At 32.7% G+C, this 57,671-nt stretch carries 52 protein-coding genes, 11 tRNA genes, 1 riboswitch and 2 other annotated features (1 of these 66 running past the window's edge); of the genes, 10 read left to right on the top strand and 53 right to left on the bottom strand.

The window, feature by feature from the left end; all coding sequences use genetic code 11:
* The 22 genes from RZ74_RS02980 to RZ74_RS02875 all read right to left on the bottom strand — a co-directional run.
* On the bottom strand, window positions 1-319 hold the 5' portion of the coding sequence (locus RZ74_RS02980; RefSeq protein ID WP_053949973.1) for a class I SAM-dependent DNA methyltransferase. It extends 416 nt beyond the left edge of the window; the window shows 319 of its 735 coding nt (coding positions 1-319); it begins with the start codon at window positions 317-319; its stop codon lies off the left edge, out of view.
* Between the two features lies 1 nt (window position 320).
* A complete protein-coding gene (gene rsfS, locus RZ74_RS02975) occupies window positions 321-677 on the bottom strand; it encodes a ribosome silencing factor (protein ID WP_053949972.1) in 357 nt (118 codons plus the stop codon).
* 14 nt (window positions 678-691) lie between these two features.
* Window positions 692-1,303 (bottom strand): bis(5'-nucleosyl)-tetraphosphatase (symmetrical) YqeK, encoded by a 612-nt coding sequence (yqeK, locus tag RZ74_RS02970; protein ID WP_053949971.1) that lies wholly within the window; start codon window positions 1,301-1,303, stop codon window positions 692-694.
* Window positions 1,296-1,913, bottom strand: a complete 618-nt coding sequence (locus RZ74_RS02965) for a nicotinate-nucleotide adenylyltransferase (protein ID WP_053949970.1) — start codon at window positions 1,911-1,913, stop codon at window positions 1,296-1,298. The genes yqeK and RZ74_RS02965 overlap by 8 nt, the downstream gene beginning before the upstream one ends.
* A 14-nt stretch (window positions 1,914-1,927) precedes the next feature.
* Entirely contained in the window at window positions 1,928-2,239 is a 312-nt protein-coding gene (gene yhbY, locus RZ74_RS02960) for a ribosome assembly RNA-binding protein YhbY (RefSeq protein WP_053949969.1), read from the bottom strand.
* 14 nt (window positions 2,240-2,253) lie between these two features.
* Window positions 2,254-3,387 (bottom strand): ribosome biogenesis GTPase YqeH, encoded by a 1,134-nt coding sequence (yqeH, locus tag RZ74_RS02955; protein ID WP_053949968.1) that lies wholly within the window; start codon window positions 3,385-3,387, stop codon window positions 2,254-2,256.
* Window positions 3,374-3,910 (bottom strand): YqeG family HAD IIIA-type phosphatase, encoded by a 537-nt coding sequence (locus RZ74_RS02950; RefSeq protein ID WP_053949967.1) that lies wholly within the window; start codon window positions 3,908-3,910, stop codon window positions 3,374-3,376. Before RZ74_RS02950 ends, yqeH begins: the two co-directional genes overlap by 14 nt.
* 102 nt (window positions 3,911-4,012) lie before the next feature.
* Entirely contained in the window at window positions 4,013-4,369 is a 357-nt protein-coding gene (gene rplT, locus RZ74_RS02945) for a 50S ribosomal protein L20 (protein WP_034531196.1), read from the bottom strand.
* 42 nt (window positions 4,370-4,411) lie between these two features.
* A complete protein-coding gene (gene rpmI / locus RZ74_RS02940) occupies window positions 4,412-4,600 on the bottom strand; it encodes a 50S ribosomal protein L35 (protein WP_034531197.1) in 189 nt (62 codons plus the stop codon).
* A 47-nt stretch (window positions 4,601-4,647) separates the two neighbouring features.
* Window positions 4,648-5,157: a translation initiation factor IF-3 gene (gene infC, locus RZ74_RS02935; protein WP_053949966.1), complete on the bottom strand. Its 510-nt coding sequence runs from the start codon at window positions 5,155-5,157 to the stop codon at window positions 4,648-4,650.
* Window positions 5,158-5,195: 38 nt separating this feature from the next.
* Window positions 5,196-5,334 (bottom strand) — a sequence feature (ribosomal protein L20 leader region).
* A gap of 46 nt (window positions 5,335-5,380) precedes the next feature.
* Entirely contained in the window at window positions 5,381-7,324 is a 1,944-nt protein-coding gene (gene thrS, locus RZ74_RS02930; RefSeq protein ID WP_053949965.1) for a threonine--tRNA ligase, read from the bottom strand.
* Between the two features lie 331 nt (window positions 7,325-7,655).
* Entirely contained in the window at window positions 7,656-8,588 is a 933-nt protein-coding gene (gene dnaI, locus RZ74_RS02925; RefSeq protein ID WP_053949964.1) for a primosomal protein DnaI, read from the bottom strand.
* A gap of 2 nt (window positions 8,589-8,590) precedes the next feature.
* Window positions 8,591-9,961 carry a replication initiation and membrane attachment family protein gene (locus RZ74_RS02920; protein WP_053949963.1) on the bottom strand — a complete coding sequence of 457 codons (1,371 nt, stop codon included), beginning with the start codon at window positions 9,959-9,961 and terminating at the stop codon, window positions 8,591-8,593.
* 12 nt (window positions 9,962-9,973) lie between these two features.
* Entirely contained in the window at window positions 9,974-10,444 is a 471-nt protein-coding gene (nrdR, locus tag RZ74_RS02915) for a transcriptional regulator NrdR (RefSeq protein WP_053949962.1), read from the bottom strand.
* A gap of 17 nt (window positions 10,445-10,461) precedes the next feature.
* Window positions 10,462-11,046, bottom strand: a complete 585-nt coding sequence (coaE, locus tag RZ74_RS02910; RefSeq protein WP_053949961.1) for a dephospho-CoA kinase — start codon at window positions 11,044-11,046, stop codon at window positions 10,462-10,464.
* A 2-nt stretch (window positions 11,047-11,048) separates the two neighbouring features.
* On the bottom strand, window positions 11,049-11,882 hold the full coding sequence (mutM, locus tag RZ74_RS02905; RefSeq protein WP_053949960.1) for a bifunctional DNA-formamidopyrimidine glycosylase/DNA-(apurinic or apyrimidinic site) lyase: 834 nt from the start codon (window positions 11,880-11,882) through the stop codon (window positions 11,049-11,051).
* A 19-nt stretch (window positions 11,883-11,901) separates the two neighbouring features.
* Window positions 11,902-14,550 (bottom strand): DNA polymerase I, encoded by a 2,649-nt coding sequence (gene polA / locus RZ74_RS02900; RefSeq protein WP_053949959.1) that lies wholly within the window; start codon window positions 14,548-14,550, stop codon window positions 11,902-11,904.
* Window positions 14,551-14,655: 105 nt separating this feature from the next.
* Window positions 14,656-15,351 carry a Bax inhibitor-1/YccA family protein gene (locus RZ74_RS02895; RefSeq protein ID WP_053949958.1) on the bottom strand — a complete coding sequence of 232 codons (696 nt, stop codon included), beginning with the start codon at window positions 15,349-15,351 and terminating at the stop codon, window positions 14,656-14,658.
* A 77-nt stretch (window positions 15,352-15,428) separates the two neighbouring features.
* Window positions 15,429-16,760, bottom strand: coding sequence for a UDP-N-acetylmuramate--L-alanine ligase (murC, locus tag RZ74_RS02890; protein ID WP_053949957.1), 1,332 nt, complete (start codon window positions 16,758-16,760; stop codon window positions 15,429-15,431).
* Window positions 16,761-16,830: 70 nt separating this feature from the next.
* Window positions 16,831-19,224: a DNA translocase FtsK gene (locus RZ74_RS02885; protein ID WP_053949956.1), complete on the bottom strand. Its 2,394-nt coding sequence runs from the start codon at window positions 19,222-19,224 to the stop codon at window positions 16,831-16,833.
* 52 nt (window positions 19,225-19,276) lie between these two features.
* Window positions 19,277-19,921, bottom strand: a complete 645-nt coding sequence (ytpR, locus tag RZ74_RS02880) for a YtpR family tRNA-binding protein (RefSeq protein WP_053949955.1) — start codon at window positions 19,919-19,921, stop codon at window positions 19,277-19,279.
* Window positions 19,922-19,945: 24 nt separating this feature from the next.
* Entirely contained in the window at window positions 19,946-20,263 is a 318-nt protein-coding gene (locus RZ74_RS02875) for a thioredoxin family protein (RefSeq protein ID WP_053949954.1), read from the bottom strand.
* 110 nt (window positions 20,264-20,373) lie between these two features.
* On the opposite strand from RZ74_RS02875, the gene RZ74_RS02870 reads away from it, so the two are divergent.
* Window positions 20,374-20,688, top strand: coding sequence for a hypothetical protein (locus tag RZ74_RS02870; protein WP_148562071.1), 315 nt, complete (start codon window positions 20,374-20,376; stop codon window positions 20,686-20,688).
* A 1-nt stretch (window position 20,689) separates the two neighbouring features.
* Here the strand turns inward: RZ74_RS02870 and trmB are convergent, their stop codons facing one another.
* The 3 genes from trmB to RZ74_RS02855 all read right to left on the bottom strand — a co-directional run bounded on the left by trmB (window position 20,690) and on the right by RZ74_RS02855 (window position 23,396).
* Window positions 20,690-21,340, bottom strand: a complete 651-nt coding sequence (trmB, locus tag RZ74_RS02865; protein ID WP_053949952.1) for a tRNA (guanosine(46)-N7)-methyltransferase TrmB — start codon at window positions 21,338-21,340, stop codon at window positions 20,690-20,692.
* Window positions 21,341-21,457: 117 nt separating this feature from the next.
* The gene (locus RZ74_RS02860; protein ID WP_053949951.1) at window positions 21,458-22,663 is read right to left on the bottom strand and encodes an ABC transporter permease; all 1,206 of its coding nucleotides are present in this window, start codon (window positions 22,661-22,663) and stop codon (window positions 21,458-21,460) included.
* Entirely contained in the window at window positions 22,656-23,396 is a 741-nt protein-coding gene (locus tag RZ74_RS02855; protein ID WP_053949950.1) for an ABC transporter ATP-binding protein, read from the bottom strand. Before RZ74_RS02855 ends, RZ74_RS02860 begins: the two co-directional genes overlap by 8 nt.
* A 111-nt stretch (window positions 23,397-23,507) precedes the next feature.
* Here RZ74_RS02855 and RZ74_RS02850 point away from each other — a divergent pair, with 111 nt between their 5' ends.
* The 3 genes from RZ74_RS02850 (at window position 23,508) to RZ74_RS02840 (ending at window position 25,249) form a co-directional block, all read left to right on the top strand.
* A complete protein-coding gene (locus RZ74_RS02850) occupies window positions 23,508-23,936 on the top strand; it encodes an HIT family protein (RefSeq protein WP_053949949.1) in 429 nt (142 codons plus the stop codon).
* A gap of 2 nt (window positions 23,937-23,938) precedes the next feature.
* On the top strand, window positions 23,939-24,250 hold the full coding sequence (locus RZ74_RS02845; RefSeq protein ID WP_053949948.1) for a hypothetical protein: 312 nt from the start codon (window positions 23,939-23,941) through the stop codon (window positions 24,248-24,250).
* Window positions 24,251-24,358: 108 nt separating this feature from the next.
* Complete coding sequence (locus RZ74_RS02840) at window positions 24,359-25,249, top strand: peptidylprolyl isomerase (RefSeq protein ID WP_053949947.1); 891 nt, start codon at window positions 24,359-24,361, stop codon at window positions 25,247-25,249.
* 84 nt (window positions 25,250-25,333) lie between these two features.
* Here RZ74_RS02840 and RZ74_RS02835 read toward each other — a convergent pair whose 3' ends face one another.
* The 6 genes from RZ74_RS02835 to RZ74_RS02810 all read right to left on the bottom strand — a co-directional run bounded on the left by RZ74_RS02835 (window position 25,334) and on the right by RZ74_RS02810 (window position 33,537).
* Window positions 25,334-27,808, bottom strand: coding sequence for an ATP-binding protein (locus tag RZ74_RS02835; RefSeq protein WP_053949946.1), 2,475 nt, complete (start codon window positions 27,806-27,808; stop codon window positions 25,334-25,336).
* Entirely contained in the window at window positions 27,798-28,985 is a 1,188-nt protein-coding gene (locus RZ74_RS02830; protein ID WP_053949945.1) for a metallophosphoesterase family protein, read from the bottom strand. Before RZ74_RS02830 ends, RZ74_RS02835 begins: the two co-directional genes overlap by 11 nt.
* Before the next feature lie 76 nt (window positions 28,986-29,061).
* The gene (locus tag RZ74_RS02825; RefSeq protein ID WP_083437150.1) at window positions 29,062-31,155 is read right to left on the bottom strand and encodes a transglycosylase domain-containing protein; all 2,094 of its coding nucleotides are present in this window, start codon (window positions 31,153-31,155) and stop codon (window positions 29,062-29,064) included.
* Between the two features lie 112 nt (window positions 31,156-31,267).
* Entirely contained in the window at window positions 31,268-32,959 is a 1,692-nt protein-coding gene (gene argS, locus RZ74_RS02820) for an arginine--tRNA ligase (RefSeq protein ID WP_053949944.1), read from the bottom strand.
* A gap of 234 nt (window positions 32,960-33,193) precedes the next feature.
* Window positions 33,194-33,264: transfer RNA gene (locus tag RZ74_RS02815), tRNA-Gly, on the bottom strand.
* Between the two features lie 48 nt (window positions 33,265-33,312).
* On the bottom strand, window positions 33,313-33,537 hold the full coding sequence (locus RZ74_RS02810) for a hypothetical protein (RefSeq protein ID WP_053949943.1): 225 nt from the start codon (window positions 33,535-33,537) through the stop codon (window positions 33,313-33,315).
* 221 nt (window positions 33,538-33,758) lie between these two features.
* On the opposite strand from RZ74_RS02810, the gene RZ74_RS02805 reads away from it, so the two are divergent.
* Entirely contained in the window at window positions 33,759-34,097 is a 339-nt protein-coding gene (locus tag RZ74_RS02805) for a DUF1516 family protein (RefSeq protein ID WP_053949942.1), read from the top strand.
* Window positions 34,098-34,111: 14 nt separating this feature from the next.
* On the opposite strand, the gene RZ74_RS02800 is transcribed toward RZ74_RS02805, so the two are convergent.
* From RZ74_RS02800 to RZ74_RS02780, 5 genes are all read right to left on the bottom strand, one after another.
* Window positions 34,112-34,831 (bottom strand): amino acid racemase, encoded by a 720-nt coding sequence (locus RZ74_RS02800; protein WP_053950647.1) that lies wholly within the window; start codon window positions 34,829-34,831, stop codon window positions 34,112-34,114.
* Between the two features lie 10 nt (window positions 34,832-34,841).
* Window positions 34,842-36,092 (bottom strand): carboxylate--amine ligase, encoded by a 1,251-nt coding sequence (locus tag RZ74_RS02795; protein WP_053949941.1) that lies wholly within the window; start codon window positions 36,090-36,092, stop codon window positions 34,842-34,844.
* Window positions 36,085-37,623, bottom strand: coding sequence for a UDP-N-acetylmuramoyl-L-alanyl-D-glutamate--2,6-diaminopimelate ligase (locus RZ74_RS02790; RefSeq protein WP_053949940.1), 1,539 nt, complete (start codon window positions 37,621-37,623; stop codon window positions 36,085-36,087). Before RZ74_RS02790 ends, RZ74_RS02795 begins: the two co-directional genes overlap by 8 nt.
* 32 nt (window positions 37,624-37,655) lie before the next feature.
* On the bottom strand, window positions 37,656-39,539 hold the full coding sequence (gene asnB / locus RZ74_RS02785) for an asparagine synthase (glutamine-hydrolyzing) (RefSeq protein ID WP_053949939.1): 1,884 nt from the start codon (window positions 39,537-39,539) through the stop codon (window positions 37,656-37,658).
* A gap of 228 nt (window positions 39,540-39,767) precedes the next feature.
* Window positions 39,768-42,029, bottom strand: a complete 2,262-nt coding sequence (locus RZ74_RS02780) for an ATP-binding cassette domain-containing protein (RefSeq protein WP_053949938.1) — start codon at window positions 42,027-42,029, stop codon at window positions 39,768-39,770.
* 173 nt (window positions 42,030-42,202) lie between these two features.
* Here RZ74_RS02780 and RZ74_RS02775 point away from each other — a divergent pair, with 173 nt between their 5' ends.
* Window positions 42,203-42,541, top strand: a complete 339-nt coding sequence (locus RZ74_RS02775) for a hypothetical protein (RefSeq protein ID WP_053949937.1) — start codon at window positions 42,203-42,205, stop codon at window positions 42,539-42,541.
* Between the two features lie 29 nt (window positions 42,542-42,570).
* On the opposite strand, the gene RZ74_RS02770 is transcribed toward RZ74_RS02775, so the two are convergent.
* Entirely contained in the window at window positions 42,571-44,313 is a 1,743-nt protein-coding gene (locus RZ74_RS02770) for a S53 family peptidase (protein ID WP_053949936.1), read from the bottom strand.
* Window positions 44,314-44,437: 124 nt separating this feature from the next.
* Between RZ74_RS02770 and mscL the strand changes: the two genes are divergently transcribed.
* Together mscL and RZ74_RS02760 are read left to right on the top strand one after the other, a co-directional pair.
* On the top strand, window positions 44,438-44,809 hold the full coding sequence (gene mscL, locus RZ74_RS02765) for a large conductance mechanosensitive channel protein MscL (protein ID WP_053949935.1): 372 nt from the start codon (window positions 44,438-44,440) through the stop codon (window positions 44,807-44,809).
* 107 nt (window positions 44,810-44,916) lie between these two features.
* A complete protein-coding gene (locus RZ74_RS02760) occupies window positions 44,917-45,549 on the top strand; it encodes a deoxynucleoside kinase (protein WP_053949934.1) in 633 nt (210 codons plus the stop codon).
* Window positions 45,550-45,589: 40 nt separating this feature from the next.
* Here RZ74_RS02760 and pepV read toward each other — a convergent pair whose 3' ends face one another.
* Entirely contained in the window at window positions 45,590-46,999 is a 1,410-nt protein-coding gene (gene pepV / locus RZ74_RS02755) for a dipeptidase PepV (protein WP_053949933.1), read from the bottom strand.
* Window positions 47,000-47,114: 115 nt separating this feature from the next.
* Between pepV and RZ74_RS02750 the strand changes: the two genes are divergently transcribed.
* Entirely contained in the window at window positions 47,115-47,939 is an 825-nt protein-coding gene (locus RZ74_RS02750) for an NAD(P)H-hydrate dehydratase (protein WP_053949932.1), read from the top strand.
* 46 nt (window positions 47,940-47,985) lie between these two features.
* Here the strand turns inward: RZ74_RS02750 and RZ74_RS02745 are convergent, their stop codons facing one another.
* The 3 genes from RZ74_RS02745 to leuS form a co-directional block, all read right to left on the bottom strand.
* Window positions 47,986-48,651, bottom strand: coding sequence for a YoaK family protein (locus RZ74_RS02745; RefSeq protein ID WP_053949931.1), 666 nt, complete (start codon window positions 48,649-48,651; stop codon window positions 47,986-47,988).
* A gap of 12 nt (window positions 48,652-48,663) precedes the next feature.
* On the bottom strand, window positions 48,664-50,316 hold the full coding sequence (locus RZ74_RS02740; RefSeq protein WP_053949930.1) for a putative polysaccharide biosynthesis protein: 1,653 nt from the start codon (window positions 50,314-50,316) through the stop codon (window positions 48,664-48,666).
* A gap of 128 nt (window positions 50,317-50,444) precedes the next feature.
* Window positions 50,445-52,862: a leucine--tRNA ligase gene (leuS, locus tag RZ74_RS02735; protein WP_053949929.1), complete on the bottom strand. Its 2,418-nt coding sequence runs from the start codon at window positions 52,860-52,862 to the stop codon at window positions 50,445-50,447.
* Window positions 52,863-52,918: 56 nt separating this feature from the next.
* Window positions 52,919-53,129, bottom strand: a binding site (T-box leader).
* 106 nt (window positions 53,130-53,235) lie between these two features.
* Between leuS and mnmM the strand changes: the two genes are divergently transcribed.
* Window positions 53,236-53,805: a tRNA 5-(aminomethyl)-2-thiouridylate-methyltransferase MnmM gene (mnmM, locus tag RZ74_RS02730; RefSeq protein ID WP_053949928.1), complete on the top strand. Its 570-nt coding sequence runs from the start codon at window positions 53,236-53,238 to the stop codon at window positions 53,803-53,805.
* Window positions 53,806-53,818: 13 nt separating this feature from the next.
* Here the strand turns inward: mnmM and RZ74_RS02725 are convergent, their stop codons facing one another.
* The 12 genes from RZ74_RS02725 to RZ74_RS02670 form a co-directional block, all read right to left on the bottom strand.
* Window positions 53,819-55,279 carry an MDR family MFS transporter gene (locus RZ74_RS02725; RefSeq protein WP_148562087.1) on the bottom strand — a complete coding sequence of 487 codons (1,461 nt, stop codon included), beginning with the start codon at window positions 55,277-55,279 and terminating at the stop codon, window positions 53,819-53,821.
* Between the two features lie 73 nt (window positions 55,280-55,352).
* On the bottom strand, window positions 55,353-56,540 hold the full coding sequence (metK, locus tag RZ74_RS02720; RefSeq protein ID WP_053949927.1) for a methionine adenosyltransferase: 1,188 nt from the start codon (window positions 56,538-56,540) through the stop codon (window positions 55,353-55,355).
* Window positions 56,538-56,623: riboswitch (SMK box riboswitch) on the bottom strand. Its footprint overlaps the gene before it by 3 nt.
* 81 nt (window positions 56,624-56,704) lie before the next feature.
* Window positions 56,705-56,788 (bottom strand) — tRNA-Leu (locus tag RZ74_RS02715).
* A gap of 20 nt (window positions 56,789-56,808) precedes the next feature.
* Window positions 56,809-56,879: transfer RNA gene (locus tag RZ74_RS02710), tRNA-Cys, on the bottom strand.
* A gap of 45 nt (window positions 56,880-56,924) precedes the next feature.
* A tRNA-His gene (locus RZ74_RS02705) sits at window positions 56,925-56,997 on the bottom strand.
* A gap of 14 nt (window positions 56,998-57,011) precedes the next feature.
* Window positions 57,012-57,082 (bottom strand) — tRNA-Trp (locus RZ74_RS02700).
* A gap of 1 nt (window position 57,083) precedes the next feature.
* A tRNA-Tyr gene (locus tag RZ74_RS02695) sits at window positions 57,084-57,169 on the bottom strand.
* Window positions 57,170-57,174: 5 nt separating this feature from the next.
* Window positions 57,175-57,247 (bottom strand) — tRNA-Phe (locus RZ74_RS02690).
* 55 nt (window positions 57,248-57,302) lie between these two features.
* Window positions 57,303-57,377: transfer RNA gene (locus RZ74_RS02685), tRNA-Asp, on the bottom strand.
* 19 nt (window positions 57,378-57,396) lie between these two features.
* Window positions 57,397-57,469 (bottom strand) — tRNA-Val (locus RZ74_RS02680).
* 9 nt (window positions 57,470-57,478) lie between these two features.
* A tRNA-Glu gene (locus tag RZ74_RS02675) sits at window positions 57,479-57,551 on the bottom strand.
* 16 nt (window positions 57,552-57,567) lie between these two features.
* Window positions 57,568-57,659 (bottom strand) — tRNA-Ser (locus tag RZ74_RS02670).
* Window positions 57,660-57,671: the final 12 nt, after the last annotated feature.

Below are 57,671 nucleotides of genomic sequence, written 5' to 3'. Positions count from 1 at the left end.
ATGAATCGTCAAAACACGTAATAACGTTGAAATTAGGCAAGTCAGATAAGTCAGTCATATCACCTTGAATTAATTCAACCTTATTTTCTTTATCTCTAAGTCTTTCATCAGCTAATGTAAGCATATCGTCGGATAAATCCATTCCACTAACTTGATATCCTTCGTCAGATAAGAATGATAATAGTCTACCTGTACCACATGCCATATCCATGATAGATTCATCTTTAGTTACGTTATCTTTAACATATGATAACCATTTATCATACATTGTTTCATCAAATAACTCATCATAGAATTTAGCAAACTTTTGATAAATCATATTAGTCGTTTACCCAACTGTCGATATCAACGTAGTCTGCATCAGACCATAATTTTTCTAGGTTGTAGTATTCACGTTCATCTTCTTGGAATACGTGAACAATAACATCACCCATATCCAACAAGATCCATTTAGCTGTATCTTTTCCTTCAACAGCTTTCACGTTAATTCCAGCTTCTTCTGCTTTATCAGCAATTTCTTCTGAGATTGATTTTACTTGTCTATTTGAAGCTGCATCCATGATTACAAAGTAATCTGCCATTAAACTAACTTCATGTACATCTAATGCTACGATGTTATGTGCTCTTTTACTGTCTCCAGCTTTTACAAGTACTTCTAATTTTTCTTTACTGTTCATTATTGAACTCCTTATTATTTGATATTTGATCCGTTTACCCACGCATTGTACGTATCAATTGTTTTAGGATAAACTGGTTTATTTTCACTGATTAAAAATTCTAATGTGTGTTTAGTTTGATAAGCAACACCATCAGCTAAATCGTTAAATGTTATCTTTCTGGCATCTTCTACTCCGGGAAAATCTCTTCCCATTTCAATATAATCGGCCATGTAAACGATTTGTTCTAGTTTAGACATATACTTAGCACCTGTTGTATGGTGCTTAATTGAATTAAGAATATCGATATCGGTTACTCCCAATTCATCTTGAACTAAGAGGTATCCTACTTCTCCATGCCAGATGGCATTTCCATAATGCAATAGTAAATCATCCAAATGATATTTTTTGATAACCTCTAAAAAGTCATCATCTGGTCTTTGTTTAGCATAATCATGACATAATCCGGCAACACTAGCTTTTTCAATATCTTCTACATTTCGCTTAGCTAACTCAATTGCCATTTGTTCAACACGTAAAACATGTTCGAATCTAGATTGAGTTAATGCATCATCAAGTTTTTGGATTAATTCTTCTCTTGATAATGGAATATATTTACCTGTGTATGTTAAATCAATATCATTCATATAAATTATGCTCCTTTATATATTTAGCGACTGCATCCGGAACCAAGTAACGAATTGATTGACGGTTCTTAACTAATTTACGGACCATAGTTGAAGAAATATCTAACTTAGGTACATCTACCCAAATTACTGGATATTTAGTAGTCATTGGATAGTTTTCTCTTCTGACACCAACAAAATGAGTTAATTTAAAAAGCTCATCTACTTTATACCATTTAGGTAAGTATTCAACCATGTCACCACCAATTATAAAGTAATATTCATAATCGGGATGTATCCTATTTAATTCTATCATAGTGTTATATGTGTAACTGGTTGTTTGATTAATGATTTCAATCATTTCAATATCGAAATCATCATTGTCATTTATAGCAACATTAACCATGTTTGTTCTATCAGTAGCATCAATTGCCTCTTTATGATCAACGTGTGGCGGAATGAAATCGGGCATGAAATACACTTTTTCTAAACCTAATTGACTACGTACTTGTTCGGCAATAAACAAATGACCATTATGAATAGGATTAAAGGTTCCCCCAATAATACCAATTTTTCTTTTATGATTTGATACGTTCACTTGAGTTACTGTTTGCACTTTTTGATCACGCATGGTTAAAAACACCTCTACATATTTCTAACTTCGACAGAATAAATTTGGAATTTTTCTTTACTTGCAGGCAAGAATAGAAGTAATGTCTTTCCAATGGTTTGGACAACATTAATATTACTGTTGCTTTCAATGTATTCTTGAACATCCTCAACTTCTAAGTCAGAGTTTTGTTGGATGTTAACTTTAATTAATTCTCTTCTGTGAAGAGCATCAATAACTTGTTCCAACCATGTTTCATTTAAACCATTTTTTCCGATTGAGAAAAGTGGTTTCATTCTATTAGCTTGAGATCTTAAATATCTTTTTTGTTTTCCTCTAAGTTTCAAATTATTACTCCTCTTTAAATCATTGCTTTTCTAATTAATACTGCTACACCTTTTGGTGCCCATCCAGCAACTACAACATCAGCTGGAACAGTAATCCAACCTAATCCTTCAAAAACTAAATCAGACTTTTGATTAGTTTTAAATTCAAATCTAACTAGTTCAGGAAAATCTTCAATTGATTCTGGACTAGGTGGTGTTAATAGTTCACCAAAATGTTTTTCATAAAACGCATCAGCATTTTCTAACTTGGTACGGTGAATCAATAAGGTGTTTTCAACATAAACTGTAAATCCGTGTTTTTTATCACCTTGGACGTAATCAAATCTAGCAACACCACCAAAGAATAGTGTTTGTGCTGGATTCAGTTGATATACCTTAGGCTTAATTGGCTTTTGTGGTTGAACGATTTTTAAGTCCTTACCATTTAAGTAATGCGCCATTTGTTCCTTATGAATAATACCTGGTGTATCAACTAACTCATGACCATCTTCTAAATCAATTGTTATTTTATCCAAAGTAGTACCTGGGAATCTTGAAGTTGTAATCAATTCCTTAATTCCAGTATTTTGACGGATGATTTGGTTAATTAAAGTTGACTTACCAACGTTAGTAACACCTACAACATACACGTCTCTATCTTCTCTTAACTTATTAATGTTATCCAATAAATCATCAACAGATTCATTTGTCTTAGCTGATACTAATTCAACATCAATCGGTCTAATTCCGGCTTCATTAGCTCTTTGACGTAGCCAGTCTTTTAATTTAGTTCTCTTAAGCGAATTTGGAAGTAAATCAGCTTTGTTACCAACTAACATAATTGGATTGTCACCAACGAATCTGTGTAATCCAGGAATTAAACTACCATTAAAATCAAATACATCAACTAAGTAAACTATTAATGCATCCGCATCACGAATTTGATTTAACAGTCTTAAGAAATCATCATCAGTTAAACTAACAGGTGAAATTTCATTATAGTGTCTTAATCTAAAGCAACGTTGACAATAAATTTCACCAGTTTCTTTACCTTTTTCAAGAGCAGAATTAGGTGTAAATCCTAAGCCTTGTGGATCGTCTGTTTGAATTACAGCTCCACATCCTATACATCTTAGTTCTTCATCTTGTATTTGATTAATTTCTGTCATTAATATCCTCCTGCCAGTCTAAATCACTGAACTTCTTTCTTAACTTTTTCCATATTACTGATTCAATCATACGATTAGGTTTGGTGTTCCACGCATCAGATTCAATTAATGGTTTTACCAAAACACTTCTTACATTCGCATTATTTGAAGCCCAGACATCAGTTAACAATTGATCGCCAACCATAATAACCTGTTTTGAATCTAAATTATATTTCTTTAAAGCCTGCTTAATACCTCTAGGTAGTGGTTTGCAAGCTCTAGAGATGAAGTTGAGCTTTAAACTTTCTAAAGCTCTCTTTACTCTATTATGTTTATTATTAGAGATTACAATCAATTCGATATTATATTTTTTCAATTGATCAATCCAATCTCTTAGTTGAGGAGTACCATCTGGATTATTCCATGGAATCAATGTATTATCTAAATCACTAAAAACAGCTTTAATGCCCATATCCTGCAATTTAGATGGTGAAATACTGTATATAACTGGAATCATCCAAGTTGGTTTAAATTTAGTTATCATCATAACACTCCTCAAATTTATGTATTATGGGCACAATACTTGTGTCCCATATAAGAAAAAAACTCCCACCTACTTACCTTAAGTGGTGAAAGTTTTTATAAATTATTTAATAGCTTTCTTTGCAGTTTCAGCTAATGAAGCAAAAGCTTTTTCGTCGTTAACAGCTAAGTCAGCTAACATCTTACGGTTCATTTCAATGTTTGAAAGTTTCAAACCGTGCATTAATTTACTGTAACTTAGACCGTTCATACGAGCAGCAGCATTGATACGAGCAATCCATAATCTTCTGAAGTTACCCTTGTTTGCTCTACGATCACGGAATGCATATTCACGTGACTTCATAACTTGATCTTTAGCAGTCTTGAATAGACTGTGCTTACCTTCACGGTAACCTTTAGCTTCTTTTAAAACACGCTTACGACGTGCGTGAGTAACTGTTCCACCCTTAACTCTTGGCATATTTAAATCCTCCTAATTGTATGTCTTACTTAAAAGTTTTAATTAAAACATCTTTGTGTATTTGCTTGCTAATGTATCGTTTACCATGCTTGTACCACGTAGGTTACGACGTTGCTTCTTAGTCTTACCGTGGAAACGGTGACTTGTAAATGCGTTAGCACTCTTTAAACCACCTTTGGCAGTCTTCTTGAAACGCTTTGCAATTGCACGATTTGATTTAGTCTTTGGCATTGAAAAAATCCTCCCTTAATTTAACTTTAAGTATTATAAAATACTATCTAATTTTTATCGCTTGATTTAGGTGCGAGCATTAGGAACATACTTCTTCCATCCATCTTTGCTCGTTGAGTAACGCTAGCAACATCTGATGTAGAATCTGCCATTCTGTTTAAAACATCACGACCAATTTCCTTATGTGTGATGGCACGTCCCTTAAAGCGAATTGAAACCCTAACTTTTTCACCTTTTTCGATGAAGGTCTTAGCTCTTTTTAGTTTGGTATTGAAATCATTAGTATCGATAGTTGGACTCAATCTAATTTCCTTAACACTAACTACTTTTTGCTTCTTACGAGATAGACGAGCTTTCTTTTGTTGTTCAAAACGGTATTTTCCGTAATCAAGTACTTTTGCTACCATTGGCTTAGCCTTAGGAGCAACAACTACTAAGTCAAGACCAGCAGCTTCAGCAATTTGCATTGCTTCATCTTTTGTCTTAACTCCTAATTGATCACCGTTTGCACCGATTAAACGAAGTTCACGAGCTCGAATTCCATCATTAACCATCATATCGTTTGCTATGGTAATTCACCTCCAAGTTTATTAAAAAGCAGAAAAAAGCGGGAGCCCACAATTGAGTACCCGCTTTTGGTCCCTTAAAAACATTTTAAGGGTTAAACCGATATCATGCCTAGCCATCTTTAAACGATAACTCAGGCGAGAAGCGGGATGCTTCTGCTTTTTCGTTATTTATATAGTATCAAGATATATGATACTTGTCAACAACATTTAATTATTTTTCTCTTGAGTAGTTATTAATGTCTGCTTGAATTTCTTTTACGAAATCATCAATGCTCATGTTTACAGTATCTTGTTCACCATATTTACGAACTGATACTTCATTAGCATTCTTTTCATTTTCACCAACAACGATTGTGTATGGAATCTTGTTGGTTTGAGCATCACGGATTAAGTAACCCATTTTTTCATTTCTGTCATCAACACTAGTACGGATACCTAGAGATGCTAACTTATCATTAACTTCTTTAGCGTAGTCACCGTATTTTTCCATGCTAACAGGAATTACTTTTACTTGTTTTGGAGCTAACCAAGTTGGGAATGCACCCTTGTATACTTCAATTAGGTAAGCAATAAATCTTTCCATAGTTGAAACTAATCCACGGTGCATCATAACTGGACGGTGTTCTTGACCATCTTCACCAACATAGCTTAAACCAAATCTTTCAGGCAACATGAAATCTAATTGAATAGTTGATAGTGTTTCTTCATTACCCATTGCAGTGTATGTTTGAACATCAAGCTTTGGACCGTAGAATGCGGCTTCACCTTCTGCTTCAACATAATCTAATCCTAAATCATCCATAGCACCTTTAAGCATTGATTGTGATCTGTTCCACATTTCTTCATCATCAAAGTACTTTTCAGTATTCTTAGGATCTCTGTAACTTAGTCTGAAGTGGTAGTTCTTAATATCGAAGTCTTTGTATACTTCAACCATTAAACCTAAAACCTTCTTAAATTCATCTTGAATTTGTTCTAGAGTTAAGAAAGTGTGACCATCATTCAATGTCATTTCACGAACACGTTGTAGTCCTGATAAAGCACCAGATTTTTCATATCTGTGCATCATTCCTAATTCAGCAATTCTCATTGGTAGTTCACGGTATGATCGAATGTGGTGTTTGAAGATTTGAATATGACTTGGACAGTTCATTGGTCTTAATTCAAGTTCTTCACCATCACCCATGTCCATTGGTGGGAACATGTCTTCACGGTAGTGTTGCCAGTGACCTGAAGTTTTGTATGCATCTAAGTTCATTAGCACTGGTGTAATAACATGTTGGTATCCATTAGCTAATTCTTTATCGATAATGTATCTTTCAACAACACGTCTGATAGTAGCACCGTTTGGCATCCAGTAAGCTAAACCAGCACCAACTTTAGGATCAACAAAGAATAGGTCTAGTTTGTTACCAATAACTCTGTGATCTCTTTCTTTGGCTTCTTGACGTCTGTTTAGGTCTTCTTCTAAATCAGCTTTCTTAAAGAATGCCGTTGCAAAAATTCTTTGTAACATTGGGTTAGAAGATTTACCTTCCCAGTATGCACCAGCAACTGAAAGAAGTTTGTATTCTTTAACTGCTTTAGCTGAAGGTAATACAACCCCTTCACCTAAACCTAGGTAATCACCGATTTGGTAGAATACAACTTCACCATCTTTAGCCATTTCGTTAACTAACTTAGCTTGGTATGGATCTCCATCAACTTGTTTTAGTGCATCATCTAGTGATAATACTTTTCTTTCAATTTTAACGTCGTCTTTTACCATCTTATTAATACGTTCTTCTGCTAGTGGTAATTCATCAGCACTAACTTGGCTATCGCGTTTATCTGTATCAACAAAGAAGCCATCGTCATTTGCAGTACTTTCACCAAATTGAATGTTATTAAATTGATCTGCTAAGGCAGCTTTTAATAATTGAGCAGCAGTTTGACGTAATACCTTCAAACCATCTTCAGAATCTTTTGTAACGATTTCAATTTTTCCACCTTTTTCTAAAGGTAAATCAATATCAACCATTTCTCCGTCGATTTTACCTGCTACAGATTTTTTAGCTAAACTAATTGAAATTGATTTAGCGATATCTTCTGTATTTACACCTTGATCAAATTCTTTAATGCTTCCATCAGGAAACTCAAATGAAATTTTTGCCATAATTATGCACTCCCTTGTCTAATTTTCGAATGAAAACAAAAAACGCCCCCAGTATCCTAAGATACTAGGGACGTCAAAATAAACGTGGTTCCACCCGAATTCTACTCATATACATCAATATACGAGCCTCATAAAAGTTGATAACGAAACAACCCGTGTCAGAATTTTCCTCTGCCTAATGAATAAAAGTGGTAACTTTAATAATAATCATAGAAACACTTCCAGCAAATGTGCTTCCTCCCTGAATGTTAATTATTAAAATCATGTCTTTTATTAACTGTCTTTATTATCAATATTGTGACCACAATTGTCAAGAATAAATTACTATTTTCTATTGAGGTCTTCTATTTTTTCCAAACAAAGATACTTCTTTTGATAAGAAACGAACTCTTTGCATAATTCTCTTTGCCTTCAATGGTTCTTCTTCACCCTTGTTATTTACAGCAAGATGTTCTTTTTCGAATTGATCCATTGAGAAGTTTGAAGTAAAGAATGTGCTAAGCGCATTTTGCATACGATATTCAAGAATAACTCCTAAGATATCATCCCTAACCCATGATGACATTGAATCAGCACCAATATCATCCAAGATTAATACTGGTGTTTTCTTAATAGTATCTAGTTTGTCGGATACCATGTTATTGGAAATTGCACTCTTCATTTCAACAGCAAAACTTGGAAAATGTACTAAGGTAACCTCTGTACCGTTTTTAGCTAGTTCATTTGCCATTGCAGCCATTAAGAATGTTTTTCCAACACCAAATTCTCCATATAAGTACATTCCTTGGTGCCATCCCTTAGGATCATTACTATATTCATTAATAAAATCAGTTACCTTAGCCATCGAATCTAAACGATAGTCATTTTCATCCAAATCAAATTGACTTAGACTAACATTTTTGATGTTTTTAGGCATTGAAACTGCATGAATTCGCTTCAAAATCTTGTTTTGTTTCATGCTTTCGATTTTTTCTTTAGTAGGAACATATGATATATCAATTAATCCCTTAGAAACCACTAAGATAGGTGTGTATCCAGGAACATTAGTTGGTTCATTGTTCTTAACCTTATTTTTTTGTTGAACAAATTCATAAAGTTTAGAAATTGATTTTCTAACCGCATTTTCTGCTAATTTATCTTCATTATCATCCAAAAATGATTTTACTTCATCATCTTGCAAAGCCAAAGAAACTAATTGGTCATATTTTTGACGATACTTAGGTTCATTGATTTTCTTATTCATTTCTTCACTTAAGTTTCTCATTATTAACCCTCATTTCTATTGTTTTGCATTTGCTTAATTCTTTCTTGTAATTCTTTTTTCTTATCTGCATTAACTTTACCATAATCCTTGGGTTTATTATCTTCTTTTGCCCAGTCAGGTAATGTTTCTTTTACAACGTTTTTACGTTGATATCTCTTATTCGACTTAGGCGTAGCATTACTCTTATTGCGGTCTTTTATAAATTGTAGCGCTTGTTCAGCACTCTTAATTTTGTTTTGTGACCAATCATCAGCAATCGCTTCGAATAGGTTTCTATTAAGTCCTGAATTACCCAAATCAATTAAGATGTGATAAGTAATCATGTTAATCACTTCAGAGCTAAGAATTTGTCTTTCAACAACACTACTTATGATTCTTTCCTCGTTGCTATGAACATAACCACCCTTAGCACGTTTTAATGAATTTAAAAATTCCATTGGTGAATATTGGCGCATTGATTTGACAAGCTTACTTTCCATTTCGTTTAGATTAACATTGGAAGCTTGTTTGCTATTATCAGATTTGCTTGTTGTTTGATTTCTACCCGCAGAATTATTCTGGAATTGTCTTGAAACAATGACCTTAAATTTCTTAGGATCAAACACGTTATTAGCAACATTGGTAGATTGTTCAATTAATCTAGCTGTCGTGATTTCATCAATGCCAAACAATTCATGTTCGGTGTTAATTAAATTAATATTCTTCTTTACGTCAGTAATATTAACAAATGATTGGCTCAAAATATCTAATAACAAGTTAAAGTCAAAATCATTACTCTTTGGTAAATCAATAACCTCATCACTACCAACATTTGAAGATAAATCACTCTTGATATTTTTAATAACGTCCGGAGTATCTTTAATTTCACTATCTTTAATATTAAAAACTTGAAGAAAGTTCTGAGAAATATCTTCGTAGCCTTCTAAACTTACAGTTTCTGTTTTTAACTGTTCAAAAATATCCAGGTATCTGTACTCACCGATAATTTGCAATAGCGAAACACTCAACAAATCATCCATGAAGAATTTGGTAGCTTCTAACGGGCTAACTAATTGATATACAAAACTTTGTCTGTCATTTTGTCTTTTCAAAAATGTTTTTATTAATCCAACTGCTTCCAATTTGGTTCTAGCTTCTACGATTGATTTAATATCAGAGTTTAAATAAGTTAGTAATTCGACATGATTATGTTCTTTTGTCGCTTCTTTCTCTTGGCTCATTCTCCATAAAACATTAATTAAGGTGTATGCCAAAGAACCCACAATTGGTTGATACAAGACATCTAATGATTCTCTTTGCGTATCAGATAATTGTGAGTCGTTAGTTAGTATGAATTTAGATTGCGGATTAATTTCTAACCACTTTTCAGTCATACATATTCCCCATTACTTTTCATTTTTATGATCTTTATCTAGCACTTCTTTTAATTCATTATAGAAAACTGTCATATCCTTAAATTGACGATAAACACTAGCAAATCTAATGTAGGCGATATCATCAACATTAACTAGTTCTTTCATTACATATTCACCAATTAATTGACTAGATACTTCATTTTCACCCAATGATCTAATTTTATTTTCTACTTTATCAGCAATAGATGTCATTGCATCCATTGATACGGGACGTTTTTCAGCAGATCTAATTATTCCACGTAAAATTTTTTCATGATTAAATTCTTCACGATTACCATTGTTTTTGATTACTAATAATGGTGTTTGTTCGATTCTTTCAAATGTTGTATATCTGTAATTACAATTTTCACATTCACGTCGACGTCTAATTACTTGTCCGTTTTCAGCTGGTCGACTATCAACAACTCTGGAAGAGTTTTTATGACAATGAGGACATTGCATAATATCGTTCACCTCAGTTAATCTATATTATTAAATAATTTTACCACTTGAGAGCGCGTTTGCATAATACTACCGTTACTATCAATAACATCATTAGACAATTGTTCTTTGATATTTAATGGCCATTGACTATTAATTCTATTTAACGCTTCTTCTTCGGTTAATTTATCTCTACTCATTAATCTCTCTATTTGTTTGTCTTGATCACATGAAACAGTGATTATTCTGTCACATATGAAATGATATCCATTTTCAAATAAAGTGGGTGCATCTAAAATTACGATTGCTTCTTTTGACGAACTAATTTCACTATATATTTCATCACGGATAAATGGATCAATAATTCTTGTTAATTCGACTAGTTGTTCCTTATCTGAAAAAACAATTTCAGCTAATTTTTTTCGATCTAGTTCACCATTTGATAATAAGATATCTGGACCAAAAAAGGCAGCAATAGCTTTTAGCCCTTCGCTGCCTTTTGATTGGACATGGTGAGTAATTAAATCAGCATCAATAATTTGATATCCGCAACCTAATAAGCATTGAGAAACAGTGGATTTACCTGTCGCAATCCCACCAGTTAATCCAATTACTCTAGTCATATTTATTCAACCACTTTTCTTTGGCAATTTGGACAGTAAGTTGTTCCTCTTTGAGCAACTTTTATCTTTTCCAATAGTGTATCACATCTTTCACAAGGTTCTCCCTTACGTCCATAAACATGCAAATGATTTTGGAACTGTCCAGCTTCTCCAAAAGCATTGGAATATGAATGCACAGTAGTTCCATGACCCTTAATAGCCATTTTAATTTCAGCAATAATATTCTTTCTTAATGCTTCAATTTCTTCATCAGTTATTAAGTTAGTTTGTGTTTCTGGATGAATTGATGTTAACCAAAGAACTTCATCACAGTAAATATTACCTAATCCGGCAATATTACTTTGATTTAATAGGAATGGTTTAATTTTTCCTCTAGCTTTATTCATGATAGATTTCATGTAATCAAAAGTTAAGGTTTCATCAGTTGGTTCAGGTCCAATAGTACCTAATCCGGATAATGTCTTTTCATCCCCATTTTTGACTAGATACATACGACCAAATTTTCGACTGTCCTTATATCTTAGTTCACGATTATCATCTAAATGGAAAATAATATGAGTATGTTTAGTTGGCTCAGTTCCGTCTGGTTCAACGTCATACTTTCCTTCCATTCTCAAATGAGAAACAAGTGTCATATCATTATCAAATCTAAATAATAGATATTTACCACGACGATCAATTCTAATAATTTGATGTTTTTGTAGTACTTCTTTAAATTCCTTTTCAGAAACATTAATCATCTTTGGATATAAAACATCAATAGTATTAACTTTCGCACCCTCTACTAATTGGGTAAGTCCTCTTCTCACAGTTTCAACTTCAGGTAATTCAGGCATCTTTCTAACCTCACTTAAATTATTTCAAGCTGTACCAACTATTCCCATAATGACTTTTTACGTTCAATGGGACATTTAATTTCACAGCAGAATCCATTACTTTAGGAACCAACTCTTCTAAAATTTCAATTTCTTCGCTAGGTGCTTCAAAAATCAATTCATCATGAACTTGAAGTAACATCTTAGCTTTTAAATTACGTTTTTCTAGTTCTTGTTCCATTTTAATCATCGCAATTTTAATAATATCAGCAGCGCTACCTTGAATTGGTGAATTCATAGCAGTTCTTTCTGCAAATGATCTTAAATTAAAATTCTTTGCATTGATATCTGGAAGATATCTTCGACGATGTAAGATAGTTTCAACATATCCTTTTTCTCTAGCACTGTTGACACTATCTTCCATGTATTTCTTAACTCCTGGATATTCAGCAAAATATTTTTCAATGAATTCTTTAGCATCATTTCTACTAATTCCAGTGTTTTTAGATAATCCAAAGTCCGAAATTCCATACACAATTCCGAAGTTAACTGCCTTAGCTTGTCTTCTATACTCTGGTGTAACTTCACTATTATCTGACAAACCAAATATTCTTCTAGCAGTTGAAGCATGGATATCATCATTGTGAATGAATTCGTCTTGCATATTCTTATCACCAGAAATGGAAGCCAATACACGTAGCTCAATTTGAGAATAATCTGATGAAAAAATTTGCCAATTACTTTCACTAGGGATAAATGCTTGTCTAATCTTACGTCCTTCTTCTGTTCTAACTGGAATGTTTTGTAAGTTAGGATCAACAGAAGATAATCTACCTGTTTGTGTAAGTGTTTGCAAGTATCTTGTATGGACTTTATTATCAACGTGAATATCTGACAATAATCCTTCTACATAAGTGGATAGGATTTTAGAGTATTTACGATATTCCAATACTTTTTCTACGATTGGATAATCTGGTGCCAATTGTTCTAAAACACCTACAGCAGTAGAATAACCCGTTTTAGTTTTCTTTACTACTGGTAATTGCATCTTGTCGAATAGGATTTCTCCTAATTGTTTAGGAGAAGCAATATTGAATTCTTCACCAGCATCATTGTAAATTGATTGTTTGATTTCTAACAATTTTTCAGAGATTTTAGATTTCATGGAAATTAAAATATCTTTATTAATAACGACTCCAGCAATTTCCATTCTAGCCAATACGAATGATAAAGGTAGTTCAACATCCCTATATAAATCTACTTGATTATTTTCTTTTAATTCATCAAATAGCTTATCTTTTAGACTGTTAATAGCATTAACTTTTCTAGCGAAATGATCAAACAAAATATCATCATCAGGAATTGCTCTCTTAGCACCTTTTCCATATACGTCCTCATCAGATTGAACATCAAAATAATCATGACGATTTGCTACTTTTCCTAAATCATAACTATTATCGTTAGTATCTAGTAAATAAGATGCCAAAAGCAAGTCGAAGTCGACATTATTTAATTTGATGCCTAGTCTGTTTAATCCGACATATGTTCGCTTACCATCAAATACATTTTTACTAATCTTATTGCTTTCAAGTAAAGCTTTTAGATTATCATCCATCAATAATTCGATGTTTCTGGAAATGTAGTTAGTTTCGTCAATTTTCAATGCGAAACCGATATAATCAGCAGTGTGATAATTATCTCCATCCATTCCAAGATAAAAACTTACATTTGACCCATCTTTAACATCAATGTCATTTACATTATCAGAATTTAATTCAACAAAATCAACTTTATCCATTGTTTCAACTTGATCAGCGCTCATTTCGCTTAAAAACTTTCTAAAGTTCATTTCACGATAGAAATTGATTAATTCTTTAATATGATCGCCGTCATAAACAGTATCATCTACTGTAATTTCAATCGGTGCATTACGGTTGATAGTAGCTAATTTTTTAGCTAAAAAAGCATTTTCTTTATCTTCAGTTAAGTGTTCTAATAACTTTTTACCACTAACTTCATCTAAATGTTCATAAAGATTTTCAACACTACCAAATTGAGTAACTAATTTTAATGCTGTCTTATCACCGACTCCAGTTACACCAGAATAATTATCAGAAGAATCACCCTTTAGCGCTTTCCAATCAATAATTTGTTCAGGTGTAATTCCCATTGTTTCTTTAACATAATCAGTGTCGTATCTTACAACTCCAGAAACTCCACGATTTGAAATGGATACAGTTGTTTTATCTGAACATAATTGGGTTAAATCATTATCACCAGTTACAATAGTTGTTTCAAATCCTAGCTGATCTGCTTCCTTGGATAAGGTTCCAATAATATCATCGGCTTCGTAGTTATCTAATTGATAATATTTAATTCCACGGTTTTTAAGTAGTTCTTTTACATAGTCAAATTGTTCTCTTAATTCATCCGGAGTCTTATCTCGTCCAGATTTATAATCAGCATACATTTCTGTTCTAAATGTAGTTTTACCAGCATCAAAAGCAACCAAAACATTTGTTGGTTTAAATTTATCTAGCATGATATTTAACATATTGTTAAAACCAAAAACTGCATTAGTATGTATACCTTCGTTATTAACGAAACTGTTAACCTGGTTAATTAAAGCGAAAAACGCTTTATAGGTTATACTGTTTCCATCGATCAATAATAATCTTTTCTCAGACATATAATTCTCCTTATCGTTTTCGATAATTTAATTTTAACATGTACATATACTATTATTATATAAAAAATAAAAAAGATGGTGTTGTAGAAACACCATCTTTTTTTACTATCTATCGTTATTTGCGAATCCAAAAATACTTAGTAAGTGAATAAATAAGTTAATGAAGTCCATGTATAGAATCATTGCCCCACTTATTGCTAAACCATTTTCAGAAACTTCTGAACCATATTCGTTAAATGATTGTTTAATCTTTTGACTGTCATATGCAGTAAAGGCTGTAAAAATAATAACCGCAATAAATGAAATAAATAAATCAAATAGAGGGTTGCCTAGGAAAATGTTGATGATACTTACAATAATTAGCGCAAATAATGCTGCCATTGCTTGAGTACCAACTTTATCCAAGCTCTTCTTTGTAGTAACCCCAATTAATGCCATAACAGCGAAATCAATTGTTGTTGTTAGGAAGGCTTCTGCAATTGCAGTTGAACTGTATGCCATAAAAATGTATGAGAACAATCCACCTGTTAAAGCAGAGAAAACAATCAATGAAATGAACCCTGCAAAAGCATTACGCAATGCAAGATTTTGTGTTGTGAACGCTAATACCATCCAGAGAATAAGACCTACGATTGAAGCACCGGCGTTAAATGTAACATGGTACATTCCACCCATTAGGTAAGCAACAAGGCCTGAAATTAAAACTGAAAGGGTCATCCATCCGTAAGTCTTAGTTAAAAATCTATTCATTCCGAATGCGTCATTAACTAATCTACGTTCTGATTGATCATAGTTATTCATAATTTTTTATAATCCTCCTAAAAAATCCTTTAATAGGTTAGAAACATTTTAACAGATTAAATAAAAACTACAAGAATTTAATTCATATTATTTGTAACATCATTTAAAAGATTTTCATAAATACGTTCATAATTTTGAATATCTCCAGCACCCATGAAGACAACAACTGCATCATGATATTCCAGCAATGGTGACATATTGTCTGCTTCAATTAATCCACCATTCTTAGTAATCTTCGCAGCTAAATCAGCACTAGAAACATTTCCAGATTTTTCTCTAGGTGAGCTGTAAATCTTAGTAATGTATACGTCATCCGCCTTATTCAAACTAGTAGCAAAATCATCTAAGTAAGCGATAGTTCTACTAAATGTATGTGGTTGGAAGACAGCGATGATTTTCTTATTTGGATATTCTTGTCTTGCTGCATCAATCGTTGCATCAATTTCTGATGGATGATGTGCATAGTCATCGATAATTGTCATATCGGCAACTTTTCTTTGCGCAAAACGTCTCTTAACACCTTTAAATGTATCAAATTCATTTTGGACTTCTGCCAAATTATCATGTTCAAAATATGAAACAGCGATAACTGCTAAGGCATTCAAAACATTATGTTCACCATATGAATGAATTTGGAAGTGACCAATTTTTTCACCTTTGTATTCAACATCAAATTCTGATCCTGAAGTACTCTTAACAACGTTAACAGCTCTAAAATCATCATCTTCTCTGGTTCCATAGTAATAAATTGGAACATCAGCTTTAATATCTCTTAGATTTTCATCATCACCCCATGCAAAGATACCTTTCTTTGTTTGGTTAGCAAATGATTGGAATGCACTTTTAACATCATCGATACCTGTATAGTAATCAGGATGATCAAAGTCAATATTAGTCATGATTGCATAGTCAGGACTAGTTGCTAGGAAGTGACGACGATATTCATCTGCTTCATAAGCAAAGAACCTTGCTTCAGGAACCCCTTTACCTGTTCCATCACCAATTAAATAATCAGTAGGAGCGATTCCAGATAATACGTGTGCTAGTAATCCTGTGGTACTAGTTTTACCATGCGCACCACAAACACCAATACTGGTATGTCCCTTAATCATTTCTCCAAGAAATTCATGATATCTAAATACTTCTAGACCCATTTCTCTTGATTTTTTGATTTCTGGTTGATCGTCTGTAAATGCATTTCCAGCAATTACGGTTAGTCCTTCTTTAATATTATCAACATTAAAAGGAAGTACCTTAATACCCGCTTGTTCTAGTCCTACTTGAGTAAAAGTATATTTATCAATGTCAGAACCTTGTACTTCATATCCTCTATCTTTTAGAATTCTTGCCATTGCCGCCATTCCAGTACCTTTAATGCCGACAAAATGATATATCTTCTTTGCATCCATATTTAAATGCTCCTTTTATCTCTCAATAAATCTATCATAGCAGATTTATCAAAAGATGTTCTCTTTTTTTCTAAATATTTAACTTTTGATAATCACTCTCAGTTAAATAAACATCCCTTGGTTTTGAACCGTGTTGTCCAGATACGTAGTTATGCTGTTCTAGATCATCAATCAAGCTAGCCGCTCGGTTATAACCAATGGAAAATACTCTTTGTAATTTAGAAGTAGAAACAGTTTCCTCACTAGAAATGTATTCCAAAACATCTGGCATCAATTCATCTTGTTGCTCCACTTGATTAACTGATTTTAATAATGATTCCGGTTGGAAAGCATATTTAGGTTGACCTTGTTTTCTAACTTCGTCGGTAATTCGTTCTATTTCATCGTTTGTTACAAAAGTACCTTGTAAACGTGAAGACTGACTAGCTCCATTTCCAAGATATAACATATCACCCTTACCTAATAGTCTTTCAGCTCCTGCTGTATCGATGATGGTTCTTGAATCAACTTGACTTGAAACCATAAAGGCAACACGAGTAGGAATATTATTTTTAATTGTACCTGTAATAATATCAACACTAGGTCTTTGGGTTGCGACGATTAAATGAATACCAGCTGCTCGTGCCTTTTGAGTAATTCTAACAATGTAGTCTTGTACCTCACTTGATGCGACCATCATTAAATCAGCCAACTCATCAATTACAATTAAGATATAAGGCATCTTTTTAGTGTACTCACCGGACTTTTCAGCTATTTCATTGAATTGCTCAATGTTTCTAGCCCCAGCAGCAGCCAATTTTTCATAACGTTCATCCATCTCTTTAACAGACCATTTTAAAGCTGCAGAAGCTTGTTTTGGATCTGATATAACTGGAGATAATAGATGAGGCAACTTATCATATGGAGCCATTTCTACTGCTTTTGGATCAATCAAAATCATTTTTAACTGTGCAGGAGTAGCCTTATATAGCAATGAAATCAATAAACTATTTAAGAACACACTCTTACCTGAACCTGTAGCCCCAGCAATCAATCCATGTGGCATCTTACTTAAATCGGCCATTTGTGGTTTACCCGTTAAGTCAACACCTAACGCAACTGTTAGTGGCTTGTCGGTATTCATGAATTGTGGTGTATTGATTACCTCAGATAATTTCACTGGTCTTGGCTTAGGATTTGGAATTTCGATACCAACCGTAGTTTTTCCAGGAATTGGTGCTTCAATTCTAATATCTTTTGCTGCCAACGCTAGCTTCAAATCATCTGTTAAATTAGTAATCTTACTTACTTTAACCCCTAATTGTAGTTTGATTTGGAACTGCGTAACAGTTGGTCCATTAGTCCAATCAACAACACTAGCGTCAACATTAAACGCTTGCAGCGTTTCATCTAAGATTTCAGCTTGTGATGTAATCCAATCATCCATGCTATCATCTTCAAAAGTGTCAGCGGGTGATAATAAGCTCATTGATGGGAAACGATATCCCCTATCATCATAGTCAGCGGATACACTTTCTTCATGGCTGTATTCAGCTTCTTCTTCAACTTTATCTGGTTGATCATTGAAGATAGATAAATCTTTTTGAACATTATGTTCTTGATTTAAGATTGATGATAAAGAATTACCTAGTCCATGTTGTTCAATTGGTTTACGTGCTGCAACAGACTGACTTAGACTATCATCGCTTTGACTATCAGCTTGTTGATTATCATATAAATCATCAGCTTCTTCGTCATCATTCATAGATGCGAAGCTATCGCCTTCATCATCATTGTTCAAATCATCTTTGATATCATCATCATTTTCTTCAATGTTATCGTTATTGTTTTGAACTATGTCGTTATTAAAGTCTTCATCTGATTCATCTTGATGAGTGCTTCTATTAATAAATTCATCAAAAGAAGAGTTGGCTTTGCTTTCGAAATTAGTATTATCTGATTCATCAATATCTGATGCGACATTAATTTCTGCATCTTTCTTTGCCATGCTTTCAATGTATGGAGTTGCATAAGAATCTGCTTTTATGTCATTAAATTGGCTAATTTCATTTACTTCTTCTTCAACTGCGTACTTATCTTCTTGTAAATCAACCTCAACTGGAATGGTTGGATTGGATAAATTAATTGCATCAGTTGAATCATCAGTAATCAACATTAAAGATTCATTATCCCTAGTTAATTGCTCTTTTAGTTTTTGGTACTTACTTGAACTTGATTTTTCATAAAATTGTACTTTTGTTGCTGATGAACTATTATGCGTAGGAGTAAATGCAGCTGCTCTTTTAGCAATTGGATTTTCTGTTCTGGTCAATATTTCATCATCAACGCTATGTTTAGATTCTTTGGGTGTATCTATAGTTTGATGGGATGAACTTTGTTCAGACTTATTAGCATGTGTTGGTTCTATCGCATTATGTTTTATATTATATTTTCTGTAAAAAGCCGGTCCATCATAGTGTTCCATTCAAACGTCATCCTTAATTTTGTAATTTATGTATAACAAGAGAGATTATCTCTTATTTTGTAAATAAAGTTTCTGATTTAGCAAAATCAAAAGCTTCTCCTACTTCTTGGTAATCATTAGGTAAGATAAGTGCTCCTGGACGGTTTGGGGCGTTCTTGATTAATAATTCACGTCCTGAACAAATCATACCGATACTTTCTTCACCCTTTAATTCTCCAGGCCAAATAATAAGACCATCTGGCATCATTGCACCAACTTTAGCAACAACAACCTTAATGTTTTCTTGCATATTTGGTGATCCACTAACAATTTGCAAAGTTTTGCCATTGTCAATTTCAGTTTCTGTAATTTTCAAATGATCAGACTTGGGATGTTCTTTAACAGATTTTACATACCCAACAACAAATTTAGGATCTTCATCTAATTCCAATGTATCTGAAAGACCATTGTTTTTTAATACTTCATTTAATGAATTTAAATCATCTTGAGTTAATTCAACTTTACCATCAACATCTTTTAGTCTTGGTAATGTTTCTGAAGCAGATAAAAAGTTAAAACCAGTAACACGGTCAGAGTTTTCGTCAGAAATTCTAACCACGCTATCTTTATATTCAACTTTTTGTTCTTTGGCATCTTCACCTAAAATAACGACCAAGATGTCACCTGTTTGTTTAGGATTGTAACTTGCAATTAACATTAAATCTTACCTTCCAAATTATTTTTATAGAGAATCGATAAATTCTTCAACTTGTTTCTTAGTCTTTCTATCCTTGTTTACAAAACGACCAATTTCTTCACCGTTTTCAAAAGCAACAAAGCTAGGAATTCCAAAAATAGCCATATCTGCAGCTAAGTCGATATTTTCATCACGATCTACAGTAATGAAAGTGTAATCTGGGTATTCAGCTTCGATTTCTGGCATTGCAGGCTTAATGAATGCACAATCTGGGCACCAGCCAGCAGTGAAGAATAACATGTATTTTCCCTCACTTAATTTTGTTTTTAGTTCTTCTAAGTTCATAGTTGGTAATTGTTCCATAATTATCTCTCCTATTGTCATTTTCCTTTATTATAACGTATTTAGACAAAATTATAATGCAGTTTGATTATAAATTTTAGTGTTATATAATATACATTAAGAAAAAGGAAGTGGTATATATTAGAGCGCATAACGCAATTGTGTCTAGTTTAACTATTGGGATTGTTGGTGCAAGTATTTACGTTGCAAAAAAATTAAAAGAAGAACAGCACCTCAAAAAAATTAATTTACAAGTAAAGCATGCGAAGGATACATTAGCATCCAACAACGTATGTGGAAGCTGGATTATGAAAAAGAATAATGAAAACGATTATATCGGAGCGATTAACGTTTTAGATAATAACAACAACATAAAAGATCACTATTTTGAAATCAGTTCAAACTATAAGTTTAAATGGGTTTCAGAACTTCAAGAAGACTATTAATCTAGTCTTCTTTTTTATTAAAGTAAGCAACAATCTTGTAAATAGGTCCCTTGCTACTAAACTTGTGTTCATATTCAGTTTCAACGTTATCTTCCATGTAATCACTATTGTGTAAATCTAGAGATAACATATCAAAATACATACCGTAATTGTTAAATGTAACTACTGAATATTCGAATAATCCACGGTTGTCGGTCTTAAATACAACTGGAGCATCTTCTTTTAGGATAGTCTTATAACTATCTAAAAATGTTGGAGAAGTAAGTCTTCTCTTGGCATGTCTAGATTTAGGCCATGGATCAGAGAAGTTTAGATAAACAGTATCAATTTCATGTTTACCAAAAAATGTATCTACCCCTGCTCCATCAGTATGAACTAGTTGCAAGTTTGGTAAGTCTGCTTCAACTACTTTCTTAAGAGCAATCGCGATAACAGTTTTTTGAATTTCAATTCCTAAGAAGTTAACTTCTGGATGTCTTTTGGCCATTTCAACAATAAATTGACCTTTTCCAGTACCAATTTCAATATGAATTGGTTGTTCTTTTTCAAAACGTTGTGACCATTTACCAATCCAATTTTCTGGTTCAGTAACGATATACTTTTCATTTTCTTTGATAAAATCATCAGCCCAAGGTTTGTTTCTAACTCTCATGATTTATCCTCCTCATAAAAAATAGCCAAAACAAAGTTTTGACTAATTATTTTTTGCCAATTGTTCATAATTACTAAAGCTTATTTTACTGGGTTTTCAATGCTTTCGTCAAGCGTATTAGTAATTTGATTGGGCTTTTTTTATTTTATTTGGTACATATATTTTAATTAACACAAAATATTCAATTAATAATAAAACTAACAGCTCAATTGAATCAATAATGTTAGTTGATATTATCGATGCGATAAAGAAAATTATAACTATAATAATCATAATTTTAGCAATCACATTGATGAAAGATTTAATTCTTTGTTCACCATCAATTGGGTATATTGCGATAAACACGTTGTCGTTAAAGTTATTAAAATATGGAATTAATTGAAATACTATTAGGTAAACAAATAGTAATGAAACAATGATTCCGACTACTTGATTATCAATTAAAGCGATTAGCACTCCGCCTAAAATTGTTAATCTAAAGACTAATCCACTGATCTCTTTATCACGAATTAATCCTCTGGAGTACAGAAGACTATATACATCTTTGTTAAACCACTTAAAAATACCATCAAGTGCTTTTCTTCTCTTAACGATTCCTTGCATATTATCGACATCAGTAAACATATTAAAGAATCGATTCAAACTGTTTTCATGACTTTCTTCATTTGCGATTACGGTTTTCCAATTAATACTTTGTTCTTTTAATTTTCTTAAATTCAACTGACTAAGAACATACATAATTACCGCTATTATTAAACCAACAAATGTGTTTAAGTACATAAAGATCATCAAAGTTATCAATGGAACAATCACTTGATATAGAGTTTTATAATTCTTTTTGGATGAATGATAGTTATTAAGAAATTGATTATTTAATACATATATTTTAAGAAAAATCAGTGTTATTAAAAGCACAATAACATCCAATAAACTAGTTGTATTAGCGCTCTTTTCAAAGAATGGGATTGTTATAAACCAAATCATTACTTGTACTAGTACAGCAATAATTGAACTATAAATTAACCCTTTCTTGAAGAAATTGTAAAATGCTTTTTCTTTAGGCATCCAAAAAATGTAGTCAGCTTGTTTAGCAAAGGTAGTTACTTTTATCAAAGTTATTGAGAACAAGAATACAACTATCAAAATTGGCTTTTCCCACCATAATTGTGGCGTAAGTCCTTTAATAAATTGTGAATATTGATAGCCTAATCCACCAATGATAAACATTAATGCAATTACAAAAAAATCATTGAATACATATTTTAAATATTTACTCATTTGCGTGAAATGGGACTGCAAACGTTGACTAAATAGATTATTCATGACTACTTTCTTCCTCAGCTAATTCAAGATAAATATCGTTCAATGAGCTGTCATCCATACCAAATTCTTTTTGTAATTTTTCAATATTTCCTTGTGTTCTAACTTCCCCATTATGAATTAGAACAAATTCATCACAAAATCTTTCGGCTGTATCTAATACATGAGTAGACATTAAGATACTGCTTCCTTTTTTCTTTTGTTCTTCAATTAAATTCAATAAATCATTTACAGCAACTGGATCTAATCCTAAAAATGGTTCATCAATCACAAATAATTTAGCATTTGTAATAAATGCACATAAAATCATCACTTTTTGACGCATCCCTTTAGAAAAGTTTGTTGGAAACCAGTCCAGCTTTTTATCTAATCTAAACATTTTCAATAATCGATTAGCATTATTCCAAGCTTCTTTTTCGTCCAAATCATAAGCTGAAATTGTTGTTTCAATATGTTCCTTAAGCGTCAATTCTTTGTATAAAATTGGGACTTCAGGGATGTATGCAATTTGTTTTTTATATTCGTTGACGTCATCATCAATTGATATACCATTAATTTTAATTTCACCAGAAAATGGTTTTAGTAATCCGATAATGTGGTTGATTGTAGTTGATTTACCGGCTCCATTTAGTCCGATTAATCCGACTAACTCACCATTATTAATCTTAAAGTTAACTTCTTTTAAGACAGGGATTCTTGAATATCCCCCTACTAAATCTTTAACTTCTAAAGTCACGGATAACACCTCTCTATTTTTTCTTAAATCACATTATATCATAAGTCTTTTAAGATAAATTTATGTTACTATGTATATAATTACAGCAATATCAAAGAAAGGAAGAATAATATGAATGATTGTGTATTCTGTAAAATAATTGATGGGCAAATTCCTAGCTATACTATTTATGAAGATGAATATGTAAAAGCATTTTTGGATATTTCCCAGGCTACACCTGGTCACACTTTGGTTATTCCTAAGAAACACGTTGCTAACATTTATGAATACGATGAAGAACTTGCTGAAAAAGTATTTTCACGAATTCCAAAGATTGCAAGAGCAATTCAACAATCTGCTCCTGATATCTTGGGGATGAACATCGTTAATAATAATGGCGAATTAGCATACCAATCTGTTTTCCATTCTCATTTCCACCTTATTCCAAGATATAGCAATAAAGATGGTTTCTCAATGACTTTTCAAGACAACTCAGAAAAGTACAATCAAGAAGCTTTTGAGCAAATTAAAAACAAGATTATTAACTCATTGGAGGCATAATCATGATTAAAACTGCTTTAAAATTAGTTGGTTTATCTGCTGCTGGATTAGCAGCATACCTTTATCTATCTGATAGAAGGCCCAGTGAATTTGCCAAAGCCACTTATGATTCAACCAAAGATAAGCTTCAAGCTTTTTCAAACGTTTTAGATCATAAGAATGATTTTTCAGTAAAATTGACTCAAATGCAAGATGAGTTAAGTAAATCTAAACCCACTCTTGATGCAATGAGTCATGATATTTCTGAATATCAATTTAAAATCAAACCTCATTTAGATTTGATTAATCAAAGAATTAATAACATGACTAAATAAAATTTTAAAATTTCTTAAGAAATTTTGTGATAGAATTTAAATTGTGTTAACTTAATAACCGTCGAACCTTGATGGTTTAATAAAAAAGAAATGGATGTGTATTATTTTATGAACAAGAAAGTTCTAGTTGGTCTTGCAGGTGCATTATTAAGTGTTTCACTTGTTGCCTGTGGAGATAAAACTGTTGCCGTTACAAACGGTGGTAAAATCACAGAAAGTCAATACTACAGTAGTATGAAGAACACTTCAAACGGTAAGCAAGTCCTTCAACAAATGATTCTGGACAAAGTATTGAACAAAGAATATGGAGATAAAGTGTCTCAATCAGAAGTTAATGCTCAATACAACCAATACAAAGCTCAATATGGTTCAGAATTTGAAACTTTACTTGAACAACAAGGTTTAACTACTTCAAGTTTCAAGAACCAACTAAAATCTAACTTACTTCTAAAAGCTGCTGTTAAAGCAAACATTAGCTACTCTACTGCTGCTCTAAAGAAGCAATTCAAATCATACCAACCTAAAGTTACTGTTAACGAAATTCTAGTTTCTGACAAGAAGACTGCTGAAAAAGTTATTTCAGAACTTAAAGATGGTAAGAAGTTCTCAGATTTAGCTAAGAAATACTCAACTGATACTTCAAACAAGAACAAAGGTGGCCGTGTAGCTGCATTTGATAACACTGATACAAGCATTGATTCAGCATTTAGAAAAGCTGCTTACAAGTTATCAAACGGTGAATACACTAAGACCCCTGTTAAGACTCAATACGGATACCAAGTTATTCAAATGGTTAACCACCCTAAGAAAGGTTCATACACTGACCACATCAATGACTTAAAGGATCAAATTGCTACTTCTAAGTTGAACGACAGCACTACTCTAAAGAACGTTGTATCAAAAGTTCTTAAGAATGGTGGAGTTGAAATTAAAGATAAAGACCTACAAAACATCTTATCTTCATACTTAACTGACAGTTCATCATCAAGCAAAAAATAATTAATAATAAAAGACGTGGATATTTTATTCCACGCCTTTTTTATTGCAATCAAAAAGGACCTCAATAATTGAGGTCCTTTAATTTTAGCGATTGTTTAAATTTAGAATATATTCTTCATCTACGTATTCTTGAATTCTATTATCACACGTTACATAAATCACTTGAATACTATCACTAATATTCTTTAGCAGATTAATAGCATTTTGAGTTCGTTCAAAGTCGAACTCAGTTAAACCATCATCAATAATCATCGGAATATGATAGTCTCTTCCAAAAACAACAGATAAAGCTAAAATCATTGATAAGTAAAGCTGTTCAACTGTTCCACGAGAAAGCTCACCAGCAGCAAATTGCTCTTTATCATTTCTAGTTACCTTTATGTTCTTTTTCAAGTACTTAATTCCAACATATTTATTATCAGTTAAAAGCGTAAAGAATTCCGCTGCTTTCTTTTCAAAGGATGGAATTCTATCAGCAGTAGCAATATTTAACGATTCATCAATCCATTCATCTGCTAACTTCATTGATAACCATTCATCAGTTAGATCATTAATTTCAGATTCTAAATTACTTTGTTGTTGGATTAACTCACTGTATGTCCCGTCTGATATATACTTCTTAATATTAAAGTTAACAGTTTCAAATGATTGTGATTGAGATAAAATTTCGTTTTTCAAAACATCACTGTTATTTTTAAATTTATCAATCTTATCATCAAGCTCAGAATTATCTTTGTATTGTTTTAATAATGCTATATCAGCATCTGTAATTTGATCTTTAATACTATCTCTTTGTTCTTTATTCAGTTTAAGTTGTTTTTGCTTCTCAGCAGCTTCCTTAAACGAATCAAGATTGTCTACATTACGAGAGCGAAGAAATTCATTTATTGAATTCTTGATACTAGTTTGTTTATCAACTAATTGAGATTTTTGCGTTAATTGTTCATTCATTTGTTCATTATTACGAATATTAACACTATTTTCCTCGTTCATTTTACTTACAAACGTTCTAACTTTATCTAGTTGAAAAGTAAATTGATCTTCGGCATTTAAATCAGTCAAATATTCTTTCCAATGTTTAAAGTAATCCGATAAATCTTTAGATATATTCTCGTAATCATTTTCATATTGAATTACTTGATTATTATTCGGATGATTAATGAAGTATCTTTGCTCATTTATCCATCCCTGTAAATCATTCAATGTAATTCCATTTCTGGTTGCATAATCACTAAGTTGCGATTCTAAAACACTTAAATCATTGTTATTTTTAGATTTGCTCTTCATGAACCCTGCCAATCCTAAAATAACTACTAGCAGTCCACCAATCAATCTTGAGAAAGTCATTGGTATTATCAAGGCGATAACAGCTAATACCCCTACTAAGATCCATGGTAAGAATGTCATCAAACTAGAATTATCTTTTTTGCTATTTGAACCATTAAACTCATCTAACTGATTTTGAACCCTGCTTAATTCATCTTCACTAACAACGCTTTTTTGTTCATTTTGATGATTAATTTCATCAATCATTGATTTTTTAATTTTTAAGTCATTAATCATTTCGTTTACTTTAGAAAATGACTGACTCAATTGATCAATTTGGTTACGGTTACAATTGTATATCTCAAGTTCACTATTATTTTCTTTTTTTACAGTCAACCTTTTAATTGATTCGTCAATGTTTTTTATTTGTTCTGAGGATAAAAATAATGCGTTTTCTAGCTCTTTTAACTTAGATACATCTTCTTCATCAAATCCATTCCTAATTGGTTCATTAGAGGTGTTTATTTGAGATAATTTAGAATATACAGGCCATACTTGTCTTAAATGCATTAAGTTATTTAACTCTTTATCGGTCTTTTGTAGTTCTGCTTTTTGTTGATCAATTTTATTACTGATTAGATTTTTTTCTTCAATTAATTGATTGTACTTGTCTAGGTTACCTTTACTTAATTGCACTTTCTCAACTAAAGCATCATACTCTTTTAGTTTTTGGTTTAGTTCAGGCTTTCTACCCGTTGGAGCGTACAATTCTTTAGATGTCTTCTCAATTTTATCTCTAAGCTCCAGCCATTGATCACTACCAACAAATCCAACTCTTTGGATTCTATTTACTAATTCGTCCTTACTTAATTTGGAAATTGACTTAATATCTAAATCACCAAAGTAAAATAATTGTTCAAATGTACTACGATCAATTGGTCCTAAAAGCTTATCTAATATATCAGGAGCTGTTTCAATATCATTATCAACATCATATATTGAAACATCCCCACCATTTTTCCCGTCTAATCGGGTAATAATAAAATGACGATTATCTTCAGTGGTGATTGTTAATTTACCACCATATGCTTTTGTTTCTCGTGGTTTATATTGTTCGTAAGAACCAGTTCTCCCGTCTACAAAACCAAACAATATTCCTTCAATTAAACTTAATAAGGTTGTTTTTCCCGCTTCATTGTTCCCAAATATAACTTGTAGATTAGACTGATTAAAATCAAAAGAAATATCATGCCATTTCCCGTATCCTAGGACATCAACTTTATTAATCTTCATTAATATCTTCCCTTCCGCTTATCAGTTTCATCTTAGCTAAAGATTTTAAATCATCGCTACTTTCATCAATATGATCTGCAATAAAGTCATATTTTCTCAAAGTTTTAGCTATATCATTAATTTTATCTTCTAAGAACACATTATCTTCAGCTTCATCCCATATTTCTTGATCAATTGAAGACAATTTAACTCCACTATTTAATTTAAACTTAACCTCATAAATCCATGCATTCAATTGTCTATATTCATTTCGTAATGCATTATTTAAACGATATACAAAGTCTTGTTGCTTACTATCAGATAGCGCTTCATTCAAAGATAATTCAAGATTAATAAGTTGCATTTTAGTAAAGTTTTGTTGTTTTAGTTCGTCCAAAACTTGGTTTAATGTTGATTCAACATCGCTAAAAGTAATGTTCATCTTTAAATCACTCCAGTCAATAACTGAAGTTGGTCTAAATTCAACGTCTAACTTATTTAGATTATCTGTTACTAATAGATACCCTTTATCCCCTAGTTCATTTTTATGTCTTCCTTGTATATTACCTGAGTATAGGATTGGTGGATTTTGATTAAGCTCTTGTCTTTTATGAATATGACCTAATGCCCAATAGTCATAATTTTTAGATGTCAGGTCATTAACACTAAATGGCGCATAATGATCACCAGTCTGTTCTAATCCACCATGTAACATCCCTATATGAATATCAACATTACCTTTAACTGGATATTCATCTATTTTTTTATCATTTATCCATTTACTGGCATAGCTAAAGCCTGTAATCGCTATTTTTTTGCCATTAACAGTCAAAGTTTTGGTTTCAACATCATTAGAAAAAACATGAACATTTTTAGGAAAACCAATCACATCTTTATTTAAGTCAAAATAGTCATGGTTACCAAAAATCATGTACACATCAATATTATTTTCGTTAAGCTTTTCCATTTCTCTTTGGAAAAAATCGTATGTTTTTGGGGTTTGATTATCACGATCAAATAAATCTCCCGCTAATAAAATAAAGTCAACTTGTTCATTAATAGCGTCATTTACAATCGTTTGAAATGATATAAAAGTTGAATTATATATTTCATCCCAAAGTTCTTTGGGTGTTTCATCGTTTTTCAATCCTAGAAAAGGACTCTCTAAATGTAAATCTGCAGCATGAATAAATTTCACTAATAACTACCCCTTTTTGTAAAAAACGTCGTATCACATACAACTATGATACGACGTTTTATATTAATTGGTCAATTTACTTACCAACATATTTTTTAGCTTGATTCCACCAATTATTCGCATTCTTCTTTAAGTTATCAATACCTTTACCTAGGTCTTTTGATACCTCATTAGCACCATTTTTTACATCATTCCAAAAATCAGAAGCGCTTGAACTAGAAGATCCTTGTCCTTGATGTGAATCCAAATAAGAAGCATCTTTAACTGAAAAACTATTATTACCTGTAGTTGGTAATATTTGTTGCATTTCGGCCTTAAATAAAGGACCAACACCGGTTCCACTTAAGTTCTCTAAATGGTGACCTGCATTAGTATTATCAAATCCTTCCCATGTTGCAACAACTACTTTAGGAGTATATCCGATAATCCATTTATCTCTAGTTGCATCGGAATCACCTGTATTATCGGCTTCGGTACTTCCTGTCTTTCCGGCAACTTGATATCCACTAGGCTTAGCAGATACCCCAGTACCATTATCAAAGACACCTAGCATCATACTAGTCATCTCATCGGCAACTTTCTTAGACATCACATTCTTAGAAGTTGTGGTGTCGTTATCAACAATCACTTTTCCTGAAGAATCGACGATTTTTCTAATATAATGCGGAGTTGTCATGTTTCCTTCATTAGCAAACGCGGTGTATGCTCCAGCCATTTGTTGAGGAGATACCCCACTAGATAAACCACCTAAAGCCAATGCAAGGTTCTTATCTTTCTTTTGAACAGGTAATCCGAATGACTTAACTGATTGATATCCTTTATCAACACCAATCTTATGCAATAGCCAAACAGCAGGTGCATTCATACTTTGTGCTAATGCTGTATACATTGGAACGGTTCCTGTATATACATTGTTATAATTTTGCGGTGTGTATTTGTTTGATCCATAAGATATCTTTTTATTTTGTAAGATATCATTATAACTATATCCATTTTCCAAAGCAGGCACATAAACTGCTAACGGTTTAATTGTAGAACCTGGTTGACGCTTGATTTGAGTAGCGCGATTATATCCTCTAAATACGTGTTGACCACGTCCACCAACAACGGCTGTTACTCCACCAGTTGTAGGATCTAGCGCAATAGATGCAGCTTGCACCTTTGTTCCATCAGCTGCATTGCTAGGAAACATGCTATCATTTTTGAAGTCATCTTGAAGACTATTTTGTTGGCTTTGATTTAATGTTGTATAAATCTTATAGCCACGGTTCATAATATCTGATTCAGATAGTCCGTATTTGTTAATAGCCTCGTCAATTACTGCATCAAAATAATATGGATACTTGTACCCATCTTTATATTGATAAGTGTTTTTTACAACGATTGGTGTCTTTTTCAATCTATTGGCTTCAGATTGACTTAACTTATTATTTTCAACCATTAGTTGTAGCACAACGTTTCTACGTTTTAATGCAAGCTTAGGATGGTCAACTGGATTATAAGCACTTGGATTAGTTAGCATTCCAGCGATTACTGCGGCATCTTGCACTGGTAAATCTTTAGCGTTCATACCGAAATATCTTCTAGACGCATCTTCAACACCGTAAACACCGTTTCCAAAATAAGAGTTATTCATGTACATAGTTAAAATTTGTTGTTTAGTATATACATTTTCAACCTGAATTGATAAAAATAGCTCTTTTAGCTTTCGACTAAAGGTTTGTTGTTGAGTTAAATATGCATTTTTAACTAGTTGTTGGGTTAAGGTACTTCCACCACCACTAATATATTCTCGATGCAAAATTTTATTTTTGATCATTAATAAAATCGCTCTACCGAATCCCTTCACAGAGAATCCGTGTTCATTATAGAAGTTACGATCTTCAGTAGATAAAATTGCATTAGGAATATTAGTTGATATATCTTTATACCCAACATAAGTTCCTTTTTGGGAATAAATTTTACCAGCTTTTTGATTTTTAGAATCATATATAACTGTTGATTGTTCCAATGATGATTGTAGATTTTGGACATGTGTTGTTTTAGCAATAAATGTACAGTACGCACTGATAACAAAAATAAGCGTTAATACAGCGACAATTATCCATCTAGTCAATTGGTAACGGTGCCATAAAAGTTTTAGGGCACTTTTATTTCTGTCAATTTTCATCTAGTTTTATTACTCCTTCACCGATGATGATATTACTACTATTTTAACCCAAAATCAGTTTAAAAGCTTAAATAAAAAACAGATTTAACTAAATGTTAAATCTGTTTGTTTATTACATTTCGTCTGGTGCTTTAACACCAAGTAATCTTAATGATTCTTTTAGAACAATTGAAACTGACTTAACCAATGCAAGTCTTGCATCACGTTCTTCATCATCTTGTAAAATCTTAGTATGAGCATAGTACTTATTAAAGGCTTTAGCCAATCTTAATGAGTATTTTGCAATTACTGAAGGTTCAAATTCATCACAAGCCATCTTAACTCTTGCTGGGAAATCATTTAGTAACTTGATTACATTCCATGATTCAGCATCGTTTAATGTCTTGTCAGCATTTTCTAAATCAACATCTCCGGCTTTACGTAAAATACTTTCAGCACGAGCTCTAGCATATTGAACGTAAGGTCCTGTTTCACCTTCAAATCTTAATTGATCCTCTAGGTTGAAATCGATATTGTTAATCTTTTCGTTCTTCAAATCACCGAAAACAATTGCTCCAACCCCAACTTCTTTAGCAACTTCATCCTTGTTTGGTAAATCAGGATTCTTTTCTGCAATTTGCTTCTTAGCGATATCAATTGATTCATTTAAAACTTCATCAAGTAAGATAATTCTTCCTGAACGAGTTGATAACTTCTTACCATCAACAGTGATTAAACCGAATGGAATATGGTGTAAATTCTTAGCAGAAGGAATACCCATTTCCATTAATACAGCCTTAAGTTGTTTGAAGTAATAAGTTTGTTCAGAACCAACAACATATAAGTTCATTGCAGGATGGTATGTTTGATCACGGTAAATTGCAGTCGCAATATCTCTAGTAATGTATAGTGATGCACCATCACTCTTAAGAATTAAGGCAGGGTTTAAATCGTATTTTTCAAGATCAACAATAGTTGCTCCTTGTGACTTACTTAATAATCCCTTTTCTTGTAGAGAATCAACAACATCTTGAAGTTTATCATTGTAGAAAGCTTCACCATTGTAAGTATCAAAAGTAATACCTAGTTTGTCGTAAATTTCACCAAACGCTTCAAGTGAAACTTCTCTAAACCATTTCCATAAAGCAGTGGCTTGTTCATCACCATTTTCAAGTTTTCTAAACCAATCTCTGGCAACGTCATCTAATTCAGGTTGTTCTTTATCAATCTTATGGAACTTAACGTAGTACTTAACTAGATTATTGATTGGGTCTTTCTTAACATCTTCTTCATTTCCCCACATTAGGTAAGCAGTAATTAACTTACCAAATTGAGTACCCCAGTCACCTAAATGGTTATCCTTAATTGGATTGTAACCATTTTTACGTAAAATTTCAGCAACTGAATTACCAATAACTGTAGATCTTAAATGACCCATAGAAATTGGTTTAGCGATATTTGGTGAAGACATATCGATGGTAACATTTCCACCTTTACCGTCTTCATTTTGTCCATAATTTTCTTTTTGTTCTAGAACAGCTGATAAAACATCTGAACTGAAATTAGACTTGTTTAAGAAGAAGTTAACATATGGACCTGCAGCTTCAACATGATCGAATTCATCTTGATTAATTTTTTCAACAATATCACTAGCAATTTGTTGAGGAGCTTTTCTAAATTGTTTAGCTAAAATAAAAGTAGGAAATGCTAAATCTCCCATTTTTGAATCCTTTGGTCTTTCAATTTTAGGTAGAATATCTTCTACTGAAAGTTCATTATCCAGTGCATTGCTTAACGCACTAGCAACTAAATCTTTGTTATCCATTATCCAAAACCTCCAAAATATAAAAAAATCCCTTACAATCCAATTAATTGTAAGAGACGGAATAACCCGCGGTACCACTCTATTTGATATAAAATATCCGCTTTAGTATTTAATTCTTATTAATTCTAAAAAGTGCGATTCAAAATACCCTAGTCATTGGCTTACACCGCCCCAATGTCGCTTAAAATGGAATATTTTTACTAGTCTTTTATCATTGAATTGTATCTGTTAGTAAGCGGGTAACGGGAATCGGACCCGCGACTTAAGCTTGGGAAGCTCATATTTTACCACTAAACTATACCCGCAGATACAAACAATATTATATCACACGATTTAAGTTTTGGTAATAAATGTTAAGCCGTTTTTTTCTTAGCTGGCTTAGCAGCTTTCTTGCTAACAATTGCACGCTTATTATATTCATTAACAACAATGCCGTCTTCTTCATGGTGTTCATCGATAAATACCATTACAGAGTTTTCATAAACCTTTTCTACGGTTCCAGCAAAGTCATGTTTTAAATAACCAAATCTAGGTGCAGAAACGTGGTCGCCAACTTCAAATTCTTTTGGTTCAGCCATCCTTTTGCCTCCTTAATAAAAAATAACGCGATATTGATAATATCAAATGGTGTTATTAATATCAAGATATTTTTTATATTTATCATTCATTATTAATTATTCTCATGAAAATCTCTTTAAAAGGCTGTTTATGACGTCATTTTAAAAAGAAATTATAAAAAGAAAATATTAGTAATGTTAATAATATGTTTGTGATAAAATTGATTTCGGGAGGCGGTATTATGTGGGCTTCTTTAACTATTGCAATGCTATTTATATACATTGTTGTTACCACAATTGGTTTAACTAGATATTCAGCTAAACGTGTGATTCAATGGTTAATCGCTAGTCGTTTATCATATATAGTAGTGATTGTTACCCAAATAGTTATCACATTTAGAACTGTTGATACTCATTTAATATCAAGTCTAATAACAGATGGATTATCAATCGTTCTGGGTGGATTAACAGAATTAAACTATAGTAATAAACAACGAAATAACTTATATAGCTTCAATATACTAATGCTAATAACAAACGTTGTAGCATTAATATGCATCACTAACATCAATATAAAATAAAAAAGTCATCGAATTTAATCGATGGCTTTTTTTCTATTTTCTAACGCTCTTTCAATTGAACGATCAACCAGTACTGATTGGGCATCAATGACTTTAAAGTCATGATTATATGCCCTTTCTTCTGCTACAGATAATTCTGTACAACCAAGAATAACAACGTCACTGTCTAATTCATTTTGCATCTCATCTAAAATGTGATGATATAAATCAGCATTAACCTCATTTTTTTCTTTTACATATTTATAAATCAATTCCATCGTTTCTTCTTGAATATGTTCAGTTGGTTTAACAATTTCGTATCCAGCTTCTTGTACTTCATGATCATAAATACCGTCAAAAATGGTTCCATTGGTTGCGATTAATCCAATCCTTTTAGCATTAGGATATTTAATTTTTATTTCTTTCACTGCTTCCTTTGGCATATGCAAGATTGGCACGTTAGTTGCATTTTGCAACTCTTCAAAGAAAAAATGCGCAGTATTACAAGGAATCACAAAAAAATCAGGATTCAATTGTGACTGTTGTTTAATATCATCCATTAAAGGAATTAACGGACTGGGTTTACTGTTATCTAAAATGTAATCAGTTCTATCAGGAACTGTTGCATGATTAACTAAAATATAATTTAAATATTCTTGGTCATTAGAAGCGGGAGTTCTTTCGTTCAATAAATGAATATAACTTTCAGTTGCTTCCGTTCCCATTCCACCAATAATAGAGAAAAAGTGTCTCATCTTATCATCCTTATTTTTCGCTAAAGTATCGTTTGAAATTCTTAGCATAATTATGCTTAATCCAAACATCTAATAGCCAACGTTTGAAACTCTTATCTTTGTCATACCAGAAAGTAGTTCCGTATTGACCTTTTTTAATTAGTTCCAAAGCAAAGTCTTTATCAGCATTAGACTTTGCGTACTTTTTGAATACGTTTTTACCAAGACCTAACCATAAGTATCGTTTGCTTTTATCTTGATTTGCATAAACTACGTCTTGATTTTCAAGACTATCATATGCGTAATCTTGTACTACCCAATCAGATAAGTTATATCCATTTAAGCTGACAAAGAAACTACTTCTTCCTTGTCTTAAGTTAATTTCAAATAGCTTAAAGGTATTATCTCTTGTGTCATACTTCATGTCGAAATTAGCATAACCAACATAATTGATATTTTCTAAGAAACTTTGCACCATAGAATATAGTTTTTCATTATATTCTGGCAAAATAGCTACATAGTTACCAATATTTGAAGGAGTTGGATCTTCCAACAAAGGATGACCCAAACACATCATCTTAACTTTATGATTTTTATCAACATATGCATTCAAAGTACGCATGTTACTGTCGTCACCTGGAATGTAGTCTTGCAGAATTAAATCTGATGTATATCCATTAGTATAGACTTTCTTCACAATATCATTGAATTCATCTTCACTTTCAATAATAAATGCTTTTTTTCTACCTTCAAAATGAACATCTAACCATTCAACACTGTTAGTAGGCTTTAATGCCACTGGGTATCCAAATGGTTGTTCAATTGTATCGTTAGATTTGAAATCTGCTTTACTAATAATCTTTGTTTTTGGGTATGGTAGGTCAAACTTTTCACATAACTTGTAAAAGTTTTCTTTACTGTTTAATTGCTTAATTAAATCATAATCAACATATGGACAAACAAATACGTCTTCTAATTCATCCTTATGCTTAGAAATTAATTCCGCATATCCATCCCCACATCCAATCAAAATAACCGGTTCACTATGTGTGGCATATTCTTTCTTTAGCTCTAACATAGATTGGATCCACACAGGATCTTCACTAAATCCATCAATTAGTGTTAAATCGATAATTTTTGTAAATCTGGTTGGAGCTAAGCTTCTTTCAGCATAAGCTTTTACTGGTTGTTGATATTTTTCGTATAATGAACGAGCCATTCCATAGGCATTAAAATCACTACCTAATAAAACGACTGTAAAGTCTAATTTTGAATTATTCATGTTTTATCCCTTTCAAAACATTTTGAACTACAACGGGATCTGTTTCGTATGGTGTATCTACTCCGTTGATTTTTTGGTAAGAATCTCGCCCTTTACCCGCAACTACTATGATAGCATTTTTATCTCCAGCGTAAATAGCTTTTTTGATTGCTTCCTTACGATCCAATTCAATTTCAACTTTAACTTTTTCATGATCAATATGTGAGTAAATTTCATTAATAATGTCCTTAGGGTCTTCAAAAGCTGGGTCATCGGTAGTAAGAAATGCAATATCAGCATTTTCAGATAATGCTTTTCCAAAACCTTCTCGACGATCAATTCCTTTATTTCCAGGACTTCCAACAACAACAATCACTTTTCCGTTTTTGTTATTTGTTTTTAAAAAACTCAACAATGCATGCATACTTGCATAATTATGTGCATAGTCAACGTAGACCATTCCATGTTCATCTGCTGAATATGATTCCATTCTACCCGGAACAACTACTTCACTTAAACCTGCTTTAGCATCTTGGCTTGTAGCTTCATCAAGTGCAGTTGCGATAATAGCAGAAACTGCATTAGCTTCATTGTAATCACCAACAACATTTATGAAGTATTTACCATCCATATTTAAATTAGTTGCTTTGTCAGTCACACTATCTAATTGAATTTCATTTTTATCAACAGTGTCAGAAATACTATTAAAGACAAAATCCATTTGATATTGATTGACATTAGCACCTTTACGACTGAATAGATAAATCTTATCAGGATCAGTAGTTGCTTTCGTTGCTTCATAAACATCAGTTAAATAATCTGTATCCGCATCAATTATGCAGTAAGTAGAATTAACCATTAATTGTTCCTTGCAGTGTAAGTAATCTTCGAAGTTGGGATGTTCGTTAGGTCCAATATGGTCTGGAGAAATATTTAAAAATATTCCTACATCAAAATGAAGGCCATATACTCTTAGCTTTTTGTAAGCTTGAGAAGACACTTCCATAACAACACTTTCCATCCCGTTATCAACTGCCATTCTCATGTACTTAAATAAGTCTAGTGATTCAGGAGTTGTTAAGTGTGATTTAAAACGTTGTGATGGTTCATTCCCAACAACAGTATCAATTGTTGAAATTAAAGCTGTTTTATTGTCATTATGTTTATCTAAAATACTTTTAGCAAAGTAAGAAGATGTTGTTTTTCCCTTAGTTCCAGTATAAGCAATTGTAAATAGATTATTCTGAGGATAGCAGTAAAAGGCAGCGCCTACTAGAGACATTGCCTTTTGTACGTTATTTACAATAATTTCTGTTAATCCATCGCCTTCACTATAGCTTTGTTCAGCTATATATCCAGTTGCACCAGACTTTTTCGCCATTGCTAAATACTCTGGTTTAAAGTTACCTTTGCAAAAGAATAGCGTATTAGACTTAACATTTCTGGAATCGTAAGTCACTTCATTAAATGAAGTATTATTTCCTACCGTAACACTTTCTAATAATCCATGTTCAGATAGTATTGTTTTAATTTCATCAATTCCAAGATTCATTATTTTAACTTCCTAACGTCAAGATTTAAAAATTATGCTTGTAGTTGTACTTTGTTAATAGTATCAGCATTAGTATCTTCTGGGAAGTATACTTCATACCATAAAATAAATAGGTATGGAGTCATAATCTTTTGCATACTTGACTTACCTTCATCATGTTCCTTTAAAATTCTTAATAATTCATCAGTATTAAAGAATTTTTCAGCAACATCTGATGTAAAGGCTTCTACAATTCGTTCATGGAATTCTGGTTGTCTAATCCATGATGCAATTGGTGATGGGAAACCAAGTTTTTCTTTCATTGCGACCTTGTCTGGAAGAGCTCTTTCAGCCGCTTTACGTAATGAAATCTTAGTTCCTTCTTTATTAATTCTAGTCTTAATTGGCATTGTTGAAGCAAATGCAGCCACTTCTTTATCAACAAGTGGAGTTCTAACTTCTAGAGAGTTAGCCATACTCATACGGTCAGCCTTTTGTAAAATATCGAAAGGTAACCATGTATTAATATCGAAGTATTGCATTTGAGTCATTTCATCTTTATCAGCTACTTCATCAAAGATGTACTTAGAATATGCACCAGAATCAACGTTTAATGATGGATCCTTTAGTAGCTTGTTTCTATCGTCATAGTTAAATACATAGTTAACTCGGTAGTATCTTTCACTCAATGGTTGAGCACCACGAATCAAGAAACGACGACCATGGAATCTAGGCATCTTAGTTGCAATCTTAGCAAGTGCTTGTCTAATGAATGATGGAACAAACTTTTGGTATCTTTCAAATGGAATAGCTTCCAAGTATGTGTTGTATCCACCAAAGAATTCATCAGCACCTTCACCAGATAAAGCAACTTTAACTTCTTTACTAGTACCTTGTGCTAAGTAGAATAATTGAATAGCTGAAGGATTTGATAATGGTTCATCCATGTAATACATCATTGTAGGTAAGAAGTTAAAGTAATCTTCACCTGTAATCTTAATTGGTGTATTCTTTTGACCAATTTGGTTAGCAAAGTCAGTTGACCATGAAAGTTCACTAAACTTAGGATCATCAAAACCTAGTGAGAAGGATTTAATTGGTTTTAACTTTGAAGCTTCGTTTAAAACGTAACTTGAGTCAACACCACTTGATAAGAAACTACCAACTTCAACGTCAGCAATCATATGTGCTTTAACTGAGTCTTTAACAATTGCTTCAATCTTTTCAGCATCTTCTTCTACAGTTTGGCTGTTATCAATGTGATCATAGTTAAACTTGTAGTATCTGTGAGTTTCAGTCTTCTTTTCATCGATATGGTGAACGAAGTAAGTTCCAGGAAGGACTTTAAATACGTTCTTAAATAAAGTTTCAGCTGATGGAATAAATTCGAAACTTAAATGAATTGGTAATAGACTAAGATTCAATTCTTTTTTGAATGCTGGGTTTGACATAAATGCTTTTAGTTCAGAACCATACATAAATGCGTCACCATCATCATAGTAGTAAAGTGGTTTGATACCAAAATGATCGCGAGCACCAAAGATTTCGTTGTTTGCACTATCGTAAATAACAAATGCGTACATTCCACGAAGTTTATCTAGTAACTTAGGACCCCATGCTTCGTATCCTCTGATTAAAACTTCTGAATCAACATCAGTTTCAAATTCCCAACCTTCAGAAATTAATTCTTGTCTAATTTCTTGGTAGTTGTAAATTTCACCGTTGAAAGTAAGAACCTTTTTCTTATCCTTACTGTATAGAGGTTGACCACCGTGTGCTAAATCAATAATTGATAAACGACGGAATCCCATTGATACTTTATCATCTTGGAAGTATTTTTCATCATCAGGACCACGATGCTTAATTCTATCAGCCATCTTGCTGATTGTGTCGTTAGGCACGTCTTTTTGGTTTACATATCCACAAAATCCACACATAAGTTAAATTCCCCTTTAGCTTTTTTATTATTAAATGTTTAATTTATTTTTTATTGTACTTAATTCATTGTACCAAAATATTACTAATTTAGGCTATAAAAATGGCACTTTAGTCACCACAATAAATTAGTTAGTACACAAACTAATATTATTAAGTATAATCATATCACACTATCTGTCCAGAAAAATCTTCCTAAAAATAAAAAAAGAATGTATTTAACATTCTTTTTATCTTCTTTCTTGATTATATTCAGCCATCGATGAACCTGTAATGGACTCTTTTACATTTAAAGCATCTTCAGGTGTTCCTGAATAAAGGATTTTTCCACCATATCTACCTGCTTTAGGACCAACATCTATCATCCAATCAGCTTGACTGATCACCGCTAAGTTATGTTCGACGATGATTAAGGTGTTCCCCTTATCTACTAATTCTTTAAATAGATTAGTCATCGTAGACACATCATTCATGTGTAGTCCTGCTGTTGGTTCATCTAATAAGTAAACCGTTCCGGTTTTGTTTAATTGTAAAGCCAGTTTTAGTCTTTGAACTTCTCCACCTGACAATGTATCTAATGATTGTCCAAGTGATAAGTAATCAAGCCCTACTTTTTTCATGTTTAATAATCTATCTCTGATTTCAGAATAGTCTTCAAAAAAGTTGATTGCTTCATTGATAGATAGATTTAAAACTTCTGCGATGTTTAATCCATTAACAGTGTATTGAAGTGCTTCATCACTATATCTTTTACCATGACATTTTTCGCAAGTTTGAATAACCGGATCCATAAATGCCATATTAGTAATTTGCACTCCTCGACCTTTACATAAGGGACATTTCCCTTTTCCGTTATAACTAAATAGTTGTCTGGAGACATCATTTTTATCACCGAAGATTTTTCTAATTCGATCTAGTATGTCTAAATAAGTTGCGGGTGTAGAACGAATATTAACCCCTACTGCATCTTGACTTAAATCAATAAAATCATCTGATAATTGGTCTTTTACAGCCTGAATTAATGAACTCTTTCCAGAACCTGCTACCCCCGAAATAACTGTTTGTGCCTTTAATGGAATATCAACATTCGCATTTTTTAAATTATGAATATTTACATTTTCCAATTTTAGATAATCAGAGAATTTCTTTTTCGGTTTAAAATGTAATGGTTCTTTCAATAATTTTCCTGTAATTGCATCACTATTTAATAGCTCTTGATAAGTTCCTTCAAAGGTAATGTTTCCACCATCTTTACCAGGTTTAGGGCCAATTTCAACAACGTTATCAGCAATTGGAATTAACTCAGGATTATGTTCAACCACCAAGACAGTATTACCTTTTTCTTTTAACTTCTTAAGCGCATGCTTGATTAGTTTTATATCTGCCGGATGTAGTCCTACACTGGGCTCATCTAGAATATAAACCATATCGGATAATGAACTATTCATGTATTTGGCAATCTTAATTCTTTGTGTTTCACCACCAGATAAAGTATCAGTACTTCTATCAAGTGTTAAATATCCTAATCCTAATTCAACTAATGATTCAATCTTAGTTCTTAATTCTCTAATTAAATCAACTACTAGTGATTCATCAATATTATCTAAAAATTCAATCACATGATTTAAATCCATTTTTAGAACATCTGCTATATTGTTATCGTTAATTAAACATGTTAGAACTTCTGGTCTTAATTTGGTCCCATGACATTTATCACAATCAGTTCTAGTAACAATTTCGCTAATAGCTTCTTTGTGGTGTTCTCCTTCTTTGCTTTCAATAATAGATCTTTTAATTCTAGGAATAACTCCTTCATATAAAATGGATTTCTTCCATTCTTTTGGAGCATCAGTTAAATGATGTTGTGGCGCATATAATAAATCATGCAATTCTTCATCACTATAATCTTTTATCTTTTTATCATTATCAAACAATCCAGTATAAGCGTATCTCTTCCAACGCCATGTTCCAGGACCAAAACTAACGAAAGTGATTGCCCCTTCGTTAAGTGATTTATCATAATCAATTACCTTATCAGGATTAATATGATCGACATATCCTAAACCTTGGCATTGATCACACATTCCTTGTGGTAAGTTAAATGAAAATGTATCTGAATATCCTACAAATGGTTTCCCAATTCTTGAAAATAGTAATCTAAGAAGTGAGTAAATACCTGTATATGTAGCTAATGTAGATCTTGGATTCTTACCAACTTTCTTTTGTTGAATAACAATTGCAACTGGTAAATTATCAATTCTGCCCACATGCGGAGCTCCATATTTAGGAAGATATTGTTGTGTAAAACTAGGAAAAGTTTCATTCAACTCTCTTCTTGAGTTTGCAGCGATTGTATCAAATACTAACGATGATTTTCCTGCCCCTGATAAACCAGTAAAGACAGTAATAGCATGCTTTTTAATGCTAATATCTAAGTGCTTTAAGTTGTTTTGAAAAGCGTCGTGAACCTCGATAAAATCTTGTTTTGACATTTCAATCCTCCTATATTCACTGATGGTAATCATTATAGTAGTTATTAGATGTAATTGCATTTATCTTGTTTAATAGTTAAGAATTTATAAAATTATACAGATTATTAATTTATTAATTGAATTTAATACTATAATGAAATCAAGCGTAACTTATAAAGAAAGAAGATGAAATTATGACAGAACCAAAGAAAGAACAAATGCTATGTTTAGTAATGTTTATCTGTAATAAATATAAAGGCAAGGACTTCAGATTTGCCAAGTCTTTAATCTCTCACAACTTTGAAGAAACAGTTGAAAAGCTACACACCGCTTATGAAGAATCAAGACAAGCTTTTAAAAAGAGAATGCTAGAACCAATTAAAATCCCTGCTGATACAGTGGCAATTGATTATAGTGCTGCATTTGAAAAATTAACTGCTACTAAAATCATGACTTATCAATTAAAGAAATACTCAAAGCATGCATTAATCGCTAAACAAATGCTTGAAAGAATCGGCGAACCAGTCGATTAAAAAAAGGACTTCATTTAGAAGTCCTTTTTTTATTTTATTAAATTAAATAATTTATCGTAGTTAACAGTTCCCAGTCCTGTTGCTTGGTTATATATTTTATTATTTTGGGTTGAATAATAAATATTAGTTGCATTATCACCATAGAGCTGATCAAATGGTGAATCACTGGATTGTGCTGCCGAATATATTCTTGGATTCCATAGTCCTAATCGGTGGTTTAATTTGCTTACATAAACCGCATTGACTGCAGCTATTTGAGGAGCCACAATACTGGTTCCACCATCAATTAACCACTTACCGTTATAGTAAACAGAGTATCCCGTTTGCGGATCCCCATTAGCAACAATATCCGGTAAGTTTCTGCCGGTACTTGTTCCTGTTACTACTTTTGGAGTGGCTAATTGATTAGCAACTCCGTTGGACATATCCCAATGTTGAATAGCTCGATATGAGTTAACACCAGGAATATTTTTTTGATAATCTGGTGTGGCATTGAATTTACTAAATCCACCACCACTTCCAACAAAATAACTTTCCAAAAATGTTGATTGATCTGCATTATATAATTTTAAAGAATTGAAGTATGGGTAAAGAAAATCATTAGACCAAACTCTTTCTTTATCAACATTAACAACATGCCCATTAACCTTATACATAATTGGTGCTGTAGTTGCACCCACAGCGGTAATATATGGTGATGATGCGGGAGTTTCAACGGTTAGTTTTGTAATCCCGCTTTGAATACCATCATATGCCCCATTATCCCCTGTTGAATTAAAGATACTAATACCTTGTGAAGCTCCTTGAAGTAAAATTTCGTTCATGATGTCATTATAATTATCAGGAAGGATTTTATTATTAATCATTTGCTCAATTTCTGCTTCACTGATTCCCCAACTTAGGGAAATACTATCTGACTTATTACTGCCAATTGCATTAGCAAAACTATTAATCATTCCGGATATCGTGGGTTGTGCTAGATAAACATTAATATTGGCATTATTAGCGATGGAACTAGATTGTTGAATATCCATGGTAGTTTCATCACTTAATTTTTGATTATCTTTATTTGTGTCTGTATAGACATGAATGCGATTCAATGAATTCTTGATTCCCATTTTTTGCCAAAATGTTTTGATATCATTTTTGCTAAATCCACCAAAAGAAATAATCCCAATATTGGCTACTTTTTTAGATTTATTATTAATCGTATCTTTCAAATGATAACGTTTAATAAAATCAGACGGTGCTCTTTTAACCCCAAAACTACCGGATTTACTATCACTTGATAAACGATCATAATTGCTTAGCCCAATTATCCCATTTATTTTTGCATCTAAACTATTAGCCATTTTAGGTGTTTTATTAGGTTTAGTTACATAAGTTTTATTGATTTTTTCTTTGATTATCTTAAAATGAAATGCCGTTTCAATATTATTACGTGATCCTGTTACTTTGATAACTAGATTTCCCGGATAAACTTGAGATTTTAAATGATGCTTATTCAAGTATCGTTTTATCTTATTTATTGTTGCAGTTGATTGTCCATATTTACGGGAGAATTCTTTAGTTGATAAAAACTTAGTTCTTGGTTGATTTACATAATTGATTAAATCATTATTATTTCTGTCTTTTAAAACAATAGTGAAACTAGATTGACTATTTTTATTTTCTTTACCAAATGCTGTAACATGGTTTACTGCCTGTATATACAGCATCCCGATAGCAAAAATTATTAAAGTACAACTAAAAATTCTCTTTTTCAAGTTCATTCATCTCACCGCCTATGAGGTAATGATATTCCTAAAAAAGTCTTAAGTATACGAATTTAAACAATTCTTTAGAAATTTTATGTTAAGATTAGTGATAGATATAAATTGAAGGGAGGTTTATCATTTGTTAAAAGAATTCAAAGATTTTATTGCTAAAGGAAATGTTATGGACCTAGCTGTTGGTGTAATTATTGGTTCCGCCTTTACATCTATCGTAAAATCATTTACTGCTGATTTTATTAACCCTATCCTTGGTATCTTTACTGGTCAAATTGGCTTATCTAGTTTTGTAATTACTGTCGGAAAAGCTAAGTTCTTAGTTGGAAGTTTCATTAACGACTTAATTAACTTCTTAATTATCGCATTCGTTGTCTTCCTTATCGTGAGAACATATAATAGATTAGCAAAACGTGATACTACTCCTAAGGACACTAAGACTGATACTCTATTAGGAGAAATTCGCGATCTATTAAAAGACCAACAAAATAATAAATAATTAAAAACCTGTGTGATATTCTCACGCAGGTTTTATTTTTTTGATATTAAGTTGATGCTTAAAATATGATAAAATAGTTATTACTAATTACTAAATGAGGAGTTAATATGGTGATAATTACAGCTGGAATGATTGGAGTAGGAAAAACTACTTTAACTGGTAAGATTGCTGAACATTTAGGCACAACCGCCTTTTACGAACCAGTTGGAGAAAATCCTGTTCTACCTTTATATTACAATAACCCAGAACAATATGGATTCTTACTTCAAATCTATTTTTTAAATAAACGTTTTTCAATGATCAAAAAAGCGTTATCAGATGATAACAACATTTTAGACCGTTCTATTTATGAAGATGCGTTGTTCACAAAGCAAAATAATGCTGAAGGTAATATTTCAGACATGGAACTTAAAATTTATCTCGAACTACTAGATAAAATGATGGATGAATTAGATGAGTTACCTAAAAAGGCTCCTGATTTGATGGTATATGCGGAAACTGATTTTGAAACTATCCTTCACCGTATTAAAAAACGTGGAAGAGATTATGAACAGTTTGATAACGATCCAAAACTAAAAGAATACTATTTCCATATGTGGGAAGCATACAAGAAATGGTATGAAGAATATGATAAAAGTCCAAAAATGAAATTAGACTTACAAAAATACGATTTATCTGATGACAAGAATGTTGATATTGTGCTTGCACAAATTGACGAAGAACTTAAAAAAATTAGATAACAAAAAAGACCAATCACAATTATGATTGGTCTTTTATTTTTTATTCTAATGTTGCTAATTCGTTAATTGATTGACCATAAATAGCCATAGCTAGTAATAAATCATCAATTACTTGATATTCATTAGCTTGGTGCATTGTGTTTTCAGTCCATGGGAAATCTGCACCGAACGCAACTCCATACTTCATTAAGCGTCCGTAAGTTCCACCACCAACAACACCTGGTTGAGCATCAGTCTTACCTGTACGTTCTCTGTAAACATTTAATAACTTATTAACGATTGGTTGACTTGGATCAACATAATGAGCTTCCATGTCATCTGTATTTTCAACAGTTCCATCCATCACTTTAGCAGCTTGTGATAAGTGGTCACCAATTTCTTTTACAGTAATTCCCTTTGGATATCTGAAGTTAGTGTTAACAAATCCACCATCAGTTGGGTTAAACTTCAAAATACCAACATTCATAGTCAAATCACCCATAATTTCATCGGTATGACTTGCGCCGATACGGTTAGCTCTAGAATCCCCATGCAAGAATTCAGCAACGAATTTGATGAAGTTTTTAGCGTCTCCAGAGAAATCATAGCCTCTTAGGAAGTTAGCCATAAATGTACCACCATTAACACCGTTACGTGGTTCCATTCCGTGAGCAGATTTACCAATTAGATGTAATCTGATTCCATCTTCGGTAATTTCTGAGCCACCATCTAACTTTCTGTCTTGCATAAATGTTGAGAATTCTTCAGCCATTTGATCCTTAAATGATGTCTTGATTTCTGCAAAAGCATCTCTTGGAACCATGTTTTCTCTGAGTCCAGCATTGAAATCTGCTAAGAAGTAATCAGCACTTTCATCTTGTTGGTTTCCAAAGGTAGTTTCAAAAGTAGTATTACCCTTTTCACCATTAATAACAGGGAATTGTCCGTCAGGAGAGAAACCAAAGTCAGGTTCTGGTTCTAATTCGAAGTAATGTTTCATCCCTGTCCAATTACTTTCTTCATCAGTACCGATAATAAAACGAATCTTGCAATTTGGTTCAATTCCTTGATCCTTCATCATCTTTAAACCATAGTATGCAGCTAGACCTGGTCCTTTATCATCAGAAGTACCACGACCGTATACCTTACCATCTTTGATTGTCATTTCAAATGGGTCTGTATTCCAACCTTCACCGGCTGGCATAACATCAGCATGAACTAAAATTGCAAATGTCTTATCACCAGTCCCATATTCTATGTATCCAACTAAATTATCTAAGTTCTTTACTTTGAAACCGTCACGTTCACCAATTTCTAAGTACTTTAATAATCCCTTTGCTGGACCTGGTCCTAAAGGAAATTCATCAGTAGCTTCCGCATCATTACGTTCACTATCGATTGTGATTAATTCCTTTAGATCATTTAAATAATCTTCTTTGTAATCTTTTGCTAATTGATCCCAGTTAGTCATTTGAAAATCCTCCCTTATCTTTTAATTTATTTTAGCATACTATATAAAAAAGACATCAATGATGTTTACTTTTTTTAGTGATATACTGAATTTGTTATCTAAGGAGGAATCTAAATTGTTTAATTCATCAATTAACATTGTAAAACGAACAATTCGTAAGCGTCCTAACAATAGTCATAAAGGAACCTTCGGAAAAGTATGTATTATCGGTGGCAATCAAAACTTTGGTGGTGCAGCAATTATGGCCAGCAAGGCTTGTGTTTATTCTGGTGCTGGCTTAACTACCACTTTTACAGACCCCGTTAATTTAAATAGCCTTCATAATATTATCCCTGAAGCAATGTTTGTCGACTATCACGACGATAATAAACTAAAATCAATGATTAATAGTTTCGATGTCATCTTAATTGGTCCCGGACTAGGTACTGACGATTATAGTCTTTCACTTGTAAAGCAAGTCTTTCAACAAATTAATAATCACCAAATTTTAATCATTGATGGATCTGCTATTACAATTGTTGCCAATCATCACTTAACACTACCAGATGCTAATATCATCTTTACTCCACATCAAATGGAATGGCAACGATTATCTGATATAGCAATTCCTGATCAAAACGATAAAAATAATCAAAATAAAGTGAATGCACTCCATTCTACTGTAGTATTAAAATCTCACCATACCAAGGTATATTCTAATAATCATATCTGGGTTAATCCTGGTGGCACTCCAGCACAAGCTACCGGTGGTATGGGTGATACCCTTGCCGGAATGATTGCTGGGTTCACAGCTCAATTTGCTAATATTGAAGACGCCGTTATTTCAGCCGTCTTCGCACATAGTTTTATTGCTGACAAATTAGCTAAAAATCAATACGTGGTTTTGCCTACTCAAATTAGCAATCATATCCCCCAATTTATGAAAAAATTCGAAAATTAACCACTAAAAAACACTTTCAATGATATTCCATCGAAAGTGTTTTTTCTTAATCTATTTCATTATTTTTAAATACATAGCCAAATATTAAAACCATTAATAATGGAACTAAAATAAATAGCACGGCGTATTCATGGAAAATATTTGTTAATATTCCCATAAAAATTGCTCCTAAAACAAAGCTAACGTAAATCATAATCGTGTCGATTAATAATGATTTTGCTTTTTCGTTCCCATCAACAATTGTTAAATAAACATTATTGGCAATTTTTCCTAGATTACCTGTCATCATCAAAGGATTAAATGCATTTCCTTTTAGAAGTTTAAACTCTTGTAATTGGGCAGCAGCTACCAATGATAGTAAACCAACCACCAATACATCAGGTAATTCGTTTACGAATAATCCAGTCACTAAAATAATAGCCACTTCATATTCAATAATAATTGTTTTTCTTAGCCAGTCATCCTTCAAATTTCTTTGTATCAGTTTAATTAAGACAACCCCTAACACAAAAAGAAAAATTGAAAATAGATACTTTATAATAGCTGCAAAGTCTAAGTGACTGATACTAATTCCTAACAAAATAGTATTACCAGTTTGCAATCCCGCGAATACTCCACCATGTTCAACGAATGAATATGCATCAATGCTTCCACTTATGATTGCTAGTAAGATGGCGGTGAAGGGATGCATGAATAAGTCTTTAGGTTTCAAATTGATCTACTCCTAACCAATGTGTAACTTTCTTCTAAGTGTTTCTGCCTTATGGCCAAGCACTGTGTCTGCAATTCGACTCTTCAACGTTAGGTAAACATATACAAGTCCACCAAGTAATGAAGCAAAAGCAACAACAATTCCACTACCAATTCTGCCATATTGATTCATACCTAAACTAACCAATAAATTACCAGCGTATACAGCTGTAATAGCAACGAAATAAGTTACTAAAGAGAATAGAATAATCCAATTAATTTGAGATAACATTTTGTCATTTCTAAATTTAAATTGACGGTCTAATGAACCAATGATTAACATGTTAACCACCATGAATCCAATGGCTGATGATAATAATGGTCCAAATTCCTTAAAGAAGTACACCATAGGGAATTGAGTGATGATTTTGGCAATAGCACCATATACAAAGTATTTAACAGCAACCTTGTTTTGAGATATTCCTTGCATCATAGCAGATAAAACAGTAAACAATCCGAATGAAATTGAAACGATTGATGAGAACGCTAAAACATTTGCTGATAGTGCCCCATTAACATTGGTATAAAATAATCTATTTAATGGTCCTGCAATCGCAGTCATCCCTAAAGCTGCTGGAATCATAATAAATGAAAATAAAACAAATCCAGCAGATACTTGGTGACTAATTTCTTTTTTATTGCCTCGTGTATATGATTCTGATAACAATGGCACAACCGTTATTGCAACTGAAGATGCTAATGAAATTGTAATCATGATTAGTTTATTAGCATTTCCGGCAAAGATTGCATACAATTGATCCAATACTTTGTTAGATGCACTTGTAGCAACATGCATGATATTAAAGAATGTGTATTGATCAATTAATTGGAAAATTGCAATCCCTGCTCCTAAAATAACAAAAGGAACGGCTTGTTGAATAATTTCTAAGTATAATTTATTAGCATTTACGTGAAGTTGGTTATTACTATTACGGACCAAACTACGATAATATTTACGTCGTCTGAAGTAATACCAAGCTAAAATCAATAATCCAGCTAAAGCGCCGATAAAGGCAGCAAAAGTAGATTGTGATACAGCTGTTACCCAACTACCTCTTAGAACTTTAATAATAAAGAACACTGCAATTAGCATGTAAATTACTCTAAATAGTTGTTCTACAAATTGTGATAAAGCAGATGGTGCCATATCTTGAAATCCTTGGAAATATCCACGAGTTAAACTCATTGTTGGAATAATTAAAACGGCCCAAGATAATGAACGCATAACGGGAATTAAATCAGGATTACCATTATCTATTAATGGACTGAAAAAGTATAAGAACAATGCACAAAGTATTCCCATAATTACAGATAACAAAACACCACGTTTATAAAGCCTAACACTGACACCATATTCGTTTAGCGCATTGTAATGTGCCACTTGTTTAGCAATTGCTGATGGAATTCCAGCAATTGAAATAATTAATATTAAACTATAAACATTATATCCTTGAACGTATAATGCATTAGCTTGTAAATAAAGTCCCCCTAAAATCATGTTCCAAGGGATTATGTATAACGCACCTAAAATTCTTGAAAAAACACTTCCAGCAGTCATCCATGCTGAACCTTTAAGCATTTTATCTTGTGCTATATCTTCATTCAAATTGTTTTCCTGATTTTGCATATCGCAATTCCCACTTTCAAATTTCTCTAACTTGTCCATTTTAATCAATATTTTAATAGTAAGCAACTCTCATAGTGCTTAATTCCACAAAAAAAGAGAGATAATCATAGATTATCTCTCTTTTTTTATTAGTTAGCAACGATATTTACAATTTTACCAGGAACAACAATTACCTTACGAACTGTTTTACCTTCAATTGATTCTTTAATCTTTTCATCATTCATTGCAACTTCTTGGGTATCTTCCTTAGAAGCATCAGCAGCAACTTTGATGTGTGATCTTACTTTACCGTTAACTTGGACAACAACTTGAACTTCATCATCTACTAGTTTAGATTCGTCAAATTCAGGCCATTGAGCATAAGTGATTGTTTCATCATGACCAAACTTGCTCCATAGTTCTTCAGCCATATGTGGAATAATTGGTGAAAGTAATTTAACAAAACCTTCCATGTATTCTAGGTATAAGCTGTCTTGTTTATAACATTCATTAACAAATACCATCATACTTGAAATAGCAACGTTAAATCTTAGATTTTCAAAGTCGTCAGTTACCTTTTTAACTGTTTGGTTATAAATCTTATCTAGTTTGTGGTCATTAACTGTAGTAATACGATCACGTAAATTGTCATCGTCATCAATTAATAATCTCCAAACACGGTTAACCCATTTATTTGAACCATTTAATCCTTCAGTACTCCAAGGTTTTGATTCAGTTAATGGACCCATGAACATTTCATATAATCTTAATGTATCCGCACCGAATTCATCCACGATATCGTCAGGGTTAACAACATTCCCCTTAGACTTAGACATCTTTTCATGGTTAGTTCCAAGAATCATCCCTTGGTTAACTAACTTATGGAAAGGTTCTTTAGTTGGAACAACACCTAAATCATAAAGAACTTTGTGCCAGAATCTTGCGTATAGTAAATGAAGAACGGCGTGTTCTGCACCACCAATGTATAAATCAACAGGTAACCATTCTTTTAGTAATTCTGGATCTGCTAATTCTTTATCATTGTGAGCATCGATATATCTTAAGTAGTACCATGAACTACCAGCCCATTGAGGCATTGTGTTAGTTTCACGCTTACCTTTACGACCGTTTTCATCAACAACACTAACCCAATCGTCAATGTTAGCTAATGGTGATTCACCAGTACCAGATGGTTCAATATTATCAGTATCTGGCAATACTAATGGTAATTCATCTTCTGGAACTAATGTAGTTTCGCCATCTTCCCAATGAATTACTGGAATTGGTTCACCCCAGTATCTTTGACGTGAGAAAATCCAATCACGTAAACGGTAGTTAGTTTTAGCATTACCTGCATGATGTTCTTCTAGCCAGTTAATTACTGCATCAATGGCTTCTTTCTTGTTCATTCCGTTTAAGAAGTCAGAGTTAATATGAACACCATCACCAGTAAAGGCTTCTTCCTCAATGTTTCCACCTTCAATAACTGGATTGATTGGTAAATCAAATTTCTTAGCGAATTCATAATCACGATCATCATGAGCTGGCACAGCCATAATTGCACCTGTACCGTATGAAGAAAGCACGTAGTCACCAATCCAAATTGGAACTTGCTTGCCATTAATTGGATTAATTCCGTATGCACCTGTAAATACACCAGATTTATCTTTGTTCAAATCAGTTCTTTCTAGATCTGACTTAGTAGAAACTTCTTTTCTGTATGCTTCAATGGCATCCTTTTTATCATCAGTAACAATCTTATCAACTAAGTCATGATCTGGAGCTAAAACAATGTATGAGGCACCAAATAAAGTATCAGGTCTTGTAGTAAATACTTCGATTTTTTCATCATGACCATCAACATCAAAGAATACACTTGCACCCTTAGAACGACCAATCCAGTTTCTTTGCATTTCTTTGATACTTTCAGGCCAATCTAATTCTTCTAAATCATCGATAAGTCTATCAGCATAAGCAGTGATTTTTAAAACCCATTGTTTCATTGGTACACGATATACTGGGTATCCACCACGTTCTGTTTTACCATCAATAACTTCTTCGTTCGCAACAACTGTACCACCCATAAAATCAGGAGCCCAGTTTACTTCAATTTCATCTTCATAAGCTAAACCTTTTTTATATAGTTGTTCGAAAATCCATTGAGTCCACTTGTAGTATTCTGGATCAGTAGTGTCTACTTCTCTATCCCAATCATATGAAAAACCAAGTGATTTAATTTGTTCTCTAAAGTGAGCAATGTTTTTTTGTGTAAATGAACCTGGGTGATTACCTGTCTTTAACGCATATTGTTCTGCAGGTAAACCAAAGGCGTCAAAACCAATTGGATGTAATACGTTTTTACCTTGCATTCTCTTAAATCTAGACATGATATCTGTTGCTGTATATCCTTCAGGATGACCAACGTGAAGTCCTTGACCTGATGGATATGGGAACATATCTAGTGCATAGTAGTTATCTTTGTTTTTATCATTTGTAGTCTTAAAAGTTTTGTTTTCTTCCCAATACTTTTGCCATTTTGTTTCAATCTTACTGTGATTGTATGCCATAATAATGCCTCCATTTATTTTTGTCGAATAAAAAAAGTCCTATAAGCTATATATGCTTATAGGACGAATATACCGCGGTACCACCTAATTTTCATCTATTTTTATATAGATGCAACTTAAGTCCTTAACGCGGAATACGTCTTAACCTACTATCCATTTCAATTAAGATTTCAACGACTAGTTCGATTAATCATAATCTAAATTCGCAACAACCATTTAGTTTCTGAAAAATATAATTAATCTAATACTTCGTATCAACAATTTACTTCGACTATTAAATTAACTTAAATATACCAGTGAATTAGATTAAAAGCAAGGACATTTATCATTTGTGTTAGAATAACAATAATTAATATAAAAAAGGAAGTTTATTATGAAGTTAGAACCATCAGTTACATATAGTCATACCCTTTTATCTAATGTAGTAAGTGAAAATGATATAGTGGTAGATGGAACCGTTGGAAAAGGAAATGACACAGAATTTTTAGCCAGACTAGTTGGTAACCAAGGTAAAGTTTATGGATTTGATATTCAAAAAGAAGCCATTCAAAAAACTCAAGAAAGAATTAATCAAAACAATTTAAATAATCAAGTTAAATTAATCAATGACGGACATGAAAACATCAGTAATTATGTTAATGACAATATTCAAGCCGCTATCTTTAATTTAGGATACTTACCTGGTGGTAACAAGGAAGTTATTACTCTTCCAGAAACAACTTTAAAAGCAATTCAATCCAGTTTATCATTACTAAGCATAGGTGGAATCGTAATTATTGTTTTGTACTATGGTCACCCCGGCGGTGAAATTGAAAAAGAAAAAGTCTTATCCTTTGTTCAATCATTAAATCAAAAACAATATGCGGTTCTAAAATACGAGTTTATAAATCAAATCAATTGTCCGCCTATTCTTATCGCAATCCAAAAAAATGACAACCATTAAGGTTGTCATTTTTTTACTTTTCAGATAATCGATCATATAGATTTACTAAAACAGCAATAATGATAATTATTAAGCATACCCAAAACACTTTATGCAATGAGTTATATAAAACCGTTCTTAATGGTTCTAATAATTTTGCAGGGATTTCATGTGCAGTCTTAAAATTAACCAGCTTATTAATCATTCCCATATTGGAATCATCAGTATGCAAAATACCAATTTTTAGTTGTCTATTCATAACAATTCCAAGAACCGCCACGATTAATGTTTGACCAAAAATTCGACATAAGGTATTAAAGGATGTAGCTACACCAATATCGCCTTTATCAACACTGTTTTGGGAAATAACCGTTCCGTTTGTAATAGTTATTCCAAATCCAATTCCGCAGATTGCAGCAATCGCAAAGAACCAACCAAATGAAACGTTAAATGGTAAGAGCACTACCCAAATAGCCGCAACTAAAATAAAGAATAATCCTATCATAGTTGCATAAAATGGTTTCATACGAGATAGTAGCCATCCTGAAACAAAGGCTCCTAGAATCCATAAAATTGAAGTAGGTGTAATCGCAAAACCAGATGCGGTTGCTGGATATCCGAAGATACCTTGTGTCCAAACTGGTAGGTACACTTCTAATCCCATTAAGAAACCACTAATTAAGAACGCGATAATATTTTGAACTACAAAAGTTCTATTATGCATTAATTTCATTGGAATAATTGGATTATCAGCACAATGTTCTCTTCTTACAAAAAGAATCAATAATAAAATCGATAAAAAGATACAATATGAAATTGGTTGCCAGTTATTAGATAAATTACTAATTAGTTGAATAATATACATCAAAAATAGTAACAATAATGATAAATATATCATTCCTAAATAATCGACAGAATTTTTAACTAGTGCTTTAGTTTCTTTAAACGAGACAGTGAATACTAATAAGACTAATATTCCCAAAGGTACATTAATGAAAAATATCCAATGCCAACTTAAATTATCAACAATGTAACCACCTAATAAAGGCGCAATGATTGAAGCAATACCCCATACAGCACCATTAAGGCCTAAAATTTTACCTCGATTTTCATCAGAATAAATATCGGCAATAATTGTGTATGATAGTGGCATTATTACCCCTGCCCCAATTCCTTGAATTGCTCTCCAAAGAATCAATACGTTCATACTGTTAGCTAATCCAGATAAAATTGAACCAATTAAAAAGATGGATATCCCAAAGATAAATACTTTCTTTCGGCCAAATTGATCTGATAATTTACCATAAATAGGTGTTGAAATTGCAGTTGTTAATAAATAAATTGAGAAAACCCAATTCATAATTGAAACTCCGTGTAATTCACCTACAATTGTCGGCATCGCAGTTGAAACAATTGTTCCTTCAATTGCACTCATAAAAGTTGCCATGAATAAAGCAATTGAGATGATTAATACATTATTATCTTGTTTTTTAATACTATTTACCTCCAAAATAAAAACGATTTATTTATATCAATCTACAAATAAATCGTTTTTTACATTAAATATACTATTTAAAGAAATTTTGTAGTTCTGATACCTTGTCAGTATGTTCCCAAGGTAAATCAACATCTGTTCTTCCAAAATGACCATAAGCAGCAGTATTTTTGTAGATAGGTCTCTTTAAATCTAACATTTCAATAATACCGGCTGGTCTTAAGTCAAATATTTCACGAATGGCTTTGATCAAGTCATTTTCTGATACAGTTGCTGTACCAAAAGTGTTAACAGAAATTGAAACTGGTTTAGCAACCCCAATTGCATATGCTACTTGAACTTCAATTCTAGTAGCTAATTTAGCAGCAACGATGTTCTTTGCAATATATCTAGCAGCGTAACTTGCTGATCTATCAACTTTGGTAGCATCTTTCCCAGAGAAAGCACCACCACCATGATGAGCAGCCCCACCGTAGGTATCCACGATAATTTTTCTACCAGTCAAACCGGCATCACCTTGTGGTCCACCGATTACAAATCTACCAGTAGGATTAATGAAGAATTTAGTATCATCATTTAATAATTCACTAGGAATGACTTCCTTAATAACCTTATTGATGATATCTTCACGAATTTGATCTAATGAAACATCTGGATCATGTTGTGTACTTAAAACAACAGTTTCAACAGATGATGGTTTGTTATTATCATCATATTCAACAGTAACTTCAGCCTTAGCATCAGGTCTTAAATATGAAATAGTTCCATTTTTTCTTAATTCAGCAATTTTTCTCATTAGTTTATGACTTAATGAGATTGGTAATGGCATTAGTTCGGGTGTTTCATCAACAGCGTAACCAAACATTAAACCTTGGTCACCAGCACCAATTTTATCAAGTGCATCTTCACTGCTATCACGAGTTTCAAGAGAATCGTCAACCCCTTGAGCAATATCTGGTGATTGTTCGTCAATAGCAACTAAAACTGCACATGTGTTTCCATCAAAACCATATTGGTCATTGTCATAACCGATTTCTTTGATTGTATCTCTAACGATTTTTTGAATGTTAACGTAAGCCTTGGTAGTAATTTCACCAAAAACTAAAACTAATCCAGTAGTTACTGAACATTCACAAGCAACTCTAGAATCAGGATCTTGTTTCAACATTTCATCTAAGATAGCATCACTAATTTGATCAGCAATTTTATCAGGATGTCCTTCTGAAACAGATTCTGATGTAAATAAATGTCTTTCTTGCATTTTATTTATTCCCCCTATTCATTTGGTTACAAGGCATCTTCACTATCAAGGTGAATCCTATCGGGAATACGCTTATAACTCTTAAAATAATATCATAATTTAAAATTTTTTTAAAGTAATAAGAAATACAAAAAAAGACTACCAAAAGTAGTCTTTAAACTTAGTACCGGAGGTGGGGTTCGAACCCACACGATCTTGCGATCACTGGATTTTGAGTCCAGCGCGTCTGCCAATTCCGCCACTCCGGCATATTTAAATAAAAAGCCAAAGGCGGTAATCGGATTTGAACCGATGATAAAGGTTTTGCAGACCTCTGCCTTACCACTTGGCTATACCGCCATTTAAGTCGCATTCAACTGAGGAATAATTTTCTCAATTAAAAAGGGCGGTAGGTGGGAATCGAACCCACGCGTGTCGGAACCACAATCCGATGTGTTAACCACTTCACCACTACCGCCATAGCATCATAAACAGGGATAGTAGGAGTTGAACCCACACCAACGGTTTTGGAGACCGTTGTTCTACCATTAAACTATATCCCTATGGTGGAGGGGAGTGGATTCGAACCACCGAACCCGAAGGAGCGGATTTACAGTCCGCCGCGTTTAGCCAGACTTCGCTACCCCTCCATAAATGGCGCGGGACAGAATCGAACTGCCGACACACGGAGCTTCAATCCGTTGCTCTACCAACTGAGCTACCGAGCCAAACCATTTATGTTGTGCTATAGAATTATTTATTTATTGTTGTCAATGACAACAACGGTTCGTACGAGACTCGAACTCGTGACCTCCTGCGTGACAGGCAGGCGTCCTAAACCGACTAGACCAACGAACCAGTCCAAAAATATTTGGAATGGAGGATACAGGGCTCGAACCTGTGACCTCCTGCTTGTAAGGCAGATGCTCTCCCAACTGAGCTAATCCTCCAAATATAAATGACCCGTACGGGATTCGAACCCATGTTACTGCCGTGAAAGGGCAGTGTCTTAAACCACTTGACCAACGGGTCATAACTGTAAGGTGTACGGAGAGTAAGGGATTCGAACCCTTGAAACAGGCATTCACCCGTTTACATCATTTCCAATGATGCTCCTTCGGCCAACTCGGACAACTCTCCAAGACCAGTTAT

It is taken from the genome of Apilactobacillus apinorum, from assembly GCF_001281175.1.
Taxonomy (GTDB): Bacteria; Bacillota; Bacilli; order Lactobacillales; family Lactobacillaceae; genus Apilactobacillus; species Apilactobacillus apinorum.
This window is presented reverse-complemented; position numbering and strand designations above follow the sequence as displayed.

Bases quoted from the DNA above. Each gene is read 5' to 3' on its own strand.
- RZ74_RS02840 (WP_053949947.1), top strand. From the start codon at position 24,359: ATGAACAAGAAAGTTCTAGTTGGTCTTGCAGGTGCATTATTAAGTGTT.
- RZ74_RS02805 (WP_053949942.1), top strand. From the start codon at position 33,759: ATGTGGGCTTCTTTAACTATTGCAATGCTATTTATATACATTGTTGTT.
- RZ74_RS02740 (WP_053949930.1), bottom strand. From the start codon at position 50,316: ATGCAAAATCAGGAAAACAATTTGAATGAAGATATAGCACAAGATAAA.
- RZ74_RS02920 (WP_053949963.1), bottom strand. From the start codon at position 9,961: ATGACTGAAAAGTGGTTAGAAATTAATCCGCAATCTAAATTCATACTA.
- RZ74_RS02780 (WP_053949938.1), bottom strand. From the start codon at position 42,029: ATGTCAAAACAAGATTTTATCGAGGTTCACGACGCTTTTCAAAACAAC.
- coaE (WP_053949961.1), bottom strand. From the start codon at position 11,046: ATGACTAGAGTAATTGGATTAACTGGTGGGATTGCGACAGGTAAATCC.
- rpmI (WP_034531197.1), bottom strand. From the start codon at position 4,600: ATGCCAAAGACTAAATCAAATCGTGCAATTGCAAAGCGTTTCAAGAAG.
- yqeH (WP_053949968.1), bottom strand. From the start codon at position 3,387: ATGACAGAAATTAATCAAATACAAGATGAAGAACTAAGATGTATAGGA.
- rplT (WP_034531196.1), bottom strand. From the start codon at position 4,369: ATGCCAAGAGTTAAGGGTGGAACAGTTACTCACGCACGTCGTAAGCGT.
- RZ74_RS02790 (WP_053949940.1), bottom strand. From the start codon at position 37,623: ATGAATCTTGGAATTGATGAAATTAAAACAATACTATCTGAACATGGA.
- murC (WP_053949957.1), bottom strand. From the start codon at position 16,760: ATGGATGCAAAGAAGATATATCATTTTGTCGGCATTAAAGGTACTGGA.
- nrdR (WP_053949962.1), bottom strand. From the start codon at position 10,444: ATGCAATGTCCTCATTGTCATAAAAACTCTTCCAGAGTTGTTGATAGT.
- RZ74_RS02850 (WP_053949949.1), top strand. From the start codon at position 23,508: ATGAATGATTGTGTATTCTGTAAAATAATTGATGGGCAAATTCCTAGC.
- RZ74_RS02775 (WP_053949937.1), top strand. From the start codon at position 42,203: ATGACAGAACCAAAGAAAGAACAAATGCTATGTTTAGTAATGTTTATC.
- RZ74_RS02810 (WP_053949943.1), bottom strand. From the start codon at position 33,537: ATGGCTGAACCAAAAGAATTTGAAGTTGGCGACCACGTTTCTGCACCT.
- mnmM (WP_053949928.1), top strand. From the start codon at position 53,236: ATGAAGTTAGAACCATCAGTTACATATAGTCATACCCTTTTATCTAAT.
- polA (WP_053949959.1), bottom strand. From the start codon at position 14,550: ATGTCTGAGAAAAGATTATTATTGATCGATGGAAACAGTATAACCTAT.
- trmB (WP_053949952.1), bottom strand. From the start codon at position 21,340: ATGAGAGTTAGAAACAAACCTTGGGCTGATGATTTTATCAAAGAAAAT.
- leuS (WP_053949929.1), bottom strand. From the start codon at position 52,862: ATGGCATACAATCACAGTAAGATTGAAACAAAATGGCAAAAGTATTGG.
- RZ74_RS02800 (WP_053950647.1), bottom strand. From the start codon at position 34,831: ATGAGACACTTTTTCTCTATTATTGGTGGAATGGGAACGGAAGCAACT.
- RZ74_RS02860 (WP_053949951.1), bottom strand. From the start codon at position 22,663: ATGAATAATCTATTTAGTCAACGTTTGCAGTCCCATTTCACGCAAATG.
- ytpR (WP_053949955.1), bottom strand. From the start codon at position 19,921: ATGTTAATTGCAAGTTACAATCCTAAACAAACAGGTGACATCTTGGTC.
- rsfS (WP_053949972.1), bottom strand. From the start codon at position 677: ATGAACAGTAAAGAAAAATTAGAAGTACTTGTAAAAGCTGGAGACAGT.
- asnB (WP_053949939.1), bottom strand. From the start codon at position 39,539: ATGTGTGGATTTTGTGGATATGTAAACCAAAAAGACGTGCCTAACGAC.
- RZ74_RS02965 (WP_053949970.1), bottom strand. From the start codon at position 1,913: ATGCGTGATCAAAAAGTGCAAACAGTAACTCAAGTGAACGTATCAAAT.
- mutM (WP_053949960.1), bottom strand. From the start codon at position 11,882: ATGCCTGAATTACCTGAAGTTGAAACTGTGAGAAGAGGACTTACCCAA.
- RZ74_RS02950 (WP_053949967.1), bottom strand. From the start codon at position 3,910: ATGATAACTAAATTTAAACCAACTTGGATGATTCCAGTTATATACAGT.
- dnaI (WP_053949964.1), bottom strand. From the start codon at position 8,588: ATGAGAAACTTAAGTGAAGAAATGAATAAGAAAATCAATGAACCTAAG.
- RZ74_RS02760 (WP_053949934.1), top strand. From the start codon at position 44,917: ATGGTGATAATTACAGCTGGAATGATTGGAGTAGGAAAAACTACTTTA.
- argS (WP_053949944.1), bottom strand. From the start codon at position 32,959: ATGGATAACAAAGATTTAGTTGCTAGTGCGTTAAGCAATGCACTGGAT.
- RZ74_RS02770 (WP_053949936.1), bottom strand. From the start codon at position 44,313: ATGAACTTGAAAAAGAGAATTTTTAGTTGTACTTTAATAATTTTTGCT.
- RZ74_RS02795 (WP_053949941.1), bottom strand. From the start codon at position 36,092: ATGAATAATTCAAAATTAGACTTTACAGTCGTTTTATTAGGTAGTGAT.
- RZ74_RS02875 (WP_053949954.1), bottom strand. From the start codon at position 20,263: ATGGAACAATTACCAACTATGAACTTAGAAGAACTAAAAACAAAATTA.
- RZ74_RS02895 (WP_053949958.1), bottom strand. From the start codon at position 15,351: ATGAATAACTATGATCAATCAGAACGTAGATTAGTTAATGACGCATTC.
- metK (WP_053949927.1), bottom strand. From the start codon at position 56,540: ATGCAAGAAAGACATTTATTTACATCAGAATCTGTTTCAGAAGGACAT.
- RZ74_RS02835 (WP_053949946.1), bottom strand. From the start codon at position 27,808: ATGAAGATTAATAAAGTTGATGTCCTAGGATACGGGAAATGGCATGAT.
- thrS (WP_053949965.1), bottom strand. From the start codon at position 7,324: ATGGCAAAAATTTCATTTGAGTTTCCTGATGGAAGCATTAAAGAATTT.
- RZ74_RS02825 (WP_083437150.1), bottom strand. From the start codon at position 31,155: ATGAAAATTGACAGAAATAAAAGTGCCCTAAAACTTTTATGGCACCGT.
- RZ74_RS02885 (WP_053949956.1), bottom strand. From the start codon at position 19,224: ATGGAACACTATGATGGACCGGCTTTTTACAGAAAATATAATATAAAA.
- pepV (WP_053949933.1), bottom strand. From the start codon at position 46,999: ATGACTAACTGGGATCAATTAGCAAAAGATTACAAAGAAGATTATTTA.
- yqeK (WP_053949971.1), bottom strand. From the start codon at position 1,303: ATGAATGATATTGATTTAACATACACAGGTAAATATATTCCATTATCA.
- RZ74_RS02845 (WP_053949948.1), top strand. From the start codon at position 23,939: ATGATTAAAACTGCTTTAAAATTAGTTGGTTTATCTGCTGCTGGATTA.
- infC (WP_053949966.1), bottom strand. From the start codon at position 5,157: ATGATGGTTAATGATGGAATTCGAGCTCGTGAACTTCGTTTAATCGGT.